Origin of the sequence: Pseudomonas sp. Irchel 3E19 (assembly GCF_900187585.1) — a bacterium.
Lineage (GTDB): Bacteria > Pseudomonadota > Gammaproteobacteria > Pseudomonadales > Pseudomonadaceae > Aquipseudomonas > Aquipseudomonas baetica.
On sequence record NZ_FYDT01000050.1, the window covers coordinates 1 to 45,551 of the forward strand.

Sequence of the window (45,551 nt, forward strand, 5' to 3'; positions counted from 1 at the left end):
GCGACATCAGTCATTACCTGATGCATCGGTACAACTGGATTAGACCGCACCAATTCAACAACGGACTGGCCCCAGCTCAGGCCGAGAAAAAACTTAACGTCGTGTCCGGGATTAGTTGACCACTACATTCCGACAGCACATACCTCCGAGCATCGAGCGAAGAGCAGGACACCCGCCGCGCCCGGGCATCGCTCGAGCAATTCGCCACCGACCACAACAAGGTGATCGCGAGCGTCTACTTGGAGAACGTCAGCGGCGCCTCGGCAGACCGGCCTGAGCTGCTGCGCCTGCTCAATGACGTCTTGCTGGTGGAGTCGATAGACCGCCTCTCGCGCCTTCCCGTGGAAGACTGGCAGAAGCCGAAGTCGGCGATCGACTCCAAAGGCCTGCGCATCGTTGCGCTCAACCTGCCGACGAGCTATCAAGGAATGCAGGACACAAAGGGAGACGAGTCCACCGGCCGGATGCTGGGCGCGATCAATTCCATGCTGGTGGAAATGATGGCCGCGATCGCACGCAAGGATTACGAGCAGCGCCGCGAACGCCAGGCGCAGGGGATCGCAAAGGCTAGGGCCGTCGGCAAGTACCAGGGTCGGCCGATAGATGAGGATCTGCACAAGCGCGTGAAGGAGTTACTGGCGGCAGGTCTTGGAGTGCGCGCCGCGGCTCGAAACGCCTCATGCTCAACGACGGTTCTGAAGATCAGGGACCGGGACCACAGTAACCCTTTAGAAAGCGGTAAGGGTGGAAGATTTGGAAACGATGGCGGTGACGGTAAGGGCGGTGGCGGCGGGCGATGCCCAAGCCTTATTGCCAGTTCGCGTTGAGAAGAAGACAGCGCCGGCCAGATCATATGAACGCTCGATAGCTTCATCTCCCGCAGGTCCTTTTTATGCTGATCACGCCGAAGGGCAACCTTGAAAAAAGAAGGGCTATGGTCGACGTCGTTCTCCTTCAGCCTCCACAGAACCACGAAGGCGAATTTCGGAGAAAGGTACCCATGGCCTTGATAGTAGCGAAGTGCGTTAGCGAGTATTGAGCCGCCCTCTGCGTCGGCGAGCTTCTGCAGCGATCGCAAGCAAGCATCGTCGCGCATCTTCTGCGTCAATCGATCCAGCTTTTTCTGTGTGTCCTTTGCGGAGAGTTTTCGGCCCGCTTCAAATACCGAAACACCGAATCTGAGGATGCACTGAGAACCCACCCAAAGCGCGTGGCCTGTGAGCGCGTTTCGAATCTCAAACTGATAGCGTAGCGACTCCTGATCACAAAGCTCACACGTCTCAGTCGGGTGCTCGTGATCCCTCACCACGTCCTTAAAAGACCACTCCTCGAAGGCCTCTGGCAGCGTCTTGCCTACAGACAGCGGAATGATGTTTTCCCAGACTCGCTGCGGGTAACTCGCCATGACCTGGCTCCTACTTCGTCCTTGCTTGATCGGAGTCGGCTTATTGCGAATCCGCCCTTTCCGCACCACGTTATCGAGCGGAATGCTGTCACCCTGCTGTCACAAGCATTCTTAACAACTGATCAGTAGCCGTGAAGCCCTTATTTTACTGGTGCCCGAGACAGGAATCGAACCTGCGACCTTCGCGTTACGAGTGCGCTGCTCTACCGGCTGAGCTACACGGGCAGTGGGCTAAACCTAGCACCGGTTTTCACAAAAGCAAAGATCGCAGCCTGCTGTAGCGCCTGCACGATCTGGTTATCACACCGTTTGTGTAGGAGCTGCCGCAGGCTGAGATCTTTTGATCTTATGCCAGACAAAAAAATGCCCCGCCGTTTTCACGGAGGGGCATTTTTATTGCGCTAACGCTTTGGGCTGATTAAACGCCCGAAGCCTTGGCCGCTGCCACGTCTTTGATGGACAGCTTGATACGGCCGCGGTTGTCCACGTCCAGTACCAGCACTTCCACTTCCTGGCCTTCTTTCAGGATGTCGGTCACTTTCTCAACGCGAGCGTCGCTCAGCATCGAGATGTGAACCAGACCGTCCTTGCCCGGCAGGATGTTGACGAATGCGCCGAAGTCGACGATGCGCTCAACCTTACCAACGTAGATCTTGCCGATCTCGGCTTCAGCGGTGATACCCAGAACGCGCTGACGAGCAGCTTCTGCAGCTTCCTTGGTTTCGCCGAAGATCTTGATCGAACCGTCGTCTTCGATGTCGATCGAAGCCTTGGTTTCTTCGCAGATCGCACGGATGGTCGCGCCACCTTTACCGATAACGTCACGGATTTTGTCGGTGTCGATCTTCATCGCGATCATGGTCGGAGCGTTGGCCGACAGTTCGGTACGCGACTGGCCGATGATCAGGTTCATCTGACCGAGGATGTTCAGGCGCGCTTCCAGGGCTTGGCCCAGAGCGATTTCCATGATCTCTTCGGTGATGCCCTTGATCTTGATGTCCATCTGCAGTGCGGTAACGCCTTTGGCAGTACCGGCTACTTTGAAGTCCATGTCGCCCAGGTGGTCTTCGTCACCGAGGATGTCGGTCAGGACTGCGAATTTCTCGCCTTCCTTAACCAGACCCATGGCGATACCGGCAACCGGCGCCTTCATCGGCACACCAGCGTCCATCAGGGCCAGGGAAGCGCCGCAAACGGAAGCCATCGAGCTCGAACCGTTGGATTCGGTGATTTCCGAAACCACACGGATGGTGTACGGGAACACGTCAGCGGCAGGCAGCATTGCCGAAACCGAGCGACGGGCCAGACGGCCGTGACCGATTTCACGACGACCAGCACCACCCATGCGACCACACTCGCCTACCGAGAACGGAGGGAAGTTGTAGTGCAGCATGAACGGGTCTTTTTTCTCGCCTTCCAGGGTGTCCAGCAGCTGTGCGTCACGGGCGGTGCCCAGCGTCGCGACTACCAGGGCCTGGGTTTCGCCACGGGTGAACAGCGCCGAACCGTGGGTCTTCGGCAGAACGCCGACTTCGATGTTCAGCGGACGTACGGTTTTGGTGTCGCGGCCGTCGATACGTGGCTTGCCGTTTACGATGTTTTCGCGAACGGTGCGGTATTCGATTTCGCCGAAAGCAGCTTTGACTTCAGCGGAAGTCGGCTGGCCTTCTTCGCCGGACAGCTTGGCAACCACTTGATCCTTCAACTCACCCAGGCGAGCGTAACGGTCGGCCTTGATGGTGATGGTGTAAGCCTGGGAGATCGCGTCGCCGAACTCGGCACGGATAGCGCCCAGCAGCTCGGTGGCTTCAGGCTGTGGAGCCCAGTTCCAGGTTGGCTTGGCAGCTTCAGCGGCCAGTTCTTTGACGGCGTTGATCACCACCTGGAATTCGTCGTGAGCAAACAGTACTGCGCCCAGCATCTGGTCTTCGGTCAGCTCTTTGGCTTCCGATTCAACCATCAGCACGGCGTCGGAAGTACCGGCAACAACCATGTCCAGGCTCGAAGCAGCTTGCTGCTCGTAAGTCGGGTTCAGCAGGTAGCCGGTGCTTTCGTGGAAAGCCACACGCGCGGCGCCGATCGGGCCGTCGAACGGGATGCCCGAGATAGCCAGGGCAGCCGAGGTACCGATCATCGCAGCGATGTCCGGATCGGTCTTCTTGCTGGTGGAAACGACGGTGCAGACAACCTGCACTTCGTTCATGAAACCTTCAGGGAACAGCGGACGGATCGGACGGTCGATCAGTCGGGAAGTCAGGGTTTCTTTCTCGGAAGGACGGCCTTCACGCTTGAAGAAACCGCCAGGGATCTTACCGGCAGCGTAAGTCTTTTCCTGGTAGTGAACGGACAGAGGGAAGAAGCCCTTGCCCGGATCGGCTTGCTTGGCACCAACAACGGTCACCAATACGCTGACGTCGTCGTCAACGGTGACCAATACTGCGCCGGAGGCCTGACGGGCGATACGGCCAGTCTCGAGGGTAACGGTCGACTGACCGAACTGGAATTTTTTGATTACCGGGTTCACGGTGTCCTACCTTCTTTGTGGCTCTTGGGGGAACTGGTTTCTTGCGAAATTCTTGGGCAATGTCGGGAATCGGCCCAACGCCTGTCCAGGGTAAAACGTGTATCCAGATAAAACTTGAGGCTGGGAGCCTGCCGGACGTCGGCGGAAACCGCCGGCGTCTGACAGACAACCAACCTCATAGCGCAATCGCTTATTAGCGACGCAGACCCAGGCGACCGATCAGAGTCTGATAACGACCCAGATCCTTGCCTTTCAGGTAGTCCAGCAGCTTGCGACGCTGGTTTACCATGCGGATCAGACCACGACGGGAGTGGTGATCTTTACCGTTGGCCTTGAAGTGACCTTGCAGCTTGTTGATGTTGTGGGTCAGCAGTGCAACTTGCACTTCTGGCGAACCGGTGTCACCAACAGCTTGCTGGTAGTCAGCAACGATTTGAGCTTTTTCTTGAACGTCGAGAGCCATGAGGCAATCCTTTTATCAGGAAACTGTTTCAAAGAAACAGCTTCAACAGGCCAGGGACAAATCCCTGTATCTATAAATGAGTCGTGACCGTGCCTGTTAACAGCCACACTCGCCAGCCTGCTGTTACACAGACTGGTTTCGGTCATTCCGACCGAATCAAACGACGTGGCGCGATACGCCCGTCTTCGCTCACTTCACCGATACCGATGAAGCGACCATTGTGATCCTGTACCCGCACCATGCCGAACTTCGGAGCATCCGGGGCACGTACCGGCTGGCCGTTGAGCCAGTAGAACGCGCTCGCTTCCGAAAAGTGCAGCAGCGGCCAATCCTGCAGGCCGCTGTCCGGTGGCATCAGGAAGCGGTCGACCGCTTCGTTGCCGCCTTCGGCATGTACCGCTTCGAGCTCTTCGAGGGTGACAGTCTGCGCCAGGGTGAAAGGCCCGGCCTGGGTACGGCGCAATTCTGCGACGTACGCACCACAACCGAGTTGCTCACCGATATCCTCCACCAGGGTGCGGATATAGGTGCCTTTGCTGCAGTCCACCGCGAGACGCGCAGTATCGCCTTCGAAGGCCAGTAATTCCAAGCGCGCAATAGTAACAGAACGCGGTTCGCGCTCCACTACTTCGCCTGCACGGGCCAGCTTGTACAGCGGCTGGCCATCACGCTTGAGCGCCGAGTACATCGGCGGTATCTGACTGATTTGACCGCGAAATTTCGGCAAGGCAGCCTCAACATCGGCGCGACCAACGGTCACCGGGCGCTCCTGCAAAACCTCACCCTCGGCATCCGCCGTGGTGGTGGTCTTGCCCAGTTGCGCCAGGGTTTCATAAGCCTTGTCGGAATCGAGCAGATACTGCGAGAACTTGGTTGCCTCACCAAAGCACAGCGGCAATACGCCGGTGGCCAGCGGATCAAGACTGCCAGTGTGCCCGGCCTTCTCGGCGTTGAGCAGCCAGCGAACCTTCTGCAACGCGGCGTTGGAGGTGAACCCCAGCGGCTTGTCGAGCAGGATGATACCGCTGACGTTACGACGGATACGTTTGACCTGAGCCACCGAGTTACTCCTTGGTGTCTTCAGGTTCAGCAACTGCCGGGTGCTGATTGTCTTCAGCCACGGCGCGCTCGATCAGGGCCGACAGGTGCGCGCCACGGACGACGGATTCGTCGTAGTGGAAATGCAATTGCGGCACGCTGCGCAGCTTCATTTCGCGGGCCAGTTGCATACGCAGGAAACCTGCGGCGGCATTCAGCACCTTGATGCTTTGCGCGATGTCTTCGGCGTTGTCCTGCCCCATCACGGTGATGAAAATCTTCGCGTGACCCACGTCACGGGAAACTTCCACTGCGGTAATGGTGACCAGACCGACGCGCGGATCTTTGACTTCACGACGGATCAGCTGGGCCAGCTCACGCTGCATCTGATCGCCGATACGTTGGGTACGGCTGTATTCTTTTGCCATGATTTGTTACCTGTTACTGCCTCACGGTGAAACCCGCAAGGTCTGAAAGCGGCAAACGCCCGGCCTGACAAAAGCCAGACCGGGCGTTGCGTTTAGAGTCCGGGTGATGCGCCGCACATTACAGTGCGGCCAACCATCACGGCTCCTGAAGTGCGCGAGTTAGAGGCTGCGAGCAACCTGAACCTTCTCGAAGACTTCGATCTTGTCACCGACTTTGACGTCGTTGTAGCTCTTAACGCCGATACCGCATTCCATGCCGGCACGTACTTCGGAAGCGTCATCCTTGAAGCGGCGCAGGGATTCCAGCTCGCCTTCGAAGATAACGATGTCTTCACGCAGTACGCGGATCGGACGGTTACGGTGCACAACACCTTCGATCACCATGCAGCCTGCGATCGCGCCAAACTTCGGCGAACGGAACACGTCACGCACTTCGGCAATACCCAGGATGTTCTCGCGAACATCGCTGCCGAGCATACCGGTCAGGGCTTTCTTGACGTCTTCGATGATGTCGTAGATCACGTTGTAGTAACGCATATCCAGACCTTCCTGCTCGACGATCTTCCGTGCGCCAGCATCGGCACGCACGTTGAAGCCGAACAGTACAGCGTTGGAAGCCAGTGCCAGGTTGGCGTCGGATTCGGTGATACCACCGACACCGCCACCGACTACGCGCACTTGCACTTCGTCGTTGCCCAGGCCATTCAGAGCGCCCTGCAAAGCTTCCAGCGAACCACGGACGTCGGATTTGAGGACGATGTTGAGCGTCTTCTTCTCTGCCTGACCCATGTTTTCGAAGATGTTTTCCAGCTTGCCGGCGTGAGCGCGAGCCAGTTTGACTTCGCGGAACTTGCCTTGACGGAACAGAGCCACTTCACGGGCTTTCTTCTCGTCTGCAACTACGCTCATCTCGTCGCCAGCGTCCGGGGTACCGTCCAGGCCGAGGATCTCGACAGGGATGGAAGGACCGGCTTCCTTGATTGGCTTGCCGTTCTCGTCGAGCATGGCGCGAACGCGGCCATAGTTCGAACCGACCAGCACCATGTCGCCTTGGCGCAGGGTACCGTCTTGAACCAGAACGGTTGCAACCGGGCCACGACCTTTGTCGAGACGCGATTCAACCACAACACCACGGCCAGGAGCCGAAGGGGTCGCTTTCAGTTCGAGAACTTCGGCTTGCAGCAGAACAGCTTCGAGCAGTTCGTCCACGCCAGTACCGACTTTCGCCGAAACCGGTACGAACGGCGTATCACCGCCCCACTCTTCCGACGTCACGCCGTGAACCGACAGTTCGCTACGGATGCGATCGAGATCAGCGCCCGGCTTGTCGATCTTGTTGACTGCAACCACCAGTGGAACGCCAGCCGCTACCGCGTGCTGAACAGCTTCAATGGTCTGCGGCATTACGCCGTCATCGGCTGCAACGACCAGAATCACGATGTCGGTCGCCTTGGCACCACGGGCACGCATTGCGGTAAACGCGGCGTGACCCGGGGTGTCGAGGAAGGTGACCATGCCGCGTTCGGTTTCAACGTGGTATGCACCGATGTGCTGGGTGATACCACCGGCTTCGCCAGCAGCTACCTTGGCACGACGGATGTAGTCGAGCAGCGAGGTCTTACCGTGGTCAACGTGGCCCATTACGGTCACGACTGGAGCACGGGAGAACGACTCACCTTCAAACTTCAGGGACTCGGCCAGGGAATCTTCCAGAGCGGTGTCGCTGACCAGGGTCACTTTGTGGCCCAGTTCTTCGGCTACCAGTTGAGCAGTTTCCTGATCAAGCACCTGGTTGATGGTCGCTGGAGTACCCAGTTTGAACATGAACTTGATGATTTCCGCAGCCTTGACCGACATCTGATTGGCGAGATCGCCAACGGTGATGGTCTCGCCGATCTGCACATCACGCACGACAGGGCCGGTTGGGCTCTGGAAACCGTGAGCGTTGCGCTTCTTCAGCTTGGCCTTGCCGCGACCACCACGACGGAAGCCATCGCTTTCTTCGTCGGTAGTGCGTGGCGCGACACGTGGTGCTGGTGCTTTCTCTTTGACCGATGCGCGATGCGGAGCGTTTTTACGCTCGCCATCACCACCGCCACTGCGACGATTGTTGTCGTCGGCACGTGGTTTGTCCGGACGGCGCTGTTCGTTCTGCTTGTTACGAACGTCAGCAGACGGTGCCGGAGCGGCGGCCACCGGTGCGCTTTCGCGTACTGGTTCGGCAGCTGTAGCCGGCGCCGAAACGGCGGCGCTGATAGCGGTTTGCGCAGCAGCAGGCTGGCGACGCGCTTCTTCTTCGGCGCGTTGCTTGGCTTCTTCTTCAGCCTTCTGACGGGCAGCATTTTCTACTGCGCGACGCTCATCCAGTTCACGTTTGCGCTCGGCTTCGATTTCTTCCGGGCTACGCTGTACGAAAACTTTCTTCTTGCGAACTTCAACGCTGATGCTCTTGCTGCCAGCAACACGCAGGGTGCTGGTGGTTTTACGCTGCAGCGTGATCTTGCGTGGTTCTTCCACTTTCGCCTTGTGGCTGCTCTTCAAGTGAGTCAGCAGGGATTGCTTCTCACTGTCAGTCACATTTTCTTCGGCGGCGGTGTGCGGCAGACCTGCCTCACGCATCTGCTGCAACAGGCGCTCTACCGGTGTTTTGACCTCATCGGCCAGTTGTTTCACCGTGACTTGCGTCATGCACTTCTCTCCTCAGGCCGCGCCTAATTACTCGAACCAATGGGCTCGGGCGGCCATGATCAACTTGCCGGCACGATCATCGTCAATGCCGTCGATGTCGAGCAGGTCGTCAATAGACTGCTCGGCCAGGTCTTCGCGGGTAATTACGCCGCGCACCGCCAGTTCCATCGCCAAATCCTTGTCCATACCCTCAAGCGAGAGCAGGTCTTCGGCCGGATGGGCGTCTGCCAGCTTTTCCTCAGTAGCGATGGCTTTGGTCAACAAACGATCCTTGGCACGAGCGCGAAGCTCGTTGACGGTGTCTTCGTCAAAGCCGTCGATGTTGAGCATTTCTTCCAACGGTACGTAGGCAATCTCTTCCAGGCTGGTGAAGCCTTCATCTACCAGCACCTGTGCCAGGTCTTCGTCGACTTCCAGCTCGTCGATGAAGTTGCGCAGGATGTCGCCGGTTTCTGCTTGCTGCTTAGCCTGGATGTCCGATTCGGTCATCACGTTCAGGGTCCAGCCAGTCAACTGGCTCGCCAGACGCACGTTCTGACCACCACGACCGATGGCCTGAGCCAGATTGTCTGCGCCAACGGCGATATCCATGGCGTGGGCATCTTCGTCAACGATAATTGCCGCAACCTCAGCCGGGGACATGGCGTTGATCACGAACTGAGCCGGGTTGTCGTCCCACAGGACGATATCAACACGCTCGCCGCCCAACTCACCGGACACTGCCTGGACGCGCGAACCGCGCATACCGATGCAAGCGCCCTGCGGGTCGATGCGTTTGTCTTTCGAGCGAACGGCGATCTTGGCGCGCGAACCCGGATCACGGGACGCTGCCATTACTTCGATCAGCCCTTCAGCAATTTCCGGCACTTCGATGCGGAACAACTCGATAAGCATTTCCGGCGCGGTACGCGACAGGATCAGCTGCGGGCCGCGGTTCTCGGTGCGGATTTCCTTGAGCAGCGCACGCAGACGTACGCCGACACGGAAGGTTTCGCGAGAGATGATGTCTTCACGGGCCAGCAACGCTTCAGCGTTGTTGCCCAGATCGACGATCACGTTATCGCGGGTGACTTTTTTCACGGTGCCGGAGATGATTTCCCCCAGGCGCTCGCGATAGGCGTCGACCACTTGAGCGCGCTCGGCTTCACGCACTTTCTGCACAATGACTTGCTTGGCAGTCTGTGCAGCAATGCGGCCGAACTCGATGGATTCGATCTTTTCTTCGACGACGTCGCCAACCTGGGCGCCTGGATGCGTTTCGGCAACCTTGCTCGGCCAGGTTTCGATAGCCGGATCGTCGAGATCATTCTCTTCGACAACCGTCCAGCGACGGAAAGTTTCGTAAGAACCGGTGTGGCGGTTAATTTCCACACGCAGGTCAACTTCGTCTTCAAAACGCTTTTTGGTAGCAGTGGCCAGAGCCAGCTCCAGCGCTTCAAAAATTACGCTTGCCGGTACGCCCTTTTCATTGGATACCGACTCAACAACCAGCAGTACTTCTTTGCTCATCGTACGCCTCGCCTTTCGCAAGCCATTGGATCCGCGGGATCCGCGTCTCAGTCAAAACTGGGAATAATGTTGGCCTTGTCGATCATATCGATCGGCAACAGGAACTCATGGTCTTCTACCTGCACCACGACGTCCTGTTCTTCTACACCGCGCAGAAGGCCCTGAAAGTTGCGTCGACCTTCAAAAGGCGAGCGCAGCTTGATCTTCACTTGTTCACCGGCAAATTTTGCAAACTGCTCAAGAGTGAACAGTGGGCGCTCCATGCCAGGCGAGGAAACTTCGAGGGTGTATTCAACGGAGATCGGATCTTCAACATCCAGTACACCGCTGATCTGACGGCTGACAATGGCGCAATCGTCCACCAGCACACCGCCCTCTTTATCAATATAAACGCGCAACATCGAGTGACGACCTTGAGCCGAGAACTCGATACCCCAGCATTCATAGCCTAGGGCCACGACCACCGGGGCCAGCAAGGCCTGCAACTCTTCTAGCTTGCTCGACACCTGAACCCCCTAGTGCATGATATGTGCATGCTATGCAAAATAAAAAAATGGGCTTAACGCCCATCCTTGAAACGCCGTCGAACAGCGGCGTTGAAAGTGTCCAGCTAACAAAAAGCCCCTTAAAAGGGGCTCCTTAAACTGGTTGCGGGGGCCGGATTTGAACCGACGACCTTCGGGTTATGAGCCCGACGAGCTACCAGACTGCTCCACCCCGCGACAAAGCTGGGGCAGAAGTATACGACCGATCCCTTATAGGGTCAATGTAACCTTCCACCTGCAAGAAAGCCCGCAACAGCGGGCTCTCCTGACTAATTGGTACCGAGAAGGGGACTCGAACCCCTACACCCTATGGGCACAACCACCTCAAGGTTGCGTGTCTACCAATTCCACCACCTCGGCAAAACTACGTTTGAAACCCTTCTTACTTCTGCTCTTGAGCTGGAGGTACGTCAGTCGCTGGAGTAGCCGACTTTTGCTCTTGAAGCACCGGGACATCATCAGAAGCCGGTTGTTGTTGCTTAGGTACTTCCAACACTGCTGGATCTGGTAATCCTGCTTGAGTCAGCTCATGAGCCTTCTCTTTAGCAAAGTAACCTAACCCCAAGCTGGTTATGAAGAAACCGGCGGCAAGTATAGCAGTAAACTTACTAAGAAAGGTAGAGGAACCTTGGCTTCCGAACACAGTATTTGAAGCACCTGCTCCGAAAGACGCGCCAGCGTCCGCACCCTTACCCTGCTGCAGCAAAACCAGAGCAACTACGCCCAATGCACCCAGCAGATGAAAAACGACTACGACTGTTTCCAGCATTTTTTCAGTTTCCCGCGGCGCGACAAATCGCACCGAACTCATCTGCATTCAGGGAAGCTCCACCAATGAGCCCCCCATCGATATCCGGCATGCCGAACAGTTCGACCGCATTGGCCGCCTTCACGCTGCCGCCGTATAGAAGCCGCACACCTCGTGCGATTTCAGAATTTTCTGCCGCCAACTGCTCGCGAATGGCTTTATGCACATCCTGCGCCTGCTGCGGCGTTGCAGTCAGCCCGGTGCCAATGGCCCAGACTGGCTCGTAAGCAATGACTGCCTTGGCAAAAGCACCAACACCCAGCTCCTCGATGATGCTGCCCAGCTGACGCCCGACAACCTCAAGAGTTTTACCGGCTTCGCGCTGCTCGAGGGTCTCCCCCACGCACAACACCGGAATCAAGCCACATGCCTGTGCCGCTGCGAACTTGCGATTCAGCACTCCGTCTCGCTCACCCATTATCTGGCGGCGTTCAGAGTGCCCGACAAGCACTAGGGAACAACCTGCATCCACCAACTGACTCGGCGCAATTTCACCGGTCAATGCACCTTGCATGGATTCCACCGCAGAATTCTGCGCACCGACCGAAATCGATTTGCCTTTCAAACCATCAATCACTTGATTGATATGCAAGCAAGGCGGGAATACCGCGACATCAACACCGCTTGGCAAGGCCAGATGACGAAGGCCGTTGATCAGCTCAGCGACGCTGGCGCGGGTACCGTGCATCTTCCAGTTACCAGCTACCATAGGGCGACGCATGCTGTACCTCGTCGGTCAAAGTGGGCGCAGATGTTACCCAACACAATCATGGCTTGCAAGCCGAATCAGGCAGAAACTTCAGTTACCAGTTTTGCCAGTTCTTCAGCATAACCGCGAACCTGCGCTTCGTCCTCGCCTTCGACCATTACACGCACCAGAGGCTCTGTACCGGACTTACGCAAAAGTACGCGTCCACGCCCTGCCATTGCTTGGGTCACGCGCGCGCCGGCTTCCTTGACTGCCGGATGCTCCAGCGGGTTTTCGCCACCACCGAAACGCACATTGATCAGCACCTGAGGGCACTTGCGCAAGGCTTGTCGGGCTTGTGCGAGGCCTTCGTTACGCGCCTTGAGCGCCATCAGCACTTGCAACGCAGCAATGATCGCATCGCCAGTGGTCGTGTGATTGAAGCAAACGATATGCCCTGAGTTCTCACCACCGACCAGCCAATTCCGCTCCAGCAATTCGGCGATCACGTAGCGATCGCCGACATTGGCACGAATAAATGGAATCGAAAGCTCTGCGAGCGCCAACTCCAGACCGAGGTTACTCATCAGGGTGCCAACTACGCCTCCCTGCAATTTTCCACGCTCATGCAGGTCACGGGCAATGATGAATAGCAAATCGTCACCATCAACGATGGCGCCAGTGTGATCGACCATCAGCACCCGATCACCGTCACCATCAAAAGCGATACCCAGATCAGCGTGTTCCGCCAGAACCGCTGCCTGGAGCTGACCCATATGGGTAGAGCCGCAGTTGTCGTTGATATTCAAACCATTAGGCTGGGCCGATAACACGACGACTTGTGCACCCAACTCGCGAAAAACGCTTGGGGCAACCTTATAGGTCGCACCATGGGCACAGTCGATGACGATCTTGAGCCCGGCAAAACTGGCGCCTGTAGGCACACTGCTCTTGCAGAACTCGATGTAACGACCAGAGGCATCGTTGATTCGCGACACCTTGCCGATCTTGCTCGACTCGACCACGGTCATAGGCGTGTCGAGCAGCTCTTCGATCATCAACTCCAGCTCATCCGGCAGCTTGGTCCCCTTACCGGAGAAAAACTTGATGCCGTTATCATCATGCGGATTGTGCGAAGCACTGATCACGATGCCTGCCTCAGCCTGAAAAGTGCGCGACAGGTACGCAATGGCCGGCGTCGGCATCGGGCCAAGCAGCATCACATCCGCACCTGCAGACGTCAGCCCAGCCTCAAGCGCCGACTCGAACATGTAGCCGGAAATTCGTGTGTCCTTACCGACCAGCACCTTGCAGGCGCCCATCTTGCGGAACGCCATGCCGGCAGCCCAGCCGAGCTTGAGCATGAAGTCAGGAGTAATAGGATATACACCGACTCGACCACGAATGCCGTCAGTACCAAAGTATTTCTTGCTCATAAGCGCTCCATCTTTCTTATTCGGCTGAATCGACGGCCGCGATCATCCGCACCACATCTACCGTTTCTGCCACATCATGGACGCGCAATATACGCGCCCCTTTGACCGACGCCAATGCAGCCAGTGCCAGCCCACCATGCAGGCGCTCGCCCACTGGACGATTCAACGCATGCCCGATCATGCTCTTGCGTGAAACACCAACCAATAACGGTCGACCCAACGCATGCAGGGCTTCCATATGCTTGAACAAGCTTAGATTGTGCTGCAAGGTTTTGGCGAAGCCGAATCCAGGATCAAGAATGATTCGCTCGGACGGAATACCCGCCAGCGCACATTGAGCCATGCGCTCGGCGAGAAACTCGCCTACCTCCCGAGTGACATCCTGATACTGCGGATCGTCCTGCATATCACCGGGCTCACCGAGCATATGCATGAGGCAGACGGGCAATCCTGTGGCCGCCGCCGCATCCAGGGCGCCGTCTCGTCGCAGCGATCGCACATCGTTGATCAACCCGGCACCCAGTCGCGCTGTTTCGCGCATCACGGCGGGAGTTGAGGTATCGACCGAGATGATCACGTCGAGCTCGCGATTGATCAGCTCCACAATAGGCGCCACGCGCTCCAGCTCTTCCAGCGGTGATACCGCGCGAGCGCCAGGGCGAGTGGATTCGCCACCAACATCAATCAGCGTCGCGCCAGCCGCAACCATGCCTTCAGCATGGCGCAAGGCCGCGTCGATCTGAGCGTATCGGCCGCCATCGGAGAAGGAATCGGGAGTGACATTAAGAATACCCATGACATGCGTCCGGGCCAAATCAAGAACCCGGTTGCCGCAAGGCAACCGTGTCAGGGACTGTACAGAAGTCATTTCAAACCTTAAACGTCAGCAGCCGGACCGCCAATTGGTGTTTCCGGACGCTCATCCTGAACAACCGGAGGCGGCGGCGTACCGGTGCCACCCGACCAGTCGCGAGGCTCACGCGGGGTACGGCCAGCCATGATGTCGTCGATCTGTTCAGCATCGATTGTTTCGTACTTCATCAGAGCATCAGCCATGGCATCGAGCTTGTCACGGTTGTCCGTGAGGATCTGCTTGGCAGTGCCGTAGCACTGATCAATGATGCTGCGTACTTCGGAGTCGATCAGTTTGGCAGTCTCACCGGAGAAGCTAGCAGCCTGACCACCACCGCCGCGACCGAGGAATACTTCACCCTCTTCTTCGGCATACATCAGTGGACCGAGTTTTTCCGACAGACCCCATTTGGTCACCATGTTCCGCGCGATCTGGCTGGCACGCATGATGTCGTTGGAAGCACCAGTGGTCACACCGTCAAAACCAAGGGTCATTTCTTCAGCAATACGGCCGCCGTACAGCGAGCAGATCTGGCTGATCAGCGCACGCTTGGACAGGCTGTAACGATCTTCTTCCGGCAGGAACATGGTCACACCCAGCGCACGACCGCGCGGAATGATCGAGACCTTGTAAACCGGATCATGCTCAGGCACGACGCGGCCAACAATAGCGTGGCCAGCTTCGTGGTAAGCGGTGTTCTGCTTCTCTTTCTCGGACATGACCATCGATTTGCGCTCGGCGCCCATCATGATCTTGTCCTTGGCCAGTTCGAATTCTTTCATCTCGACAATACGCTTGCCCGCACGAGCCGCAAACAGCGACGCCTCGTTGACCAGGTTGGCCAGATCAGCACCAGAGAAACCCGGAGTACCGCGAGCGATGACGGCCGGAGCAACGTCGTCACCCATTGGCACTTTACGCATGTGAACCTTGAGAATCTGTTCACGACCACGGATGTCCGGCAGGCCGACCACGACCTGACGGTCGAAACGGCCCGGACGCAGCAGCGCAGGGTCAAGTACGTCAGGACGGTTGGTCGCGGCAATCACGATGATGCCGTCATTCATTTCGAAGCCATCCATCTCAACCAGCAACTGGTTAAGAGTCTGCTCACGCTCGTCGTGACCACCCCCCATGCCGGCGCCACGGTGACGACCGACGGCATCGATTTCGTCGATGAAGATGATGCACGGCGCGTGCTTCTTGGCCTGCTCGAACATGTCACGAACACGGCTAGCGCCGACGCCCACGAACATCTCGACAAAATCGGAACCGGAAATAGTGAAGAACGGCACCTTGGCTTCGCCGGCAATCGCCTTGGCCAGCAAGGTTTTACCGGTACCCGGAGGACCGACCATCAGCACACCGCGAGGAATCCGGCCGCCCAGACGCTGGAACTTGCCCGGATCACGGAGGAACTCGACCAGTTCGCCAACTTCTTCCTTGGCTTCATCGCAACCGGCAACGTCAGCCAGAGTGGTTTTCACCTGATCTTCAGAAAGCAGACGCGCCTTGCTCTTGCCGAAGCTCATCGGCCCGCCCTTGCCACCGGCACCGCCCTGCATCTGGCGCATGAAGAACATGAACACCGCGATGATCACCAGGATCGGGAAGCTGGCCACCAGGAGCTGGGTCCAGATGCTTTGCTGCTCAGGCTGCTTGCCTTCGACCACAACGTGGTTGTCGACCAGGTCGCCGATCAGGCCATTGTCCTGAATCGCCGGACGAATGGTCTTGAAGCTATCGCCGTCATTGCGCTTGCCGGTAATCACATAGCCATCAACCGCTACGCGCTCGACCTTGCCATCCTTGACCTGCTGGATGAAGTCGGAATAGTTGAGGGTCTGCGGCTCGTTAGGGCTGGAGAAGTTGTTCATCACCGTCACCAGGACAGCCGCGATGATCAACCACAGGATCAGATTCTTTGCCATATCGTTCAATTAACTACCCTCTGAAGCAAGCTCCGCTACTGGCGCGCGCTTCGCATGATATTCACCGGCCTAACTTACTACATTACCTACAACTCTGGCAGGCGCCGTCTGTAACCCTTTGTGAAACACTTTCTACACAATATTCGCTTATGCACGCGAGGCGAAATACGAAAAACCTATCACCCCGCACAAAAACCTCGTTTTATTCACTGCGACCGCGGTAGCCCCAAGCCAGCATGTATTGCTCGCGGGAACTGCCACGGGAAGAATCCGGCTTGATCATCTGGATCTTGTCGAATTTCTTGCGAGCGTCCTTCAGGTAAACATCAAACCCTTCGCCCTGAAAAATCTTGATCACGAAATTACCACCCGGCTTGAGGATCCGCTCCGCCAAATCAAGCGCCAGCTCGCAAAGAAACATGGCTTTGGGCATGTCCACTTCGGGTGTACCACTCATATTGGGGGCCATATCGGAAATCACAAGGTCCACCTGCGAATTACCTACGGCCTCTAGGATCCGAGTAAGCACTTCGTCTTCGGTGAAGTCACCCTGGATGAAAGTCACGTCGGGAATGCTGTCCATTTCCAGGATGTCCGAGGCGATCAGACGGCCCTGACCACCGATCAGGCGGCTAGTGACCTGCGACCAGCCGCCGGGGGCTGCACCCAGGTCGACAACGCTCATACCCGGACGGATCAGCTTATATTTTTCCTGGATTTCCAGAAGCTTGTAACTCGCACGCGAGCGGTAGCCATCCTTCTGCGCCTGCTTCACATAGGGATCGTTGACATGTCTTTTCAGCCAACCAAGGCTTGTCTTGGAACGCGCCATTGGGCACCTCGTTGATTAGGGTCGTGATTAATTGGGCGGATCCACGAACCCTCGGGTAAAATGGCCGCCATTTTACAGAATCCAGACGAAAGGGTCAGATTATGCCGCTCACTCCAGAGCAGAAGAAACAGTACAAATCCATTGGCCACCACCTGAAACCAGTTCTGACTGTGGCTGATAACGGTTTGACTGAAGGTGTGTTAGCCGAACTTGAACGCGCGTTGGCGGATCACGAGCTGATCAAAATCAAGCTCAACATCCTCGATCGCGAGTCGCGCCTGGCGCACATTGCAGAGCTGTGCAAGGTTGGCAAGGCGGATCTGGTACAGGTCATCGGCAAGATGGCACTGGTTTACCGCAGGAACTTCAGCGCCAACAAGCAGCTGTCGAACGTTCATCGCTTCAAGTGATGACAAGGGTCAAGGGTGTGCTTCGCGCACCCTGCCACTCCATCCCGGCACCGGCTGCATCACCAGCACCAGCCCGGAAAACCCCAGCACCAGATAGCTGAACACCTGCCAGCGCTGCGCATCCGGCCAGCCGACACGCACTGCGACATACATCGCACAAGCGTACAACGCCATCAACAGCACCTGCCCGCGAAAATCCCGCCATAGACTGACAAGGCCTTCGGCCTGTACCAGCACCAAAGCCTGAAATATCACGCAGGCGGCGGAAAACCCAACCACCAGCACTTCAAATGCACTGGCGACCTCATCAATCAGCAGCGGCGCCAAGCCAATCTTGCTCAACGCCGGCTGCAAACCGAGATGAATCAACCATAGACCGCCGACCCACAACATCTGGGTCAACTGCCAAAGCATGGCGCCCGCATGCAGCGGGCGCCGGGTTTCAGATGTGACGGACTTCGACAATCTCGTACTCGATAACGCCACCCGGCGTTTTCACGGCAACCACGTCGCCTTCTTCCTTGCCGATCAAGGCACGGGCCAAGGGCGAGCCGACCGAAATCTTGCCGAGTTTGAAGTCAGCCTCATCCTCACCCACGATGTGATAAGTGACGCTTTCGTCTGTCTCGACGTTGGCGATTTCGACGGTGGTACCGAAAATCACTTTGCCGGTGTGAGGAATGGTCGTAACGTCGATGATGACCTGGTTCTGAATCCGGCCCTCGATGTCACGAATCCGCGCCTCGACCATGCCCTGCTGTTCGCGGGCGGCATGGTATTCAGCGTTTTCCTTCAAATCACCCAACTCGCGGGCCGTTCCGATGTCCTGGCTAAGCTTCGGACGAACGACCTTGGTAAGGTGAGTGTGTTCCTCTTCCAGGGCGCGAGCGCCCTGAACAGTCATTGGGTACTTGGTTATGCTCATGCCTTCAATCCTGCGTGTAGATCCTGCAAGCGACGCACGGTCTTTTCCGGACCGAACTTCAGCGCTTCACAGATAGCTTCGCCCGCTGCAATGGTGGTGGTGCAGTAAATCTTGTGCTGCAGGGCATTACGACGAATGGAGTAGGAATCGGCGATCGACTGACGACCTTCGGTAGTGTTGATGATCAGGGTGACTTCGTCATTTTTGATCATGTCGACCACGTGCGGACGACCCTCGGTCACCTTGTTCACACGGCGCACTTTCAGACCTGCGGCTTCGATCAGCTTGGCAGTACCGGCAGTGGCAACCACTTCGAAGCCCAAGTTGATCAGATCACGGGCTACACCTGCAACCAGCGGCTTGTCGTCGTCGCGCACGCTGATGAACGCAGTACCACCGGTCGGCAGCACTTCGCTGGCACCCATCTGGGCTTTGGCGAAGGCTTCACCGAAGGTGTCACCGACACCCATCACTTCACCGGTCGACTTCATCTCTGGACCGAGGATCGGGTCAACGCCAGGGAATTTGGCGAACGGAAACACCGCTTCTTTCACGCTGTAGAAGTTCGGGATGATTTCTTTGGTGAAGCCGATTTCCTTCAGAGTTTTACCGGCCATCACGCGAGCCGCGATCATCGCCAGGGAAACACCGATGCACTTGGACACGAACGGCACGGTACGGGAAGCGCGCGGGTTGACTTCGATGACGTAGATGTCTTCGCCTTGCAGCGCCAACTGCACGTTCATCAGGCCGACAACGCCCAGCTCCAGAGCCATTTTCTTGACCTGTTCGCGCATCTCGTCCTGGATGTGCGCTGGCAGCGAATACGGCGGCAACGAGCAAGCAGAGTCACCGGAGTGAACGCCAGCCTGTTCGATGTGCTGCATGATCGCACCGATTACCACGTCTTTGCCGTCGCAGACCGCATCAACGTCCATCTCGATGGCACAGTTGAGGAAGTGGTCGAGCAGCACCGGGCTGTCGTTGGACACTTGCACCGCGTCACGCAGGTAACGCTTGAGTTCGTCTTCCTTGTAGACGATCTCCATCGCACGGCCGCCCAGTACGTAGGACGGACGCACCACCAGCGGATAACCGATTTTCGCGGCAGCACGAACAGCTTCGTCTTCGCTGCGCACGGTGGCGTTTGGCGGCTGACGCAGGTTCAGGCGCTCAACCATTTGCTGGAAGCGCTCACGGTCTTCGGCACGGTCGATGGCATCAGGGCTGGTGCCGATGATCGGCACGCCAGCGGCTTCCAGGGCACGAGCCAGTTTCAGCGGAGTCTGGCCGCCGTACTGGACGATCACGCCTTTCGGCTTCTCGACGCGGCAAATTTCCAGTACGTCTTCCAGGGTGACCGGTTCGAAGTACAGACGGTCGGAGGTGTCGTAGTCGGTGGAAACGGTTTCCGGGTTGCAGTTGACCATGATGGTCTCGTAGCCGTCTTCGCGCAGTGCGAGGGCAGCATGTACGCAGCAATAGTCGAACTCGATACCTTGACCGATACGGTTCGGGCCACCACCCAGAATCATGATCTTGTCGCGACCCGACGGCGCGGCTTCGCACTCTTCCTCGTACGTCGAGTAGAGGTAAGCGGTGTCGGTGGCGAACTCGGCGGCGCAGGTGTCAACGCGCTTGTAGACCGGGAACACTTCCAGCTTTTGACGATGCGTGCGCAGGTTTTTCTCGGTGACGCCCAGCAGCTTGGCCAGACGCTGATCAGAGAAGCCTTTGCGCTTGAGCTTGAACATCAGGTCGCGGTCGATAGCGGACAGACCGAGGGTCTTGACCTTCTCTTCTTCCTTGATCAGATCTTCGATCTGTACCAGGAACCACGGGTCGATCATGTTCATGCCGAAGATGTCTTCGACCGACAGACCGGCGCGGAACGCGTCAGCCACGTACCAGATACGCTCGGCGCCCGGCACGGTCAGTTCGCGCTTGAGGATGCTCATGCTTTCCGGGTTGCTCAGGTCGAGCTTCTCGTCCAGGCCGCAAACGCCCACTTCCAGACCGCGCAGGGCTTTCTGCAGGGACTCCTGGAAAGTCCGGCCGATGGCCATGACTTCACCCACCGACTTCATCTGAGTGGTCAGGCGCGCGTCAGCCTTGGCGAACTTCTCGAAGGCGAAGCGTGGCAGCTTGGTGACGACGTAGTCGATCGACGGCTCGAAAGACGCCGGGGTCTTGCCGCCGGTGATGTCGTTCGACAGTTCGTCGAGGGTGTAGCCCACAGCCAGTTTGGCGGCGACTTTGGCGATCGGGAAACCGGTGGCTTTCGAGGCCAGCGCCGAGGAACGCGATACACGCGGGTTCATCTCGATCACGACCATACGGCCAGTGTTCGGGCAGATACCGAACTGCACGTTGGAACCGCCAGTCTCGACGCCGATCTCGCGCAGTACCGCCAGGGAGGCGTTACGCAGGATCTGATATTCCTTGTCGGTCAGGGTCTGAGCCGGAGCCACGGTGATCGAGTCGCCGGTGTGCACGCCCATCGGGTCGAAGTTTTCGATCGAGCAGACAATGATGCAGTTGTCCTTTTTATCGCGGACAACTTCCATTTCATATTCTTTCCAGCCGATCAGCGATTCGTCGATCAGCAGCTCTTTGGTCGGCGAGAGATCCAGACCACGCGCGCAGATTTCTTCGAACTCTTCACGGTTGTAGGCGATACCGCCACCGGTGCCGCCCATGGTGAAGGACGGACGGATGATGCATGGGAAGCCGAGGGTTTCAAGAACCGCGTTGGCTTCTTCCATGCTGTGGGCGATACCGGAACGCGGGCACGCCAGGCCGATGGATTTCATCGCCTTGTCGAAACGCGAACGGTCTTCAGCCTTGTCGATAGTGTCGGCGTTGGCACCGATCATTTCTACGCCGAACTTCTCCAGAATGCCTTCGCGCTCCAGGTCCAGGGCGCAGTTCAGCGCGGTCTGGCCGCCCATGGTTGGCAGCACCGCATCCGGACGCTCTTTCTCGATGATCTTGGCAACCGTCTGCCACTTGATCGGCTCGATGTACGTGGCGTCGGCCATGTCCGGGTCGGTCATGATGGTGGCCGGGTTGGAGTTCACCAGGATGACGCGGTAACCCTCTTCGCGCAGGGCTTTACAAGCCTGGGCGCCGGAGTAGTCGAATTCGCAGGCCTGGCCGATAACGATCGGGCCAGCGCCGAGAATCAGGATGCTTTTAATGTCTGTACGTTTTGGCATGGGTTTGTCACTCAAATCCGCAGGTCAGTCGGCAAGCCGTCTTGATCGATTTCTGAAGTCTCGAAGGGGCCGCCGGGGTCGGGGCCGCCCTCGAGGGGCTTCTCTCTACAGTCTCAAGGCGAACGCTTAGCGTCGCTTGGCCATCTCGTTGATGAAGCGGTCGAACAGTGGCGCCACATCGTTCGGGCCCGGGCTCGCTTCAGGGTGGCCCTGGAAGCTGAACGCGCTCTTGTCGGTGCGCTCGATACCTTGCAGGGTGCCGTCGAACAGCGACTTGTGAATCGCGCGAACGTTGCCCGGCAGGGTCGCTTCGTCTACCGCGAAACCGTGGTTCTGGCTGGTGATCATCACGACACCAGTGTCCAGATCCTGAACAGGGTGGTTGGCACCGTGGTGGCCGTGGCCCATTTTCAGGGTTTTGGCGCCAGAGGCCAGGGCCAGCAGTTGGTGACCGAGGCAGATGCCGAACACCGGAACTTCGGTTTCCAGGACTTCCTTGATCGCCTTGATCGCGTAGTCGCATGGCTCCGGATCACCAGGGCCGTTGGACAGGAACACACCGTCCGGCTTCAGTGCCAGCACATCAGCAGCAGGGGTTTGCGCAGGCACCACGGTGACGCGGCAGCCGCGCTCGACCAGCATGCGCAGGATGTTGACCTTGACGCCGTAGTCGTAGGCAACCACGTGGTATGGCAGCTCGGAAGCATCGATGGTCGCGTGGCTGTCGGTTTTCAGATCCCAGACAGTCGAGCGCCATTCGTATTGCTTCTTGGTGCTGACGACTTTCGCCAGATCCATGCCCTTCAGGCCCGGGAAGCCTTGCGCAGCGGCAATGGCGGCTTCTTCGGAGATGTTGTCGCCAGCCATGATGCAGCCGTTCTGTGCGCCTTTCTCACGCAGGATGCGGGTCAGGCGACGGGTGTCGATACCGGCGATAGCCACAACGTTGTTGGCTTTCAGGTAGTCGGACAGGGACATCGTGTTACGCCAGTTGCTCGCTACCAGTGGCAAGTCACGGATGACCAGGCCAGCAGACCAGACGCGGTCGGACTCGGCGTCTTCCGGCGTGGTGCCGGTGTTGCCGATGTGCGGGTAAGTCAGGGTAACGATCTGTTGGGCGTAGGAAGGATCGGTAAGGATTTCCTGATAGCCGGTCATTGCGGTGTTGAACACCACCTCACCAACGGTTTGACCGTCGGCACCAATGGCTTCGCCGCGAAAAATGCTGCCATCAGCAAGGGCAAGTATGGCTGGCTTAGTCAAGAAGACCTCCCGTAAATAACGCATGAAAGGGCGATCGCAGGTTGTAAAAAAGCGGAGTGACGTATGGACACGTCACCCCGCTTCTTCACTGAATTATTCTGCGCGCTTTTAGTGGACACACTAAAGCTGTAGCTTACAGAAAAAGGCTTTTTGGGTCCACCGCTAAAGAGCCTTAAAGGCCGGAGAATGCGACAGGACGTCGCCAAGCAGAGAAAAACCAGCGCAAACAGGGCGTTTGCGCCGGGTTCAGCAATAAATCAACGTAGGTCGAGTACGTCTTGCATGTCGTACAGACCCGGCTCGCGACCCTCCAGCCACAGCGCGGCACGGACCGCCCCCTTGGCGAACGTCATGCGGCTCGATGCCTTATGGGTGATCTCCAGACGCTCACCTTCGCAGGCGAACAGCACAGTGTGATCACCCACCACATCACCACCACGCACGGTAGCGAAACCGATGGTTTCACGCTCACGGGCACCGGTGTGGCCTTCACGACCATAGACCGCAACTTTCTGCAGATCACGATCCAGTGCATCGGCAATCACTTCACCCATGCGCAACGCCGTGCCCGACGGAGCATCGATCTTGTGCCGGTGATGCGCCTCGATGATTTCGATGTCGGCATCGTCACCCAACACACGAGCCGTCATCTCGAGCAGCTTCAGCGATAGATTCACACCAACGCTGAAATTGGCCGCGAACACGATCGGAATATCTTTCCCAGCCTCGACCAGCAGATGCTTTTGCGCCGCATCCAGCCCGGTAGTGCCGATGACCATGGCCTTGCCAGCCTTACGGCAGAACGCCAGGTTTTTCAGCATCACTTCCGGCAGCGTGAAGTCGATCAATACGTCGAACTCCTCCGCCACGGCTTCCACATGGCCGGACAGCGGCACGCCGATGCGCCCCAGCGAAGCCAACTCACCGGCATCCACACCGATCAGCGTACTGCCAGGACGAACAATAGCAGCCGTCAAACCGGTCAGCGGCGCGCGCTGTTGCACGGCCTCAACCAGAATCTTGCCCATGCGCCCGGCGGCGCCCATCACTGCAATACGTCGCATGCCGACTCCTTACAAATCGCCGAAGAAGCGCTTCACGCCGTCGAACCAACCGGTGGTTTTCGGGGAATGGCTGTTGTCATCCGCCAAGGAACTGCGGAACTCTTCCAGCAATTCGCGCTGACGACGATTCAGGTTGACCGGGGTCTCGACCGCTACACGACACATCAAATCGCCCGCACCACCGCCACGCACCGGCGCCACGCCCTTGCCGCGTACACGGAACTGCTTGCCGGTCTGAGTGCCTTCAGGGATTTTCAGTTTGACGCGACCGTCGAGGGTCGGAATTTCCAGCTCGCCGCCCAACGCTGCATCGACAAAGCTGATCGGCACTTCGCAGAACAAATGCTTGCCGTCACGCTGGAAGATATCGTGTTCACGGACGTTGATGACCACGTACAGGTCGCCAGTCGGACCACCCTGAGTACCCGCCTCGCCTTCGCCGGACAGGCGAATACGGTCGCCGGTGTCGACGCCGGCCGGCACTTTGACCGACAGGGTTTTGTACTCTTCGATGCGACCGTCACCGTGGCAGGAATCGCACGGATCGGAAATGATCTTGCCCTGGCCATGGCAGCGCGGGCAGGTCTGCTGCACCGAGAAAAAACCTTGCTGCATGCGCACCTGACCGATGCCGCCGCACGTTGGGCACGTCGAAGGCGACGAGCCTTTCTTGGCGCCCGAGCCATCGCATGGCTTGCAATTGACCAGCGTCGGAACGCGGATATTCACGGTCGTGCCGCGCACCGCTTCTTCCAGATTCAGCTCCAGGGTGTAGCGCAAGTCGCTGCCGCGCTGAGCGCCGCCACGGGAACCGCCGCGACCGCCACCGAAGAAGTCACTGAAAACATCGCCAAAGATGTCAGAGAAGTTCTGACCACCGAAACCGGCGCCGCCACCACCCATGCTCGGGTCGACACCGGCATGACCGTACTGGTCGTACGCTGCACGCTTGCTGGAATCGGACAGCACTTCATAGGCCTCGTTGGCCTCTTTGAACAGTTCTTCCGATGCTTTGTCATCGGGATTACGGTCCGGGTGATGTTTCATCGCCAGACGACGATAGGCCTTCTTCAGGTCCGCATCGCTTGAGCCACGCTCAACACCCAACACTTCGTAATAGTCACGCTTTGCCATAAGTCTTTGCACTCTTGAGGACGTTCGGCAAACCCCTCCTGAGGATGGCCAAACTCGCTGAGCCCCAATACAGGCCCGGACCCAACTCACGTCAATTCAACGATCCTGGTCTTTGTTTCATGCGGTACTTACGGCGCGAAAAGCAGGAGCATTTTCGGCCATACCACCAGCATTCGAACCTTGTCGCATGCTGTAAAAATTCGCGTATTCCAGATACGCCAACGCGGGAGCAAGCTCCCGCGCGGCGACATCCTACCAGTCACCGCCTAAAGGCAGTCAACCGGCCGACCAACAACTTACTTGTGGTCTTTGACTTCTTCGAACTCTGCATCGACAACGTCGTCAGCCTTCTCAGCCGATTCGCCTTGCGGGGCTGCACCATCAGCTGGCTGAGCCTGTTCGGCGTACATCTTCTGAGCAACCGGAGCGGAGACCTTCGACAGCTCTTCAACCTTCGCTTCGATGGCAGCCTTGTCGTCGCCTTTAACAGCGACTTCCAGAGCAACCACAGCCGCTTCGATCGCGGTCTTCTCTTCTGCGGTAACTTTGTCACCCGCGTCAGCAATCATTTTGCGAGTCGAGTGAACCAGTGCATCACCCTGGTTACGGGCAGCGGCCAGCTCTTCGAACTTGCGGTCTTCCTCGGCATTCGCCTCGGCGTCACGCACCATGCGCTCGATTTCTTCGTCGGACAGACCGGAGTTGGCCTTGATCACGATCGACTGGGTCTTGCCGGTAGCCTTGTCTTTCGCGCCGACGTGCAGGATGCCGTTGGCGTCGATGTCGAAGGTCACTTCGATCTGCGGCACGCCACGTGGAGCGGGTGGAATGTCGGCCAGGTCGAACTTGCCCAGGGACTTGTTCTGTGTGGCTTGCTTACGCTCGCCCTGCAGGACGTGAATGGTCACGGCGCCCTGGTTGTCGTCGGCAGTCGAGAACACTTGCGATTTCTTGGTAGGAATCGTGGTGTTTTTCTCGATCAGCGCAGTCATCACACCACCCATGGTTTCGATACCCAGGGTCAGCGGGCTGACGTCGAGCAGCAGAACGTCTTTCACGTCACCGGCCAGAACGGCGCCCTGAATCGCAGCACCCATGGCAACAGCTTCGTCCGGGTTGACGTCTTTACGCGCTTCTTTACCGAAGAAGTCGGTAACCAGCTTCTGCACCAGCGGCATACGGGTCTGACCACCGACCAGAATCACGTCGTTGATCGCGCCAACGTCCAGGCCTGCGTCTTTCATGGCGATGCGGCAAGGTTCGATGGTGCGCTGAACCAGGTCTTCAACCAGTGCTTCGAGCTTGGCACGCGAGATCTTCACGTTCAGGTGCTTAGGACCGGTCGCGTCTGCAGTGATGTACGGCAGGTTGACGTCGGTCGACTGAGCGGACGACAGCTCGATCTTGGCTTTTTCAGCAGCTTCTTTCAGACGCTGCATGGCCAGCGGGTCACCTTTGAGGTTCATGCCGCTTTCTTTCTTGAATTCGTCAACGAGGTAGTCGATCAGACGAATGTCAAAGTCTTCACCGCCCAGGAACGTGTCACCGTTGGTGGCCAGAACTTCGAACTGGTGCTCGCCATCAACTTCAGCGATCTCGATCACGGAAACGTCGAAAGTACCGCCACCCAGGTCATAAACGATCACGGTGTGATCGCCCTTGGCCTTGTCCATACCGTAAGCCAGAGCGGCTGCGGTTGGTTCGTTGATGATACGTTTTACGTCCAGACCGGCGATGCGGCCGGCGTCTTTGGTCGCCTGACGCTGGCTGTCGTTGAAGTAGGCCGGAACGGTGATCACCGCTTCGGTCACTGGCTCGCCGAGGTAGTCTTCGGCGGTCTTCTTCATTTTCTTCAGAATTTCAGCCGAGATTTGTGGCGGCGCCATTTTCTGGCCGTTCACTTCAACCCAGGCGTCGTTGTTGTCAGCCTTGACGATCTTGTAAGGGACCATCTGGATGTCTTTCTGCACAACTTCTTCGTCAAAACGACGACCGATCAGACGCTTTACTGCGTACAGAGTGTTGTGCGGGTTGGTCACTGCCTGACGCTTGGCGGACTGGCCAACCAGAATTTCGCCATCGTTGGCGTAAGCGATGATCGACGGCGTGGTACGCGCGCCTTCAGCGTTTTCAATAACTTTTGCTTTGCCGTTTTCCAGCACGGAGACGCAGGAGTTGGTAGTCCCCAGGTCGATACCGATAATTTTGCCCATGTTAACTCTCCCGAAACTTTGGATTTGGATGCCGCAGCAGTGGTGGCTGACTGCGGTAGCACTTAAACGCTTGACTTCTAAATGGGGGCCTTGCGGCTAATTTCAAGCCTTCTCGTCAATCGAAGGCGAAATTGGCGCAGGCGCCTTGCTGACCACGACCATCGCCGGACGCAGCAGACGGCCATTGAGCTGGTAGCCTTTCTGGAACACCTTGAGAACACTGTTCGGTTCTACGTCTGCGCTTTCCTGCATGGCCATTGCCTGATGCTGAACGGCGTTGAACGGTTCGCCATGCGGATCGATCGCTTCAAGCTGGTAACGCTTGAGGGTGTCGTGGAACATTTTCAGGGTCAGCTCGATGCCTTCGCGCATCGGACGGATGCTTTCGTCGTCCGGGTTCGACAGCTCGAGGCCGCGCTCCAGGCTGTCGACGATCGGCAGCAGGTCGCTGGCGAATTTTTCCAGCGCAAACTTGTGCGCCTTCTCCACGTCCTGCTCGGCACGACGACGGACGTTCTGCAGATCGGCAGCGACTCGCAGAGACTGATCCTGCGCGGCGGCCAATTGCTCTTCGAGCACTTGTACACGGGTCGCCAGGTCGTCACCCGAACCCTCGGGCGCCTGATTGGCTTCTGGGTTTTGCTTATCTACTGTCTGTTCGTCAGCCATAGAATTCTCCTTTCAATATCGTCCGCGAGTTCAACTCGCGCTTCTGCCCCGATATATGGGGCCGCAAAATCAGGCTTCAAGGGGCTTAAAGCATTAACCCTACAAAAAAGTGCTGCTTTTTTCATTCCTCGATGCGCTAAGCATTCCCGCCTATCAAGCAAATCGAGCTAAGGGAGGGCATTGTCAGCCTCAAACAAAACACTGTATAAATAACCAGACCTCAAGCTTGGGAGCGGCCTTTATGCTGGTGCACCTGTCCGTACACAACTACGCCATCGTTGAACATCTCGATCTCGAACTTGATCGAGGGATGAGCGTGATCACAGGGGAAACCGGCGCAGGCAAGTCGATCATGCTCGACGCCCTGGGCCTGACCCTTGGCGATCGCGCCGACAGCGGTGTGGTTCGCCCGGGCGCCGACAAGGCCGATATCCTGGCGACTTTCGATCTGGTCGATATCCCCGAGGCCAGCGCCTGGCTGGCCGAGCGCGATCTGGACATCGACGGTCCGTGCATCCTGCGTCGGATCATCACGTCTGAAGGACGCTCTCGCGGCTATATCAACGGTACTCCCTGCCCGCTTGGCGACCTCAAGTCCCTCGGCGAACTGCTGATTGATATTCATAGCCAGCATGAACACCAGTCTCTGCTGAAGACCGACACCCATCGCCGCCTGCTGGACGAATACGCGGGCGCGACCGATCTCGCCCGTCAAGTGCAATTGGCCGCACAGCGCTGGCGCCAGACCCGCCAGGAGCTGGAGCGCCTCTCCAACTCCGGCGACGAACAACGCGCGCGCCATCAATTGCTCAGCTACCAGCTCGAAGAACTGGAAAACCTCGGCCTCGGTGATAACGAGCTCGAACAGCTGGAACAGGAACACAAAAACCTGACCAATGCCGAAACCCTGCTTGGCATATGCCGACAAGTCGTCGAACAGTGCAGCGAAAGTGATTCCGGCAATGTGCTGAACGCACTGACTGCCAGCCTTAACCGCCTGTCGAGCGTGAACAATTCGGTTGGCGCCCTGGGCGAAGCCAGCAGTTTGCTGACCAGCGCGCAGATCCAGGTCGAAGAAGCGGTCGGCGAACTCAATCGCTTTCTTGATAACTTCGATGCCGATCCGGCGCGCCTGCAATATCTGGAAGAGCGCCTCGACGCTATTTATACGTTGGCACGCAAGCACCGTATCCAGCCGACCGAAGTCAGTGAAATGCAGCAAAAGCTGCTGGATGAGATCGAAACCCTCAACGCCAATGACGAATCCATCGAGCGCCTGGGCGAAGAACTGGCCGCGTATGCCCGCCACTATCAGGAAAAGGCACGGGAGCTCAGCGATCTGCGGCATCAGGCTGCCGGCATCCTGGCCAGTGCAGTGGAGCAGGAAATTCAGCGCCTGGGCATGCCTGGCGGTCGATTCATCATTGAACTGAAAGCCAACAGCAGCGACGAACTCTTGCCTAACGGGCTCGAACAGGTCGAACTGCTGGTTAGCGCCAACCCCGGCCAGCCGATGAAGGCGCTGGCGAAAGTGGCGTCCGGCGGTGAGCTGTCGCGGATTAGCCTGGCGATTCAAGTCATCACCGCACAGACCTCTCGCGTTCCAACACTGGTGTTCGACGAAGTCGACGTGGGCATTGGCGGCCCGACCGCTGAAATTGTCGGGCAGCTGTTGCGCCGGCTCGGTGAGCGCGGGCAGGTATTGACGGTGACACACTTGCCGCAAGTGGCGGCGCAGGGTCATCAGCATCTCTTCGTGCACAAAGTGCGCGGTACAGAAGCGACGCACACCGCTGTCTCCAAGCTAAGCAAAAACGACCGTATAGAAGAAGTAGCGCGGATGCTCGGCGGTATCGATCTGACCAAAGAGTCCTTGGCTCACGCCAAGAAGATGGTTGTCACCGCGAAAGTTTAGGCACAGTAGAAAGCACGAAGGCGACCCTTGGGTCGCCTTCGTTCGTTTCGCGAATGTGAAATTCGCGCGACATGCTTACTTTTTCTTGCGGACGTACAGCACCAGATTGTGATCAACCATCTCGAAGCCATGCTTCTCGACGATCGTTTTTTGAAGCTTTTCGATTTCTTCGTCGAAGAACTCAATGACTTCGCCCGACTCCACGTTGACCATGTGGTCGTGGTGACCACCATCGGCCAATTCGAATACCGCGTGGCCACCGTCGAAATTGTGACGGACCACGAGGCCAGCCGCTTCGAACTGGGTCAGAACACGGTAAACCGTGGCCAGACCGACGTCCTCGCCAGCTTCCATCAACGCCTTATAGACGTCCTCGGCACTCATGTGACGCTGCTCGGTGGAGTCGAGCATTTGCAGGATCTTGACCCGTGGCAGGGTCACTTTGAGGCCGGCTTTGCGTAGTTCGCTATTTTCAACCATGGTCAGCTTTCTCGCGATGCTGCTTCGCAGCTTCTCTTAATGCGGGTATGATCGGCGTTTACGTTGTCCCAGCCAAGATAGTGGAAGTCGCCCACCGATGCAAAACACCAAGCTCTTGCTAACCAGTTTCACCTTTGTGGGACTGCTCGCACTCGCCGGTTGTTCATTCCCCGGGGTTTACAAAATCGACATCCAGCAGGGCAATGTCGTCACGCAGGACATGATAGACCAGTTACGCCCGGGAATGACCCGGCCGCAAGTACGGTTTATCATGGGCAATCCCCTGCTTGCCGACACGTTCCATGCCGATCGCTGGGATTATCTGTACAGCCTGCAACCGGGTGGCGGTGAACGCCAACAGGAACGCATCAGCGTTATTTTCAACTCAAACGACCAGCTTGTCAGCCTGTCCGGTGACTTTATGCCGGGCGTCAGCCGTGACGAAGCCATTCTCGGCAAGGACAGTGGCACGACCGTGACCGCTCCTGCTGAAAACGCCGAGAAGCCACAGCCGGAAAAACCGGCCAAGCCAGGTTCCTTGCTGGATCAGATCCAGAAGGACGTCGATGGTGTAGAAACCGTTCCGGTTCCGACGCCAGAGCCGCTGGACACCTCGCCGCAATAATTTGCGACGCAATAAAAAACCCGGAAATTCCGGGTTTTTTATTGTCTGCGGTTTGGCTTCTCACTGATTTCGAGCTTTCGCCTCGGCAGCCTTGGCGGCACGCAAGCGCCGCACTTCCTTTGGATCGACGAGCAACGGGCGATAAATTTCGATGCGATCCCCCGCCTGAATCAGGCGAACCTGAGGATCGGCAATCACTTTGCCGAAGATCCCCAGCGGGCACCCAGCCAGATCCAGCCGAGGAAACTCGTCGCCAATCCCTGACTTGAGCAACGCCTCACGCACGGTAGATCCTTCGGGGACACAAACCGTGCGCAAGACCTGACGATCAACGGCCGCATACACGACCTCTATCTCGATCACAGCCTTAACCATGCATCTGCTTGGCGCGCTGGCAGAATGCATCCACCAGCGTATTCGCCGCCTGATTGAACAGCGGCCCCAAGGTGGCTCGCACCAACGGACCGGCATAGTCGAACGACAGATCCAGACTGATCTTGCAGGCCTTCTCGTTCAACACCTTGAACACCCAGACGCCGTGCAACTGATTGAACGGGCCTTCTTCGAGGTTCATCTCGATCGACTGCCCCGGCACCAGCGTATTGCGCGTGACGAAATGCTGACTGAGGCCGCCCTTCGCCACGCCAACACTGGCGCGCATATGCTCTGGCGAGCTTTCCAGCACCTCGGCAGACGAACACCACGGCAAGAATTCCGGGTAACGCGCCACGTCGTTGACCAGGTCATAAAGGAACTGGGCCGGGTAAGGCAGCAAAGCTGATCGTTGAATATGTGTCGTCATGTAAGCGTTACTTCCAGAGCTGAGCGGCAAACACTACAACAATGCCGATAGGCGCCACGTAGCGCATCAAGAACAAAGACAGGGCAAACAGCGCCGGATGTCGGATCGACAGCTCATCACGCACCGCTTCACGCCCCATCACCCATCCGGCAAACAGTACGAAACACAGTCCACCCAGCGGCAACATGATCCGCGAGGTGAAGAAATCGATCACGCCGAAGAAATCCAGACCGCTCGCCGCACCCCATTGATAGAGATGGAACATCCCGCCTTCGTTCACGAAAAATTTGGCTTCCTTCCAGATATTGAAGGAGAACACCGTACCCAAACCGACGAACCAGCAAATGAATGCCAGCCAGAACGTCACCCAGGCGCGGCTGACTTTGGTGCGCTCAACCAGATAAGCCACCATCGGCTCCAAGAGGGAAATCGCCGAACTCCAGGCAGCAATCGCCACCAGAACGAAGAAGACCACTCCCATCAGTTGACCGAAAGCCACGTTACCGAAAGCGAATGGCAGACTGACGAACATCAGGCCAGGCCCTTCGCTAGGATTCAGACCGCCGGCAAACACAATCGGAAACAAGGCCAGACCAGCCACCAGCGATACGAAGGTATCCAGCAGTGCTACGCCCACCACCGTGCCGGACAACGACGTGTTCTTCGGCATGTAAGCACCGTAGATCATGATCGAGCCCACGCCGACGCTCAGCGAAAAGAAAGCATGCCCCATCGCTGGCAGCAGACCGTCGAGGACTTTTTCCGGGTGGAAATCGAACATGAAATGCACGCCCTCCATGAAGTGCCCGGTGGTCATGCTGTACCCCAGCAGCACCAGCACCATCACGAACAGCAGCGGCATCATGATGCGCAGGCTGCGCTCAAGGCCGGCAACCACGCCTTTAGCGATCACCAGCGCCGACAGCAGCATAAAAATCGTGTGCCAAAGTGTCAGGCGCCACGGATCGGCAATGACATTGCCGAAGTAGGCGCCAACCTGATCGGCCGTGGCCCCCTGGAAGTCGCCGCGGCCCATATCGACGATGTAATCCAGCGACCAGCCGCCCACCACACTATAGAAAGACAGGATCAGCAGCGCCGTAATCATCCCGGCAAAGGCGCCCCACGACCACTTGGCCGAGTGCCCGGCTTCCAGCGCCAGTACCTTCAAGGCGTTGGCCGGGCTCTGCCGGGCGCGCCGGCCGATCAGGGTTTCAGCGAGCATGACGGGAATGCCGATCAAAGCGATACACGCCAGAAACATCAGCACAAAGGCGCCGCCGCCGTACACCCCGACCATGTAGGGGAACTTCCAGATACTACCCAGTCCCACGGCCGAACCGGTCGCGGCGAGTATGAATACCCAGCGGCTAGCCCAACTGCCGTGGACAGAAACCTTGTCTGTCGACATCGTTTATCACGCCCAAGCGTTAGAAAAAGAGGCCGCATTGTCCGGGATTCACTCAACCTGCTCAAGCACGCAGCATCACCGTAGCCGACGGCCGTTTATCTCCATATAATGCCGCCCCTATGGCTAAACAGAAGAAACACCCAACAGGGACCATCGCGCAGAACAAAAAGGCGCGACACGATTACTTCATCGAGCACAAGTTCGAGGCTGGTCTGGTCCTGGCCGGCTGGGAAGTAAAAAGTCTGCGGGCAAGCAAGCTGCAACTGGTCGACAGTTACGTGCTGCTCAAGGATGGCGAAGCGTGGCTGCTCGGCAGTCACATCACGCCTCTGATGACCGCCAGCACCCACGTCATCGCCGACCCGGTGCGCACGCGCAAATTGCTGCTCAACCGCCGCGAGCTGGAAAAGCTCGCCGCCGCTGTGCAGCAAAAAGGTTACGCCTGCGTATGCCTGTCCTGGTACTGGAGCAAGCACATGGTCAAGTGCGAGATTGCTCTGGGCAAGGGCAAGAAGGAATACGACAAGCGTGACACCGAGCGCGAACGCGATGCGGGTCGTGAGTTGCAGCGTGCGGTGCGCAACAAGGGCAAGGAAGATTAATTTCTTCTGCCTTTAGGTCGTATTCGCGAGCAGGCTCGCTCCCACATTTGGAATGCATTTCAAATGTGGGAGCGAACCTGCTCGCGAAATCAGTTTCAGATCAACCCCGAAACACCTGATCACATCCCCTTGCGCCGCTCGGCCCGAGCCATGCGCTGAACCTCTTGCCGCACCTCTTCCAGCACTTCCTGCACATACAAAATGTGTCGGCTTGAGACTTCCCGTGCCTGCTCTGCGCGCCCTTCGATAATCGCCAGATACAATTCCCGATGCTGAGTGATCAACATGTCGCGGGTTTCAGTGCGCTGCTTGTACATCCCGCCGATGTTGGTCACGACGTTACGCTTGAGCAGGTCGAATAACCCGCGAATGGTGTGCAGCAGCACGGCGTTATGGCTGGCCTCTGCGATTGCCAGATGAAACTTCGCATCCGCCGCCCCCTCTTCCGCCCGACTCACGTCGTCATAGCGCGAATAGCAGTCCTGTAACTCTTCGAACGCAGCAGTCAGCCGTTCGCGATCGACATCGGTGGCGCGCAATGCCGCGTAATAGGCACACGATGCCTCCAGAGTGTGGCGAAATTCCAGCAGATCGCGCTGCGCCTCGGGATTGCTTTCCAGCAATTGCAGCAGTGGATCGCTGAACGTCGAACCGAGACTTTCCACCACGTAGTTGCCGCCGCCCTGGCGACTGACCAGCAATCCCTTGGCCGCCAGTTTTTGAATCGCCTCACGCAACGACGGACGTGATACGCCAAATTGCTCGGCCAGCGCGCGCTCGGCCGGCAGCCGCTCACCGGACTTCAACGTGCCCTCTAGGACCATCCCCTCAAGTCGCTCGACAATATCGTCAGACAAACGGCGCTGCCGAATTTGATCAAACCCCATCACTCATTTCTCCACGATCCCGATCGCTCGCCGGGCTCTCTATTCTGGCCTATCGGCGCCTTCTCGACACCTACCAGCGACACCGGCCAAAACCGGATCAGATGTGTTCTGCACCGCTCATTCGATAAAAGTTTCAGGGCGACAAATTGACACACCGCCATCAAGGCTTTTACCCTAGCCAACAGCGATTGTAAATTGGTCTTACCAATTATCCAAGAACGCTGACAGTGCCTGACCAACAACAATTAGGGGCCACCCCATATGCAAACCTGGCAACAGCTCTACAGCCCGCTCGGCAGTCTCGGCGTCTCCGCACTCGCGGCCGTCATCCCCATCGTTTTCTTCTTCCTCGCTCTGGCGGTGTTTCGCCTCAAAGGCCATGTGGCCGGCAGCATCACGCTGGCCTTGTCCATCGCCGTGGCGATCTTCGCGTTCCAGATGCCGGTCGATATGGCTTTCGCCGCTGCTGGTTATGGCTTCGCCTACGGTCTGTGGCCGATTGCCTGGATCATTGTCGCGGCGGTATTCCTCTACAAACTGACGGTCAAAAGCGGTCAGTTCGAGGTCATTCGCAGCTCGGTGCTATCGATCACCGACGACCAGCGCTTGCAGGTATTGCTGATCGGCTTTTGCTTCGGTGCGTTTCTGGAAGGTGCCGCCGGCTTCGGCGCCCCGGTGGCGATTACCGCCGCCCTTCTTGTCGGACTGGGCTTCAATCCGCTGTACGCCGCAGGCCTGTGTCTGATCGCCAACACCGCGCCGGTAGCCTTCGGCGCACTGGGGATTCCGATCATCGTTGCGGGCCAGGTCACTGGCATCGACGCCTTCAAGATCGGCGCCATGACCGGCCGTCAGCTGCCACTGCTGTCGCTGTTCGTGCCGTTCTGGCTGGTGTTCATGATGGACGGCATGCGCGGTGTACGTGAAACCTGGCCGGCCGCACTGGTCGCGGGCCTGAGCTTTGCCATCACTCAATACTTCACGTCGAACTTCATCGGCCCGGAACTGCCGGACATCACCTCGGCCCTGGCCAGCCTGATTTCCCTGACCTTGTTCCTCAAAGTCTGGCAGCCGAAACGCACCGCAGGCGCGCAAATCGCCGGCGCCACTTCCAGCGCCGCCATCACCGGCAGCGTCGGCGGTTTCGGCCAGAAGCGCGCCACCGCGGTTTCCCCTTACAGCCTCTGGGAGATTTTCATCGCCTGGTCGCCGTTCCTGATCCTCACCGTGCTGGTGACGATCTGGACGCTGAAGCCTTTCAAAGCCATGTTCGCCGCTGGTGGCTCGATGTACGCGTGGGTGTTCAACTTCGCGATTCCGCACCTTGATCAACTGGTGATTAAAACCGCACCGATCGTGGCCGCGCCAACCGCGATCCCGGCCGTGTTCAAACTCGACCCGATTTCCGCGACCGGCACAGCGATCTTCTTCTCCGCGCTGATCTCGATGCTGGTGCTGAAGATCAACTTCAAAATTGGTCTTACCACTTTGAAAGAGACCTTCTACGAACTGCGCTGGCCGATCCTGTCGATCGGCATGGTGCTGGCCTTCGCCTTTGTCACCAACTACTCCGGCATGTCTTCGACGATGGCCCTGGTATTGGCCGGTACTGGCGCAGCCTTCCCGTTCTTCTCGCCGTTCCTTGGTTGGCTGGGCGTGTTCCTGACCGGCTCGGACACCTCGTCCAACGCCCTGTTCAGCTCGCTGCAAGCCACTACCGCACATCAGATCGGCGTTAACGACACTCTGCTGGTAGCGGCGAATACCAGCGGCGGCGTGACCGGCAAAATGATCTCGCCACAATCGATCGCCGTGGCCTGCGCCGCGACCGGGCTGGTGGGCAAGGAATCGGATCTGTTCCGCTTCACCCTCAAGCACAGCCTATTCTTTGCAACGATCGTCGGCCTGATCACGCTGGCGCAGGCCTACTGGCTCACCGGCATGCTGGTGCACTAAACCTACACGCGACATGGAAAAAACCGACGCCGGTGGGTGATGCCGGCGTCAGCAATTCACAACCCGGTCTGTAAGGCTGCTGAAAGCAACGCTCTTTATATTCAGCAGCCGCAACAGACGGATAACCGGGACCACCCGGAGACACGCCTGATGAGCGAGCTTTATTACAACGCCGTGCCGAACGCGACCCGCGTTGCACCGCCACTGCCCGAACCTCGGCAATACCCCAACGAGAAACCGTCGCGGGTCTACCTGTTCGGGACGTGCGTGGTCGACCTGTTCTACCCCGAAGCCGGGATGGACGCGATCCACTTGCTGGAACGCGAAGGGATCAAGGTCGAGTACCCGCAAGGGCAGAGTTGCTGCGGACAACCGGCCTACACCTCGGGTTACACCGAGCAGGCGCGGACCGTGGCGCGCTCGCAACTGGCGCTGTTTGCCGGGGATTATCCGGTGGTGGTGCCATCGGGTTCCTGCGCGGGGATGTTGCGCGAACATTACGCCGACTTGTTCAAGGACGAGCCGCAAACATTGAAACAGGTCCAGGCCCTCGCGGCCCGCACCTATGAACTGGCCGAATTCCTCTTGTTCGTCTGCAAGGTGCAGCTCAAGGACAGCGGCGAACCGGTGAAAGTGGCGCTGCACACATCGTGTTCGGCACGTCGCGAGATGAACACCCACCTGCACGGCCGCGAGTTGTTGGCGCAGTTGAGCAACGTGGAACGGGTCAATCACGACCACGAAAGCGAATGCTGTGGCTTCGGTGGGACATTCAGCGTCCGTATGCCAGACATTTCCGGCGCGATGGTAGCTGACAAGACCCGGGCGCTGAAGGAATCCGGCGCGCACAAGGTGTTGAGTGCCGACTGCGGCTGTTTGATGAACATCAACGGCTCGCTGGAAAAACAGCAGGAAGCTTTGCGCGGGCAACACTTGGCGAGCTTCCTCTGGCAGCGAACCGGGAGTGCGCAATGAGCACCTCGACGATTATTCCTACGGTTGCCGTAGAAGAAGATTTCCGCACCCGGGCGCACAACGCCTTGGGTGACCCACAGTTACGGAACAACTTCCGCACTGCAATGGATTCACTGATGACCAAGCGGGCAGCGGCTTTCAGCGATGCCCACGAAAGAGAACACTTGCGTGCTCTGGGCAATTCGATCAGAGCGCGCGCGCTCTCCAAGTTGCCCGACCTGCTCGAGCAACTGGAACAGAACCTGACCCGCAACGGTGTGACAGTGCACTGGGCGGAAACGGTGGACGAAGCCAATGGCATCGTCTTATCGATCATCCGGGCTCACGAGGCGCGGCAAGTGATCAAGGGCAAATCGATGGTCAGCGAAGAGATGGAGATGAACCATTTCCTCGAGGCTCAAGGTGTTGAATGCCTGGAGTCCGACATGGGGGAATACATCGTCCAGCTCGACCACGAGAAGCCTTCACACATCATTATGCCGGCGATCCACAAGAATGCCGGTCAGGTCGCGTCCTTGTTCCACGACAAACTTGGCGTGGAGTACACCAAGGACGTTGACCAACTCATTCAGATCGGTCGCAGAGTCCTGCGGCAGAAATTCTTCGAAGCGGACATCGGCGTCTCCGGTGTCAACTTCGCCGTGGCCGAAACCGGCACCCTGTTGCTGGTGGAAAACGAAGGCAACGGCCGCATGACCACCACTGTGCCGCCGGTACACATCGCCGTCACCGGCATCGAAAAAGTCGTGGAGAACCTGCGCGATGTTGTGCCACTGCTGTCACTGCTGACCCGCTCGGCACTGGGCATTCCAATCACCACCTACGTCAACATGATCTCCGGCCCGCGCAAGGAACACGAACTCGACGGCCCGCAGGAAGTGCACCTGGTACTCCTCGACAACGGTCGCAGCCAGGCCTTCGCCGACAGCGAATTGCGCCAGACCCTGAACTGCATTCGCTGTGGCGCCTGTATGAACCATTGCCCGGTCTACACCCGTGTCGGTGGCCATGCCTATGGCGAGGTTTACCCGGGGCCGATCGGCAAAATCATCACCCCGCACATGGTCGGCCTGGCGAAAGTCCCCGACCACCCAAGCGCTTCTTCGCTGTGCGGTGCCTGCGGTGAAGTGTGTCCGGTAAAAATTCCTATCCCTGCTTTACTGCGTCGCCTACGCGAAGAGAACGTCAAAGCGCCGGACAGCCCCCATCAAGTGATGCGCGGCCAGGGCAGCAAGTATTCGCGCAAGGAACGCTTCATCTGGAACGCCTGGGCGAAGCTCAACAGCTCGCCGACCTTGTATCGACTGTTCGGCTTCTTCGCCACGCGCCTGCGTGCGCTCACTCCAAGCAACGTCGGCCCATGGACGCAGAACCACAGCGCGCCGAAACCCGCCGCCCGCTCACTGCATGACATGGCCCGCGAGCATCTGGCCAAACAGGGAGACCGCTGATGAGCGCCAAGCAAAATATCCTCGGCAAACTACGCAAAAGTCTGACCGGCGCTACGCCGATTGCCGACGACTTCGATGTCGATCTGGTGACCCAGCCTTACACCTACAGCGCCGAACAACGCATCCCGCAACTGCGCAAACTGATGGAAGCGGTACACACAGAAATCCATCTGAGCACTGCCGCAGAGTGGCCGGTGTTGCTTGCGCAATTGCTGCACGATCGCCAGTTACCGAGTCTGCTGATTGCACCGACAACGCCCCACGGGGAACGCATCACACAACACTGGGCGAACAATCCTGATCTGCCGGCACTGAATTCCTACGACCGGCCGATGGAAGAATGGAAAGCCGAGTTGTTCAACGATACCCCGGCCAGCCTCACCGGCACCCTCGGCGCGATCGCGGCCACGGGCAGCCTGATCCTCTGGCCGACCCGCGAAGAACCACGCCTGATGAGTCTGGTGCCACCGGTACATTTCGCCCTGCTCAAGGCCAGCGAAATCCGCGACAACTTCTATCAGGTGCAACAGGAATTCGGGTGGGCGCAAGGCATGCCGACTAACGCGCTGCTGGTGTCCGGCCCATCGAAAACCGCTGACATCGAGCAAGTGCTGGCCTACGGCGCCCACGGCCCGAAAGACCTGGTGGTGCTGATTCTGGAGGACCAATGACGTTACCAGCGGCTTTCCTGCGTGATGCGCAACAACTGATTCCGGTCGAGCGCCGTTTTGACGATCCGCTGTCGACCTTGGCCTTTGGCACCGATGCCAGTTTCTATCGACTGATTCCGCAACTGGTCATCCGCGTCGAGTCCGAAGACGAAGTGGTGGCACTGCTGCAACTGGCCCAGCGCGACCATGTGCCGGTGACCTTCCGCGCCGCCGGCACCAGCCTTTCGGGGCAGGCCATCAGCGACTCCGTTTTGATCGTGCTTGGGGATAACTGGAACGCTCGGGAGATTCGCGGCCAAGGTATGCAAATCCGCCTGCAACCGGGGGTGATCGGCGCGCAGGCCAATGCCTGGCTGGCCCCGTTCGGACGCAAGATCGGCCCGGATCCGGCGTCGATCAACGCCTGCAAGATCGGCGGCATCGTCGCCAACAATGCCAGCGGCATGTGCTGCGGCACCGCGCAAAACACCTATCACACGCTGGCCGGGCTTCGTCTGGTGCTGGCCGATGGCACGCGCCTTGATACCGAAGACGCCGCCAGTGTCGCAGCCTTTCGCGCAAGCCATGGCGATCTGCTCGAACGCCTGGCGACTTTGGGTCGCGAGACCCGCGCCAACGCCGAACTGGCCGCGCGAATCCGCCACAAATACCGTCTGAAAAATACCACCGGCCTGTCGCTCAACGCTCTGGTCGATTTCGATGAGCCTGTGGATATCTTGAGCCACTTGCTGGTCGGCTCCGAAGGTACGCTCGGCTTTATCAGCGCAGTGACTTACGACACCGTGATCGATCATCCGAACAAGGCTTCGGCGCTGATCGTGTTCCCGGATGTGGAAACCTGCTGCAACGCCGTTACCGTGCTGAAGAGCCAACCGGTGTCCGCGGTGGAACTGCTGGATCGGCGCAGCCTGCGCTCGGTGCAGGACAAACCGGGCATGCCTTCTTTCGTACAACAGCTGTCGAGCAATGCCTGCGCGCTGCTGATCGAATCCCGCGCCGCGTCTTCCACGTTGCTGCAGGAACAACTGGCGCAGATCATGGCGTCGCTCAGCAGCTTCCCGGTGGAAAAGCAGGTCGACTTCACTGAAGACCCTGTAGAAAACGCCCGGCTCTGGGCGATCCGCAAGGACACTTTCCCCGCTGTCGGCGCAGTGCGTAAGACCGGCACCACGGTGATCATCGAAGACGTGACCTTCCCGGTCGAGCAACTGGCCATCGGTGTGAACCGCTTGATCGAGCTGTTCGACAAACATTCTTACGACGAAGCAATCCTTTTCGGACACGCCTTGGAAGGCAATCTGCATTTCGTCTTCACCCAAGGCTTCAACAGCGCGGAAGAAGTCGCACGCTATCAAGCGTTCATGGACGACGTCGCGCAACTGGTGGCGGTGGAATTCGGCGGCTCACTGAAGGCTGAACACGGCACCGGGCGCAACATGGCGCCGTTCGTGGAGCTGGAATGGGGCAGTGATGCCTATCAACTGATGTGGCAGCTCAAACGCCTGCTCGACCCGAACGGCATTCTTAACCCGGACGTGGTGCTCAGCGAAGATCCGCAGATCCACCTCAAGCACCTGAAGCCGCTGCCGGCGGCTGACGAGATTGTCGATAAGTGCATCGAGTGCGGCTTCTGCGAACCGGTTTGCCCGTCGAAAGGACTGACCCTGAGCCCGCGCCAGCGCATCGTGATCTGGCGCGACATTCAGGCGAAAAAACGTGCAGGCGTCGACACCACAGAACTGGAAGAAGCCTACGAATACCAAGGCATCGATACCTGCGCGGCGACCGGCTTGTGCGCGCAACGTTGTCCTGTAGGCATCAACACCGGCGACTTGGTGAAAAAGCTTCGTGGCCGACACGCGACGCATCAGAAAACCGCTGACTGGATCGAAGGAAATTTCGCCAAGACGCTGCAAGGCGCACGCTTTACGCTGCATGTGGCCAACGGTGCACGGATGTTGCTGGGTGCGCCGCGTCTGACGAAGCTTTCGGCGACTCTGACACGGTTGTCCAAAGGCCAGGTGCCGCTGTGGACGAACGCGATGCCGCAACCGGAGAAGGCCATTCGTTTCAGTCCGAGCGTGTCGGACGAACGCCCGCGAGTGGTGTATCTGGCCGCGTGCGTATCGCGGGTCATGGGCCCGGCGGCGGGTGATAAAGAACAGATGTCGCTGTACGACAAAACCCGTGGACTGCTGGAGAAGGCCGGATATCAAGTGGTGTTCCCGGACAACCAAGACAACCTCTGCTGTGGTCAGCCCTTCGCCTCCAAAGGTTATGCCGAACAGGCTGAACACAAGCGCCAGGAGTTGATCGGCGCACTGCTGCATGCCAGTCGCGGCGGGATCGATCCGATCTATTGCGACACCAGTCCGTGCACGCTGCGACTGGTGCAGGATGTCGGCGATGTTCGTCTGGATCTGTACGACCCGGTGCGCTTCATCCGTACGCATCTGCTTGATCGACTGGAGTTCACACAACAGGACGCACCGATTGCCGTACACGTGACGTGCAGCACTCAGCATCTTGGCGAAAGCCAGGCGCTGATTGACCTGGCGCGCAAGTGCAGTAAAAACGTGGTGATTCCGGAGGGCATTCATTGCTGCGGGTTTGCTGGCGACAAGGGTTTTACCACGCCGGAACTGAACAGCCATTCGCTGCGCACACTCAAGGACGCGGTGCAGCATTGCAGTGAAGGGATTTCCACCAGTCGCACGTGCGAAATCGGCCTGACACAGCATGGAGGGATCGACTTTCACGGCCTGGTTTATCTGGTCGACAGGGTCACTCAGGCGAAGGCCTGCTGAAGAAAAACAGAACCCTTGCGCGAGACGACAGTCCACTGAACAAGCCCCGAACGCTCGGGGCTTGTCCTCTTTTCGGTGGTCTGCTTTGACGGTCAGCGAAATCTGGATTCCTCAGTGCAAAGAGATACTCATGAAGCGTTCTGTACTGTTAGGTCTGTTTGTTACTGCCTCTATGCTGGCGTCCACTTCGTTCGCCGCCGACAAGCCAGAAAGCCTGTGCGATGCCAATTTGAATCAAATCGAAAGTGCCAAGACGCAATACCAGACATCGTCCGATCTGAATGCACGCGTCTCGGCCAGTGTGAGTAAAGCCCGCGCCCTCAAGGCCCAAGGCAAAACCGATGAATGTCTGGCCGAAACCCAGCAAACCCTTCTGGAAATCCAGAAAACGACGGGGAACACCAACAAATAACCCGAGAGCCGACTAACCTTCGAGTCGGCCTTATCGGTTTGAGTGGGTGAGCGGACTTTTCATACCCGCTACAAAAAAACCGAATTCCTGCGTGCCGTCGCGGTCGATTGAACAGGCCCGCGACGAAACGTGGCCTGTTACGACCTCGGCATCGCCGCCAGATCGTCCGGCAGCACCGAGCCCAACCGTTCAAGGAGATACCCATGAAGCTTTCTGCAATTGCTGGATTGTTCATCGCTGGTGCCCTGCTGACGTCGCCGGTGTTTGCGGCAGACAAAGACCTTTGTGCCGGGAATCTTCAAACCATCAAGGACTTCGAGACCAGCCAGCCGGCTCTTTCGGAAAATACCGACGACAACATCAAAGCTGCCCGGGAAAAAGCCGAAATGGCTCAAAAAGCCGGGAATGACAAGGAATGCGTTGCGATCACTTCCAACGTAGTCACCAAAATACAAACTCGTAATCCTGAAAATAAATGACGTACCAGAAGGCCAACCTTCGGGTTGGCCTTGTCCGCCGATTGGCGTACACTGCGCAGGCTTGTTGCTCGCCAAGATGTACAGAGCAACGAGTTCGGGGCCGTTTAGGATTCGACGCCGGTTGCGAAACTTTAGGTGCATGCCGACTTGGTAACAGAAGTCGTAAATCCACTGTTGCAACTACTTATAGTTGCCAATGACGACCAATACGGTGTTGCTCTCGCTGCTTAATTGCAGCTGACAATGCTCCTGGTACCTTCGGGTCCAGCAATCATCAGGGGATGTCTGTAAACCCAAAATGATTGTCATATAGAACAGAATCGCCGTGCAGTACGTTGTGGACGAAGCGGCTAAAACTTACACAACTCGCCCAAAGCACCCTGCCCTTCGGGTCGCTGAGGGTTAACTTAATAGAAACGGCTACGCATGTAGTACCGACAGCGGAGTACTGGCGGACGGGGGTTCAAATCCCCCCGGCTCCACCAAATAAGCGTTACAAATCAGGCACTTAGCGTTTCTCGCAAGTGCCTTTTTTGTGCCTGAATGGGTGGTTTTGGCTCGGTTATGCCAGCTTAATGACAGCCTTTGTAGTGATCCTGTAGCGTTTCCAATATCTGCATTCCCGCCCACCGTGGTCGAGATCAGCAAGGAGAGATGCGATGCTGTTGACGAGGGATGAGGTAGCCGACCTGACCGGCTACGAACGGCCTGCAACACAATCGCGCTGGCTGCGGGAAAATTCCTTTCCATTTATTCTCGGCGGGGACGGACATCCGAAGGTGTTGCGCCAAGTCGTTATCAGTCGTCTCGGTGGGCAGTGCGAGACCAAGAGGACCCCAGAGCTTCGATTGAAATAATATTTGATCTCACTTTTATCGTTGGGTGCGCCATGAGCAAACTGACTCTCACTGAATGGGCTAACGATCACTTCAGAACGCCACCCAGTCCCAATACGCTGAGAAAATGGGCGCGCGAAGGGCGAATCACTCCTACCCCGATCAAGCATGGACGCAATTATTACGTAGAGTCGAATGCTCACTATCGTGAACCGGCGCGGCTTGATAGGACGACTGGAAGAAGTCTGGTTGAGAGAATAAAGGCGGCTCGAAGAGGGCAAGGATCATGAAAATTCTTTCTCAGGTTACGGTGAGACTTCCCAGGCTCATGGAGGCCAGCGAGTACCGCAAGCTGCGCTATGCAGGTAATAAACCTAGGGGGCTTTCTCAATTAGTTTCCCCGCCGCGTTGTCGCCTTAAAGCGGGCAAGGCCAAGCGCAGGCCGCTGGGAATGGTGTTCCCTTTCCAAGGCCTGCAACGCAGCCTGGCCCGCTTTAAGGCACAACCCGAAGGGCCGGGCCTGTTGACGCTTCAAATGAGTAACCGGAGTAAGTCGCAAACCATGACCACCGCGCGCTCGTAAGTTATTGACGTCACCTCAGGTGATTCTGAACGTCACAGGGACGGCCAGCGATGGGATCTCTAGGCGCTGATGACCTCGCTCGCAGCCGGTCTTCGACAACTCATCGCGTTGCAAATCGGAATGCTGGTCGTCCGTCGAAACATCCGCACAACTGATCGGCATACTGGTTCCCGCTTATCCGATAGCAATCTGGTATGGTCAGACATTGAAAGAGGGCAACAGATATTCGCTGCTTTTCATAAGGTTCTTGGCGCTATCCTGATCGCAGGCACTGTGCATCCATCAATCCATCATTGTCGGTACGAATGGAGAGCCGTAGAGTTTGATCGAATGGCTTGTCAAAAAGTGACTGACATCGCCGCTCGCCACTAAACTACCCCAGCAGCCTTATTGTTCAACGAAGGAACTTTTTTATGTTCTGCCATCCACCTGTCCGAACGCGCTTTGCAACTGTCCTGATGGCTGAGCTCCTCTTGCTTGCTGGCGCCATGCATGTCCCGACGGCCGTAGCGACCGAGCCTCAAGTTGAGGTGACGCAGCTGCTGAAAACAACGCACTCGTGGGACGGGGTTCAATATCGCACGTATCCAGATGGCCAGCCGGAAGTATCGGTAC

At 57.8% G+C, this 45,551-nt stretch carries 40 protein-coding genes, 3 tRNA genes, 1 other RNA gene and 2 pseudogenes; 17 read left to right on the forward strand and 29 right to left on the reverse strand.

Features of this window, described 5'->3' with window-relative positions:
* Positions 1 to 140: 140 nt before the first annotated feature.
* Positions 141 to 710, forward strand: a pseudogene (locus CKW18_RS23900) (recombinase family protein); the annotation flags it as partial.
* 844 nt (positions 711 to 1,554) lie between these two features.
* On the opposite strand, the gene CKW18_RS23910 reads toward CKW18_RS23900, so the two are convergent.
* The 16 genes from CKW18_RS23910 to rlmE all read right to left on the reverse strand — a co-directional run bounded on the left by CKW18_RS23910 (position 1,555) and on the right by rlmE (position 17,148).
* A tRNA-Thr gene (locus tag CKW18_RS23910) sits at positions 1,555 to 1,630 on the reverse strand.
* Between the two features lie 193 nt (positions 1,631 to 1,823).
* Positions 1,824 to 3,929, reverse strand: coding sequence for a polyribonucleotide nucleotidyltransferase (pnp, locus tag CKW18_RS23915; RefSeq protein WP_095191051.1), 2,106 nt, complete (start codon positions 3,927 to 3,929; stop codon positions 1,824 to 1,826).
* 193 nt (positions 3,930 to 4,122) lie between these two features.
* Positions 4,123 to 4,392, reverse strand: a complete 270-nt coding sequence (rpsO, locus tag CKW18_RS23920) for a 30S ribosomal protein S15 (RefSeq protein ID WP_003177875.1) — start codon at positions 4,390 to 4,392, stop codon at positions 4,123 to 4,125.
* Positions 4,393 to 4,534: 142 nt separating this feature from the next.
* Positions 4,535 to 5,452, reverse strand: a complete 918-nt coding sequence (gene truB, locus CKW18_RS23925; protein WP_095191052.1) for a tRNA pseudouridine(55) synthase TruB — start codon at positions 5,450 to 5,452, stop codon at positions 4,535 to 4,537.
* A gap of 4 nt (positions 5,453 to 5,456) precedes the next feature.
* Positions 5,457 to 5,858: a 30S ribosome-binding factor RbfA gene (gene rbfA, locus CKW18_RS23930; protein ID WP_095191053.1), complete on the reverse strand. Its 402-nt coding sequence runs from the start codon at positions 5,856 to 5,858 to the stop codon at positions 5,457 to 5,459.
* 159 nt (positions 5,859 to 6,017) lie between these two features.
* Positions 6,018 to 8,546, reverse strand: a complete 2,529-nt coding sequence (infB, locus tag CKW18_RS23935) for a translation initiation factor IF-2 (protein WP_095191054.1) — start codon at positions 8,544 to 8,546, stop codon at positions 6,018 to 6,020.
* A gap of 27 nt (positions 8,547 to 8,573) precedes the next feature.
* The gene (gene nusA / locus CKW18_RS23940; protein WP_095191055.1) at positions 8,574 to 10,055 is read right to left on the reverse strand and encodes a transcription termination factor NusA; all 1,482 of its coding nucleotides are present in this window, start codon (positions 10,053 to 10,055) and stop codon (positions 8,574 to 8,576) included.
* Positions 10,056 to 10,102: 47 nt separating this feature from the next.
* A complete protein-coding gene (gene rimP, locus CKW18_RS23945) occupies positions 10,103 to 10,561 on the reverse strand; it encodes a ribosome maturation factor RimP (protein WP_007973115.1) in 459 nt (152 codons plus the stop codon).
* A 139-nt stretch (positions 10,562 to 10,700) separates the two neighbouring features.
* A tRNA-Met gene (locus tag CKW18_RS23950) sits at positions 10,701 to 10,777 on the reverse strand.
* Positions 10,778 to 10,874: 97 nt separating this feature from the next.
* A tRNA-Leu gene (locus tag CKW18_RS23955) sits at positions 10,875 to 10,960 on the reverse strand.
* Positions 10,961 to 10,982: 22 nt separating this feature from the next.
* The gene (secG, locus tag CKW18_RS23960) at positions 10,983 to 11,369 is read right to left on the reverse strand and encodes a preprotein translocase subunit SecG (RefSeq protein ID WP_095191056.1); all 387 of its coding nucleotides are present in this window, start codon (positions 11,367 to 11,369) and stop codon (positions 10,983 to 10,985) included.
* A gap of 4 nt (positions 11,370 to 11,373) precedes the next feature.
* Entirely contained in the window at positions 11,374 to 12,129 is a 756-nt protein-coding gene (gene tpiA, locus CKW18_RS23965; protein WP_095191057.1) for a triose-phosphate isomerase, read from the reverse strand.
* A 65-nt stretch (positions 12,130 to 12,194) separates the two neighbouring features.
* Positions 12,195 to 13,532 (reverse strand): phosphoglucosamine mutase, encoded by a 1,338-nt coding sequence (gene glmM, locus CKW18_RS23970; protein ID WP_095191058.1) that lies wholly within the window; start codon positions 13,530 to 13,532, stop codon positions 12,195 to 12,197.
* A 16-nt stretch (positions 13,533 to 13,548) separates the two neighbouring features.
* Positions 13,549 to 14,400, reverse strand: a complete 852-nt coding sequence (gene folP / locus CKW18_RS23975; RefSeq protein WP_095191059.1) for a dihydropteroate synthase — start codon at positions 14,398 to 14,400, stop codon at positions 13,549 to 13,551.
* An 8-nt stretch (positions 14,401 to 14,408) separates the two neighbouring features.
* Entirely contained in the window at positions 14,409 to 16,316 is a 1,908-nt protein-coding gene (ftsH, locus tag CKW18_RS23980; protein WP_095191060.1) for an ATP-dependent zinc metalloprotease FtsH, read from the reverse strand.
* 202 nt (positions 16,317 to 16,518) lie between these two features.
* Complete coding sequence (rlmE, locus tag CKW18_RS23985; RefSeq protein WP_095191061.1) at positions 16,519 to 17,148, reverse strand: 23S rRNA (uridine(2552)-2'-O)-methyltransferase RlmE; 630 nt, start codon at positions 17,146 to 17,148, stop codon at positions 16,519 to 16,521.
* A 101-nt stretch (positions 17,149 to 17,249) separates the two neighbouring features.
* Between rlmE and CKW18_RS23990 the strand changes: the two genes are divergently transcribed.
* A complete protein-coding gene (locus tag CKW18_RS23990) occupies positions 17,250 to 17,558 on the forward strand; it encodes a YhbY family RNA-binding protein (RefSeq protein ID WP_095191062.1) in 309 nt (102 codons plus the stop codon).
* Positions 17,559 to 17,567: 9 nt separating this feature from the next.
* On the opposite strand, the gene CKW18_RS23995 is transcribed toward CKW18_RS23990, so the two are convergent.
* From CKW18_RS23995 to grpE, 8 genes are all read right to left on the reverse strand, one after another.
* Entirely contained in the window at positions 17,568 to 17,972 is a 405-nt protein-coding gene (locus CKW18_RS23995; protein WP_095191063.1) for an MFS transporter, read from the reverse strand.
* Between the two features lie 28 nt (positions 17,973 to 18,000).
* A complete protein-coding gene (greA, locus tag CKW18_RS24000) occupies positions 18,001 to 18,477 on the reverse strand; it encodes a transcription elongation factor GreA (protein ID WP_064387939.1) in 477 nt (158 codons plus the stop codon).
* Between the two features lie 2 nt (positions 18,478 to 18,479).
* Positions 18,480 to 21,701: a carbamoyl-phosphate synthase large subunit gene (carB, locus tag CKW18_RS24005; RefSeq protein ID WP_095191064.1), complete on the reverse strand. Its 3,222-nt coding sequence runs from the start codon at positions 21,699 to 21,701 to the stop codon at positions 18,480 to 18,482.
* 126 nt (positions 21,702 to 21,827) lie between these two features.
* Positions 21,828 to 22,964: a glutamine-hydrolyzing carbamoyl-phosphate synthase small subunit gene (carA, locus tag CKW18_RS24010; protein WP_095191065.1), complete on the reverse strand. Its 1,137-nt coding sequence runs from the start codon at positions 22,962 to 22,964 to the stop codon at positions 21,828 to 21,830.
* A 257-nt stretch (positions 22,965 to 23,221) separates the two neighbouring features.
* Positions 23,222 to 24,028 carry a 4-hydroxy-tetrahydrodipicolinate reductase gene (dapB, locus tag CKW18_RS24015; protein ID WP_095191066.1) on the reverse strand — a complete coding sequence of 269 codons (807 nt, stop codon included), beginning with the start codon at positions 24,026 to 24,028 and terminating at the stop codon, positions 23,222 to 23,224.
* A 9-nt stretch (positions 24,029 to 24,037) separates the two neighbouring features.
* Positions 24,038 to 25,162 (reverse strand): molecular chaperone DnaJ, encoded by a 1,125-nt coding sequence (gene dnaJ, locus CKW18_RS24020; protein ID WP_095191067.1) that lies wholly within the window; start codon positions 25,160 to 25,162, stop codon positions 24,038 to 24,040.
* Between the two features lie 296 nt (positions 25,163 to 25,458).
* Positions 25,459 to 27,375, reverse strand: coding sequence for a molecular chaperone DnaK (gene dnaK, locus CKW18_RS24025; RefSeq protein WP_095191068.1), 1,917 nt, complete (start codon positions 27,373 to 27,375; stop codon positions 25,459 to 25,461).
* Positions 27,376 to 27,477: 102 nt separating this feature from the next.
* Positions 27,478 to 28,044, reverse strand: coding sequence for a nucleotide exchange factor GrpE (gene grpE, locus CKW18_RS24030; RefSeq protein ID WP_095191069.1), 567 nt, complete (start codon positions 28,042 to 28,044; stop codon positions 27,478 to 27,480).
* 241 nt (positions 28,045 to 28,285) lie between these two features.
* Between grpE and recN the strand changes: the two genes are divergently transcribed.
* Complete coding sequence (gene recN / locus CKW18_RS24035) at positions 28,286 to 29,959, forward strand: DNA repair protein RecN (protein ID WP_095191070.1); 1,674 nt, start codon at positions 28,286 to 28,288, stop codon at positions 29,957 to 29,959.
* A 75-nt stretch (positions 29,960 to 30,034) separates the two neighbouring features.
* Here recN and fur read toward each other — a convergent pair whose 3' ends face one another.
* A complete protein-coding gene (gene fur, locus CKW18_RS24040; RefSeq protein WP_095191071.1) occupies positions 30,035 to 30,439 on the reverse strand; it encodes a ferric iron uptake transcriptional regulator in 405 nt (134 codons plus the stop codon).
* Between the two features lie 97 nt (positions 30,440 to 30,536).
* Between fur and CKW18_RS24045 the strand changes: the two genes are divergently transcribed.
* Entirely contained in the window at positions 30,537 to 31,064 is a 528-nt protein-coding gene (locus CKW18_RS24045) for an outer membrane protein assembly factor BamE (RefSeq protein WP_095191072.1), read from the forward strand.
* A gap of 60 nt (positions 31,065 to 31,124) precedes the next feature.
* Here the strand turns inward: CKW18_RS24045 and CKW18_RS24050 are convergent, their stop codons facing one another.
* Genes CKW18_RS24050 through CKW18_RS24060 form a run of 3 tightly spaced genes read right to left on the reverse strand, consistent with a single transcriptional unit; the run spans position 31,125 to position 33,277 of the window.
* The gene (locus tag CKW18_RS24050) at positions 31,125 to 31,439 is read right to left on the reverse strand and encodes an RnfH family protein (protein WP_095191073.1); all 315 of its coding nucleotides are present in this window, start codon (positions 31,437 to 31,439) and stop codon (positions 31,125 to 31,127) included.
* A complete protein-coding gene (locus CKW18_RS24055) occupies positions 31,432 to 31,866 on the reverse strand; it encodes a type II toxin-antitoxin system RatA family toxin (RefSeq protein WP_016986510.1) in 435 nt (144 codons plus the stop codon). Before CKW18_RS24055 ends, CKW18_RS24050 begins: the two co-directional genes overlap by 8 nt.
* Before the next feature lie 7 nt (positions 31,867 to 31,873).
* Entirely contained in the window at positions 31,874 to 33,277 is a 1,404-nt protein-coding gene (locus CKW18_RS24060) for a sodium-dependent transporter (RefSeq protein WP_095191074.1), read from the reverse strand.
* Positions 33,278 to 33,396: 119 nt separating this feature from the next.
* Between CKW18_RS24060 and smpB the strand changes: the two genes are divergently transcribed.
* Positions 33,397 to 33,879, forward strand: coding sequence for an SsrA-binding protein SmpB (gene smpB, locus CKW18_RS24065; RefSeq protein WP_007915208.1), 483 nt, complete (start codon positions 33,397 to 33,399; stop codon positions 33,877 to 33,879).
* A gap of 119 nt (positions 33,880 to 33,998) precedes the next feature.
* On the opposite strand, the gene CKW18_RS24070 is transcribed toward smpB, so the two are convergent.
* Positions 33,999 to 34,766, reverse strand: a complete 768-nt coding sequence (locus CKW18_RS24070) for an FCD domain-containing protein (RefSeq protein WP_095191075.1) — start codon at positions 34,764 to 34,766, stop codon at positions 33,999 to 34,001.
* Positions 34,767 to 35,027: 261 nt separating this feature from the next.
* Between CKW18_RS24070 and CKW18_RS24075 the strand changes: the two genes are divergently transcribed.
* From CKW18_RS24075 to CKW18_RS30810, 12 genes and pseudogenes are all read left to right on the forward strand, one after another.
* Positions 35,028 to 36,722, forward strand: coding sequence for a lactate permease LctP family transporter (locus CKW18_RS24075; protein WP_095191076.1), 1,695 nt, complete (start codon positions 35,028 to 35,030; stop codon positions 36,720 to 36,722).
* 150 nt (positions 36,723 to 36,872) lie between these two features.
* Positions 36,873 to 37,697, forward strand: coding sequence for a (Fe-S)-binding protein (locus tag CKW18_RS24080; protein ID WP_095191077.1), 825 nt, complete (start codon positions 36,873 to 36,875; stop codon positions 37,695 to 37,697).
* Positions 37,694 to 39,148: a LutB/LldF family L-lactate oxidation iron-sulfur protein gene (locus CKW18_RS24085; protein WP_095191078.1), complete on the forward strand. Its 1,455-nt coding sequence runs from the start codon at positions 37,694 to 37,696 to the stop codon at positions 39,146 to 39,148. Before CKW18_RS24080 ends, CKW18_RS24085 begins: the two co-directional genes overlap by 4 nt.
* Positions 39,148 to 39,819, forward strand: a complete 672-nt coding sequence (locus CKW18_RS24090) for a lactate utilization protein (RefSeq protein WP_095191079.1) — start codon at positions 39,148 to 39,150, stop codon at positions 39,817 to 39,819. The genes CKW18_RS24085 and CKW18_RS24090 overlap by 1 nt, the downstream gene beginning before the upstream one ends.
* Positions 39,816 to 42,626 carry an FAD-binding and (Fe-S)-binding domain-containing protein gene (locus CKW18_RS24095; RefSeq protein ID WP_095191080.1) on the forward strand — a complete coding sequence of 937 codons (2,811 nt, stop codon included), beginning with the start codon at positions 39,816 to 39,818 and terminating at the stop codon, positions 42,624 to 42,626. The genes CKW18_RS24090 and CKW18_RS24095 overlap by 4 nt, the downstream gene beginning before the upstream one ends.
* Positions 42,627 to 42,756: 130 nt before the next feature.
* On the forward strand, positions 42,757 to 43,038 hold the full coding sequence (locus CKW18_RS24100) for a hypothetical protein (protein ID WP_095191081.1): 282 nt from the start codon (positions 42,757 to 42,759) through the stop codon (positions 43,036 to 43,038).
* A gap of 203 nt (positions 43,039 to 43,241) precedes the next feature.
* Positions 43,242 to 43,517 (forward strand): hypothetical protein, encoded by a 276-nt coding sequence (locus CKW18_RS24105; RefSeq protein WP_095191082.1) that lies wholly within the window; start codon positions 43,242 to 43,244, stop codon positions 43,515 to 43,517.
* A gap of 96 nt (positions 43,518 to 43,613) precedes the next feature.
* Positions 43,614 to 44,002, forward strand: a transfer-messenger RNA (tmRNA) gene (ssrA, locus tag CKW18_RS24110).
* Between the two features lie 174 nt (positions 44,003 to 44,176).
* Positions 44,177 to 44,374: a DUF4224 domain-containing protein gene (locus tag CKW18_RS24115; RefSeq protein ID WP_095191083.1), complete on the forward strand. Its 198-nt coding sequence runs from the start codon at positions 44,177 to 44,179 to the stop codon at positions 44,372 to 44,374.
* 32 nt (positions 44,375 to 44,406) lie between these two features.
* Positions 44,407 to 44,643, forward strand: a complete 237-nt coding sequence (locus tag CKW18_RS24120) for an excisionase (protein WP_095191084.1) — start codon at positions 44,407 to 44,409, stop codon at positions 44,641 to 44,643.
* Positions 44,640 to 44,936 carry a hypothetical protein gene (locus CKW18_RS24125; RefSeq protein ID WP_095191085.1) on the forward strand — a complete coding sequence of 99 codons (297 nt, stop codon included), beginning with the start codon at positions 44,640 to 44,642 and terminating at the stop codon, positions 44,934 to 44,936. The genes CKW18_RS24120 and CKW18_RS24125 overlap by 4 nt, the downstream gene beginning before the upstream one ends.
* A gap of 413 nt (positions 44,937 to 45,349) precedes the next feature.
* Positions 45,350 to 45,551, forward strand: a pseudogene (locus CKW18_RS30810) (cupin); the annotation flags it as partial.

What these genes read in the sequence shown, in the direction of transcription:
- infB (WP_095191054.1), bottom strand. Translation starts at nt 8,546, where the DNA reads ATGACGCAAGTCACGGTGAAACAACTGGCCGATGAGGTCAAAACACCG.
- CKW18_RS24085 (WP_095191078.1), top strand. Translation starts at nt 37,694, where the DNA reads ATGAGCACCTCGACGATTATTCCTACGGTTGCCGTAGAAGAAGATTTC.
- dnaK (WP_095191068.1), bottom strand. Translation starts at nt 27,375, where the DNA reads ATGGGCAAAATTATCGGTATCGACCTGGGGACTACCAACTCCTGCGTC.
- CKW18_RS24060 (WP_095191074.1), bottom strand. Translation starts at nt 33,277, where the DNA reads ATGTCGACAGACAAGGTTTCTGTCCACGGCAGTTGGGCTAGCCGCTGG.
- rlmE (WP_095191061.1), bottom strand. Translation starts at nt 17,148, where the DNA reads ATGGCGCGTTCCAAGACAAGCCTTGGTTGGCTGAAAAGACATGTCAAC.
- nusA (WP_095191055.1), bottom strand. Translation starts at nt 10,055, where the DNA reads ATGAGCAAAGAAGTACTGCTGGTTGTTGAGTCGGTATCCAATGAAAAG.
- glmM (WP_095191058.1), bottom strand. Translation starts at nt 13,532, where the DNA reads ATGAGCAAGAAATACTTTGGTACTGACGGCATTCGTGGTCGAGTCGGT.
- rbfA (WP_095191053.1), bottom strand. Translation starts at nt 5,858, where the DNA reads ATGGCAAAAGAATACAGCCGTACCCAACGTATCGGCGATCAGATGCAG.
- carB (WP_095191064.1), bottom strand. Translation starts at nt 21,701, where the DNA reads ATGCCAAAACGTACAGACATTAAAAGCATCCTGATTCTCGGCGCTGGC.
- CKW18_RS24120 (WP_095191084.1), top strand. Translation starts at nt 44,407, where the DNA reads ATGAGCAAACTGACTCTCACTGAATGGGCTAACGATCACTTCAGAACG.
- folP (WP_095191059.1), bottom strand. Translation starts at nt 14,400, where the DNA reads ATGACTTCTGTACAGTCCCTGACACGGTTGCCTTGCGGCAACCGGGTT.
- ftsH (WP_095191060.1), bottom strand. Translation starts at nt 16,316, where the DNA reads ATGGCAAAGAATCTGATCCTGTGGTTGATCATCGCGGCTGTCCTGGTG.
- CKW18_RS24075 (WP_095191076.1), top strand. Translation starts at nt 35,028, where the DNA reads ATGCAAACCTGGCAACAGCTCTACAGCCCGCTCGGCAGTCTCGGCGTC.
- CKW18_RS23995 (WP_095191063.1), bottom strand. Translation starts at nt 17,972, where the DNA reads ATGCTTTGGCAGTTGACCCAGATGTTGTGGGTCGGCGGTCTATGGTTG.
- dapB (WP_095191066.1), bottom strand. Translation starts at nt 24,028, where the DNA reads ATGCGACGTATTGCAGTGATGGGCGCCGCCGGGCGCATGGGCAAGATT.
- dnaJ (WP_095191067.1), bottom strand. Translation starts at nt 25,162, where the DNA reads ATGGCAAAGCGTGACTATTACGAAGTGTTGGGTGTTGAGCGTGGCTCA.
- smpB (WP_007915208.1), top strand. Translation starts at nt 33,397, where the DNA reads ATGGCTAAACAGAAGAAACACCCAACAGGGACCATCGCGCAGAACAAA.
- tpiA (WP_095191057.1), bottom strand. Translation starts at nt 12,129, where the DNA reads ATGCGTCGCCCTATGGTAGCTGGTAACTGGAAGATGCACGGTACCCGC.
- CKW18_RS24115 (WP_095191083.1), top strand. Translation starts at nt 44,177, where the DNA reads ATGCTGTTGACGAGGGATGAGGTAGCCGACCTGACCGGCTACGAACGG.
- secG (WP_095191056.1), bottom strand. Translation starts at nt 11,369, where the DNA reads ATGCTGGAAACAGTCGTAGTCGTTTTTCATCTGCTGGGTGCATTGGGC.
- fur (WP_095191071.1), bottom strand. Translation starts at nt 30,439, where the DNA reads ATGGTTGAAAATAGCGAACTACGCAAAGCCGGCCTCAAAGTGACCCTG.
- CKW18_RS24070 (WP_095191075.1), bottom strand. Translation starts at nt 34,766, where the DNA reads ATGGGGTTTGATCAAATTCGGCAGCGCCGTTTGTCTGACGATATTGTC.
- CKW18_RS24050 (WP_095191073.1), bottom strand. Translation starts at nt 31,439, where the DNA reads ATGGTTAAGGCTGTGATCGAGATAGAGGTCGTGTATGCGGCCGTTGAT.
- CKW18_RS23990 (WP_095191062.1), top strand. Translation starts at nt 17,250, where the DNA reads ATGCCGCTCACTCCAGAGCAGAAGAAACAGTACAAATCCATTGGCCAC.
- CKW18_RS24095 (WP_095191080.1), top strand. Translation starts at nt 39,816, where the DNA reads ATGACGTTACCAGCGGCTTTCCTGCGTGATGCGCAACAACTGATTCCG.
- CKW18_RS24105 (WP_095191082.1), top strand. Translation starts at nt 43,242, where the DNA reads ATGAAGCTTTCTGCAATTGCTGGATTGTTCATCGCTGGTGCCCTGCTG.
- CKW18_RS24080 (WP_095191077.1), top strand. Translation starts at nt 36,873, where the DNA reads ATGAGCGAGCTTTATTACAACGCCGTGCCGAACGCGACCCGCGTTGCA.
- CKW18_RS24055 (WP_016986510.1), bottom strand. Translation starts at nt 31,866, where the DNA reads ATGACGACACATATTCAACGATCAGCTTTGCTGCCTTACCCGGCCCAG.
- rpsO (WP_003177875.1), bottom strand. Translation starts at nt 4,392, where the DNA reads ATGGCTCTCGACGTTCAAGAAAAAGCTCAAATCGTTGCTGACTACCAG.
- grpE (WP_095191069.1), bottom strand. Translation starts at nt 28,044, where the DNA reads ATGGCTGACGAACAGACAGTAGATAAGCAAAACCCAGAAGCCAATCAG.
- CKW18_RS24090 (WP_095191079.1), top strand. Translation starts at nt 39,148, where the DNA reads ATGAGCGCCAAGCAAAATATCCTCGGCAAACTACGCAAAAGTCTGACC.
- CKW18_RS24045 (WP_095191072.1), top strand. Translation starts at nt 30,537, where the DNA reads ATGCAAAACACCAAGCTCTTGCTAACCAGTTTCACCTTTGTGGGACTG.
- CKW18_RS24125 (WP_095191085.1), top strand. Translation starts at nt 44,640, where the DNA reads ATGAAAATTCTTTCTCAGGTTACGGTGAGACTTCCCAGGCTCATGGAG.
- recN (WP_095191070.1), top strand. Translation starts at nt 28,286, where the DNA reads ATGCTGGTGCACCTGTCCGTACACAACTACGCCATCGTTGAACATCTC.
- CKW18_RS24100 (WP_095191081.1), top strand. Translation starts at nt 42,757, where the DNA reads ATGAAGCGTTCTGTACTGTTAGGTCTGTTTGTTACTGCCTCTATGCTG.